This window comes from Goodfellowiella coeruleoviolacea, assembly GCF_024171785.1.
Taxonomy (GTDB): domain Bacteria; phylum Actinomycetota; class Actinomycetes; order Mycobacteriales; family Pseudonocardiaceae; genus Goodfellowiella; species Goodfellowiella coeruleoviolacea.
Window position 1 is genome coordinate 811,413 of sequence record NZ_JAMTCK010000001.1, and the last position, 56,006, is coordinate 867,418.

General features: G+C 73.5%; 58 protein-coding genes and 1 riboswitch (1 of these 59 only partly in view). Of the genes, 29 read left to right on the forward strand and 29 right to left on the reverse strand.

Annotated features, from left to right (window positions below; genetic code table 11):
* Nucleotides 1-59 precede the first annotated feature (59 nt).
* The 10 genes from gcvP to LX83_RS03425 all read right to left on the reverse strand — a co-directional run bounded on the left by gcvP (nt 60) and on the right by LX83_RS03425 (nt 9,617).
* Nucleotides 60-2,963: an aminomethyl-transferring glycine dehydrogenase gene (gene gcvP, locus LX83_RS03380; protein ID WP_253766800.1), complete on the reverse strand. Its 2,904-nt coding sequence runs from the start codon at nt 2,961-2,963 to the stop codon at nt 60-62.
* A 172-nt stretch (nt 2,964-3,135) separates the two neighbouring features.
* Nucleotides 3,136-3,246, reverse strand: a riboswitch (glycine riboswitch).
* A 535-nt stretch (nt 3,247-3,781) separates the two neighbouring features.
* The gene (locus LX83_RS03385; RefSeq protein ID WP_308203901.1) at nt 3,782-4,348 is read right to left on the reverse strand and encodes a MerR family transcriptional regulator; all 567 of its coding nucleotides are present in this window, start codon (nt 4,346-4,348) and stop codon (nt 3,782-3,784) included.
* 530 nt (nt 4,349-4,878) lie between these two features.
* Nucleotides 4,879-5,352, reverse strand: coding sequence for a bifunctional nuclease family protein (locus LX83_RS03390; protein ID WP_253766802.1), 474 nt, complete (start codon nt 5,350-5,352; stop codon nt 4,879-4,881).
* A gap of 227 nt (nt 5,353-5,579) precedes the next feature.
* Nucleotides 5,580-6,308: a transcriptional regulator FtsR gene (gene ftsR, locus LX83_RS03395; protein ID WP_253766804.1), complete on the reverse strand. Its 729-nt coding sequence runs from the start codon at nt 6,306-6,308 to the stop codon at nt 5,580-5,582.
* Nucleotides 6,305-6,769 carry a glycogen accumulation regulator GarA gene (gene garA / locus LX83_RS03400; RefSeq protein ID WP_253766806.1) on the reverse strand — a complete coding sequence of 155 codons (465 nt, stop codon included), beginning with the start codon at nt 6,767-6,769 and terminating at the stop codon, nt 6,305-6,307. The genes ftsR and garA overlap by 4 nt, the downstream gene beginning before the upstream one ends.
* Before the next feature lie 113 nt (nt 6,770-6,882).
* Complete coding sequence (gcvH, locus tag LX83_RS03405) at nt 6,883-7,272, reverse strand: glycine cleavage system protein GcvH (protein ID WP_253766808.1); 390 nt, start codon at nt 7,270-7,272, stop codon at nt 6,883-6,885.
* A 144-nt stretch (nt 7,273-7,416) separates the two neighbouring features.
* Nucleotides 7,417-8,058, reverse strand: a complete 642-nt coding sequence (locus LX83_RS03410) for a CDP-alcohol phosphatidyltransferase family protein (protein ID WP_253766810.1) — start codon at nt 8,056-8,058, stop codon at nt 7,417-7,419.
* Nucleotides 8,059-8,494: 436 nt separating this feature from the next.
* Nucleotides 8,495-8,752 (reverse strand): hypothetical protein, encoded by a 258-nt coding sequence (locus LX83_RS03415; protein WP_253766812.1) that lies wholly within the window; start codon nt 8,750-8,752, stop codon nt 8,495-8,497.
* 478 nt (nt 8,753-9,230) lie between these two features.
* The gene (locus tag LX83_RS03420; RefSeq protein ID WP_253766814.1) at nt 9,231-9,389 is read right to left on the reverse strand and encodes a hypothetical protein; all 159 of its coding nucleotides are present in this window, start codon (nt 9,387-9,389) and stop codon (nt 9,231-9,233) included.
* A 75-nt stretch (nt 9,390-9,464) separates the two neighbouring features.
* Entirely contained in the window at nt 9,465-9,617 is a 153-nt protein-coding gene (locus LX83_RS03425; RefSeq protein WP_253766816.1) for a hypothetical protein, read from the reverse strand.
* Between the two features lies 1 nt (nt 9,618).
* Here LX83_RS03425 and LX83_RS03430 point away from each other — a divergent pair, with 1 nt between their 5' ends.
* Both LX83_RS03430 and LX83_RS03435 read left to right on the forward strand, forming a co-directional pair.
* Entirely contained in the window at nt 9,619-9,855 is a 237-nt protein-coding gene (locus LX83_RS03430; protein ID WP_253766817.1) for a hypothetical protein, read from the forward strand.
* A 93-nt stretch (nt 9,856-9,948) separates the two neighbouring features.
* Nucleotides 9,949-10,470: an alpha/beta hydrolase-fold protein gene (locus LX83_RS03435; RefSeq protein ID WP_253766819.1), complete on the forward strand. Its 522-nt coding sequence runs from the start codon at nt 9,949-9,951 to the stop codon at nt 10,468-10,470.
* A gap of 104 nt (nt 10,471-10,574) precedes the next feature.
* Here LX83_RS03435 and LX83_RS03440 read toward each other — a convergent pair whose 3' ends face one another.
* The 5 genes from LX83_RS03440 to LX83_RS03460 form a co-directional block, all read right to left on the reverse strand.
* On the reverse strand, nt 10,575-10,832 hold the full coding sequence (locus tag LX83_RS03440) for a phosphopantetheine-binding protein (protein ID WP_253766821.1): 258 nt from the start codon (nt 10,830-10,832) through the stop codon (nt 10,575-10,577).
* Nucleotides 10,833-10,888: 56 nt separating this feature from the next.
* Nucleotides 10,889-11,551 carry an isochorismatase family protein gene (locus LX83_RS03445; protein ID WP_253766823.1) on the reverse strand — a complete coding sequence of 221 codons (663 nt, stop codon included), beginning with the start codon at nt 11,549-11,551 and terminating at the stop codon, nt 10,889-10,891.
* A gap of 62 nt (nt 11,552-11,613) precedes the next feature.
* Nucleotides 11,614-13,251: a (2,3-dihydroxybenzoyl)adenylate synthase gene (locus tag LX83_RS03450; RefSeq protein ID WP_253766825.1), complete on the reverse strand. Its 1,638-nt coding sequence runs from the start codon at nt 13,249-13,251 to the stop codon at nt 11,614-11,616.
* 44 nt (nt 13,252-13,295) lie between these two features.
* On the reverse strand, nt 13,296-14,540 hold the full coding sequence (gene dhbC / locus LX83_RS03455; RefSeq protein ID WP_253766826.1) for an isochorismate synthase DhbC: 1,245 nt from the start codon (nt 14,538-14,540) through the stop codon (nt 13,296-13,298).
* 192 nt (nt 14,541-14,732) lie between these two features.
* Nucleotides 14,733-15,512 carry a 2,3-dihydro-2,3-dihydroxybenzoate dehydrogenase gene (locus tag LX83_RS03460; protein WP_253766828.1) on the reverse strand — a complete coding sequence of 260 codons (780 nt, stop codon included), beginning with the start codon at nt 15,510-15,512 and terminating at the stop codon, nt 14,733-14,735.
* 287 nt (nt 15,513-15,799) lie between these two features.
* Here LX83_RS03460 and LX83_RS03465 point away from each other — a divergent pair, with 287 nt between their 5' ends.
* The gene (locus LX83_RS03465; RefSeq protein WP_253766830.1) at nt 15,800-16,312 is read left to right on the forward strand and encodes a tetratricopeptide repeat protein; all 513 of its coding nucleotides are present in this window, start codon (nt 15,800-15,802) and stop codon (nt 16,310-16,312) included.
* Nucleotides 16,313-16,404: 92 nt separating this feature from the next.
* Here the strand turns inward: LX83_RS03465 and LX83_RS03470 are convergent, their stop codons facing one another.
* Nucleotides 16,405-17,181: an SDR family NAD(P)-dependent oxidoreductase gene (locus LX83_RS03470; RefSeq protein WP_253766832.1), complete on the reverse strand. Its 777-nt coding sequence runs from the start codon at nt 17,179-17,181 to the stop codon at nt 16,405-16,407.
* 1 nt (nt 17,182) lies between these two features.
* Nucleotides 17,183-18,028, reverse strand: coding sequence for an SDR family oxidoreductase (locus LX83_RS03475; protein WP_253766834.1), 846 nt, complete (start codon nt 18,026-18,028; stop codon nt 17,183-17,185).
* Between the two features lie 111 nt (nt 18,029-18,139).
* Between LX83_RS03475 and LX83_RS03480 the strand changes: the two genes are divergently transcribed.
* The gene (locus tag LX83_RS03480) at nt 18,140-18,739 is read left to right on the forward strand and encodes a TetR/AcrR family transcriptional regulator (RefSeq protein WP_253766836.1); all 600 of its coding nucleotides are present in this window, start codon (nt 18,140-18,142) and stop codon (nt 18,737-18,739) included.
* Between the two features lie 161 nt (nt 18,740-18,900).
* Here LX83_RS03480 and LX83_RS03485 read toward each other — a convergent pair whose 3' ends face one another.
* Nucleotides 18,901-20,118, reverse strand: a complete 1,218-nt coding sequence (locus LX83_RS03485) for an MFS transporter (RefSeq protein WP_253766838.1) — start codon at nt 20,116-20,118, stop codon at nt 18,901-18,903.
* Between the two features lie 229 nt (nt 20,119-20,347).
* Between LX83_RS03485 and LX83_RS03490 the strand changes: the two genes are divergently transcribed.
* Nucleotides 20,348-20,905, forward strand: a complete 558-nt coding sequence (locus tag LX83_RS03490; protein ID WP_253766840.1) for a helix-turn-helix domain-containing protein — start codon at nt 20,348-20,350, stop codon at nt 20,903-20,905.
* Nucleotides 20,902-22,221 (forward strand): MFS transporter, encoded by a 1,320-nt coding sequence (locus tag LX83_RS03495; RefSeq protein ID WP_253766843.1) that lies wholly within the window; start codon nt 20,902-20,904, stop codon nt 22,219-22,221. The genes LX83_RS03490 and LX83_RS03495 overlap by 4 nt, the downstream gene beginning before the upstream one ends.
* On the opposite strand, the gene LX83_RS03500 is transcribed toward LX83_RS03495, so the two are convergent.
* Nucleotides 22,131-23,291, reverse strand: coding sequence for an alkene reductase (locus LX83_RS03500; RefSeq protein ID WP_253766845.1), 1,161 nt, complete (start codon nt 23,289-23,291; stop codon nt 22,131-22,133). The two genes, LX83_RS03495 and LX83_RS03500, sit on opposite strands and share 91 nt — an antisense overlap.
* Nucleotides 23,292-23,358: 67 nt before the next feature.
* On the opposite strand from LX83_RS03500, the gene LX83_RS03505 reads away from it, so the two are divergent.
* The 4 genes from LX83_RS03505 (at nt 23,359) to LX83_RS03520 (ending at nt 26,646) form a co-directional block, all read left to right on the forward strand.
* The gene (locus tag LX83_RS03505) at nt 23,359-23,724 is read left to right on the forward strand and encodes a MerR family transcriptional regulator (RefSeq protein ID WP_253766847.1); all 366 of its coding nucleotides are present in this window, start codon (nt 23,359-23,361) and stop codon (nt 23,722-23,724) included.
* Between the two features lie 127 nt (nt 23,725-23,851).
* Nucleotides 23,852-24,583, forward strand: coding sequence for a class I SAM-dependent methyltransferase (locus LX83_RS03510; protein WP_253766849.1), 732 nt, complete (start codon nt 23,852-23,854; stop codon nt 24,581-24,583).
* A gap of 31 nt (nt 24,584-24,614) precedes the next feature.
* Nucleotides 24,615-25,736 (forward strand): type III polyketide synthase, encoded by a 1,122-nt coding sequence (locus LX83_RS03515; RefSeq protein WP_253766851.1) that lies wholly within the window; start codon nt 24,615-24,617, stop codon nt 25,734-25,736.
* A 166-nt stretch (nt 25,737-25,902) separates the two neighbouring features.
* The gene (locus LX83_RS03520; RefSeq protein WP_253766853.1) at nt 25,903-26,646 is read left to right on the forward strand and encodes a hypothetical protein; all 744 of its coding nucleotides are present in this window, start codon (nt 25,903-25,905) and stop codon (nt 26,644-26,646) included.
* Between the two features lie 121 nt (nt 26,647-26,767).
* Here the strand turns inward: LX83_RS03520 and LX83_RS03525 are convergent, their stop codons facing one another.
* Entirely contained in the window at nt 26,768-28,039 is a 1,272-nt protein-coding gene (locus LX83_RS03525; protein WP_253766855.1) for an SGNH/GDSL hydrolase family protein, read from the reverse strand.
* Between the two features lie 163 nt (nt 28,040-28,202).
* On the reverse strand, nt 28,203-29,255 hold the full coding sequence (locus LX83_RS03530) for a sigma-70 family RNA polymerase sigma factor (RefSeq protein WP_407649464.1): 1,053 nt from the start codon (nt 29,253-29,255) through the stop codon (nt 28,203-28,205).
* A gap of 79 nt (nt 29,256-29,334) precedes the next feature.
* Here LX83_RS03530 and LX83_RS03535 point away from each other — a divergent pair, with 79 nt between their 5' ends.
* Nucleotides 29,335-30,168 carry an alpha/beta fold hydrolase gene (locus LX83_RS03535; RefSeq protein WP_253766857.1) on the forward strand — a complete coding sequence of 278 codons (834 nt, stop codon included), beginning with the start codon at nt 29,335-29,337 and terminating at the stop codon, nt 30,166-30,168.
* A 65-nt stretch (nt 30,169-30,233) separates the two neighbouring features.
* On the opposite strand, the gene LX83_RS03540 is transcribed toward LX83_RS03535, so the two are convergent.
* From LX83_RS03540 to LX83_RS03550, 3 genes are all read right to left on the reverse strand, one after another.
* A complete protein-coding gene (locus LX83_RS03540) occupies nt 30,234-30,731 on the reverse strand; it encodes a hypothetical protein (protein WP_253766859.1) in 498 nt (165 codons plus the stop codon).
* A gap of 79 nt (nt 30,732-30,810) precedes the next feature.
* The gene (locus LX83_RS03545) at nt 30,811-31,461 is read right to left on the reverse strand and encodes an alpha/beta fold hydrolase (RefSeq protein WP_253766861.1); all 651 of its coding nucleotides are present in this window, start codon (nt 31,459-31,461) and stop codon (nt 30,811-30,813) included.
* A 42-nt stretch (nt 31,462-31,503) separates the two neighbouring features.
* Nucleotides 31,504-31,875 (reverse strand): hypothetical protein, encoded by a 372-nt coding sequence (locus LX83_RS03550; protein WP_253766863.1) that lies wholly within the window; start codon nt 31,873-31,875, stop codon nt 31,504-31,506.
* Nucleotides 31,876-32,394: 519 nt separating this feature from the next.
* Between LX83_RS03550 and LX83_RS03555 the strand changes: the two genes are divergently transcribed.
* The 12 genes from LX83_RS03555 (at nt 32,395) to LX83_RS03610 (ending at nt 44,897) form a co-directional block, all read left to right on the forward strand.
* Nucleotides 32,395-33,678, forward strand: a complete 1,284-nt coding sequence (locus tag LX83_RS03555; protein ID WP_253766865.1) for an XRE family transcriptional regulator — start codon at nt 32,395-32,397, stop codon at nt 33,676-33,678.
* Between the two features lie 152 nt (nt 33,679-33,830).
* Nucleotides 33,831-34,358, forward strand: coding sequence for a hypothetical protein (locus tag LX83_RS03560; protein ID WP_253766867.1), 528 nt, complete (start codon nt 33,831-33,833; stop codon nt 34,356-34,358).
* A gap of 101 nt (nt 34,359-34,459) precedes the next feature.
* The gene (locus LX83_RS03565; RefSeq protein WP_253766869.1) at nt 34,460-35,293 is read left to right on the forward strand and encodes a GntR family transcriptional regulator; all 834 of its coding nucleotides are present in this window, start codon (nt 34,460-34,462) and stop codon (nt 35,291-35,293) included.
* Between the two features lie 70 nt (nt 35,294-35,363).
* Nucleotides 35,364-36,068, forward strand: a complete 705-nt coding sequence (locus LX83_RS03570; RefSeq protein ID WP_253766871.1) for a nucleoside/nucleotide kinase family protein — start codon at nt 35,364-35,366, stop codon at nt 36,066-36,068.
* Nucleotides 36,069-36,260: 192 nt separating this feature from the next.
* Nucleotides 36,261-36,845: a glucose-6-phosphate isomerase family protein gene (locus LX83_RS03575; RefSeq protein ID WP_253766873.1), complete on the forward strand. Its 585-nt coding sequence runs from the start codon at nt 36,261-36,263 to the stop codon at nt 36,843-36,845.
* Between the two features lie 57 nt (nt 36,846-36,902).
* The gene (locus tag LX83_RS03580) at nt 36,903-37,931 is read left to right on the forward strand and encodes an ABC transporter substrate-binding protein (protein WP_253766875.1); all 1,029 of its coding nucleotides are present in this window, start codon (nt 36,903-36,905) and stop codon (nt 37,929-37,931) included.
* A gap of 11 nt (nt 37,932-37,942) precedes the next feature.
* Nucleotides 37,943-39,514 (forward strand): sugar ABC transporter ATP-binding protein, encoded by a 1,572-nt coding sequence (locus LX83_RS03585; protein ID WP_253766877.1) that lies wholly within the window; start codon nt 37,943-37,945, stop codon nt 39,512-39,514.
* Nucleotides 39,511-40,587 carry an ABC transporter permease gene (locus tag LX83_RS03590; RefSeq protein ID WP_253766879.1) on the forward strand — a complete coding sequence of 359 codons (1,077 nt, stop codon included), beginning with the start codon at nt 39,511-39,513 and terminating at the stop codon, nt 40,585-40,587. The genes LX83_RS03585 and LX83_RS03590 overlap by 4 nt, the downstream gene beginning before the upstream one ends.
* On the forward strand, nt 40,584-42,074 hold the full coding sequence (xylB, locus tag LX83_RS03595; RefSeq protein ID WP_253766881.1) for a xylulokinase: 1,491 nt from the start codon (nt 40,584-40,586) through the stop codon (nt 42,072-42,074). The genes LX83_RS03590 and xylB overlap by 4 nt, the downstream gene beginning before the upstream one ends.
* Nucleotides 42,071-43,051, forward strand: a complete 981-nt coding sequence (locus LX83_RS03600) for an NAD(P)-dependent oxidoreductase (RefSeq protein ID WP_253766883.1) — start codon at nt 42,071-42,073, stop codon at nt 43,049-43,051. The genes xylB and LX83_RS03600 overlap by 4 nt, the downstream gene beginning before the upstream one ends.
* Entirely contained in the window at nt 43,048-43,962 is a 915-nt protein-coding gene (locus LX83_RS03605) for a shikimate dehydrogenase family protein (RefSeq protein ID WP_253766885.1), read from the forward strand. The genes LX83_RS03600 and LX83_RS03605 overlap by 4 nt, the downstream gene beginning before the upstream one ends.
* Nucleotides 43,959-44,897 carry a phosphotriesterase family protein gene (locus tag LX83_RS03610; protein WP_253766887.1) on the forward strand — a complete coding sequence of 313 codons (939 nt, stop codon included), beginning with the start codon at nt 43,959-43,961 and terminating at the stop codon, nt 44,895-44,897. Before LX83_RS03605 ends, LX83_RS03610 begins: the two co-directional genes overlap by 4 nt.
* Before the next feature lie 64 nt (nt 44,898-44,961).
* On the opposite strand, the gene LX83_RS03615 is transcribed toward LX83_RS03610, so the two are convergent.
* The 3 genes from LX83_RS03615 to LX83_RS03625 form a co-directional block, all read right to left on the reverse strand.
* Nucleotides 44,962-46,941, reverse strand: a complete 1,980-nt coding sequence (locus LX83_RS03615; RefSeq protein WP_253766889.1) for an exo-alpha-sialidase — start codon at nt 46,939-46,941, stop codon at nt 44,962-44,964.
* An 80-nt stretch (nt 46,942-47,021) separates the two neighbouring features.
* Nucleotides 47,022-48,239 (reverse strand): sialidase family protein, encoded by a 1,218-nt coding sequence (locus LX83_RS03620; RefSeq protein WP_253766891.1) that lies wholly within the window; start codon nt 48,237-48,239, stop codon nt 47,022-47,024.
* A 77-nt stretch (nt 48,240-48,316) separates the two neighbouring features.
* The gene (locus tag LX83_RS03625) at nt 48,317-49,861 is read right to left on the reverse strand and encodes a sialate:H+ symport family MFS transporter (protein WP_253766893.1); all 1,545 of its coding nucleotides are present in this window, start codon (nt 49,859-49,861) and stop codon (nt 48,317-48,319) included.
* Between the two features lie 102 nt (nt 49,862-49,963).
* Between LX83_RS03625 and LX83_RS03630 the strand changes: the two genes are divergently transcribed.
* The 3 genes from LX83_RS03630 (at nt 49,964) to LX83_RS03640 (ending at nt 52,319) form a co-directional block, all read left to right on the forward strand.
* Entirely contained in the window at nt 49,964-50,656 is a 693-nt protein-coding gene (locus LX83_RS03630; protein ID WP_253766895.1) for a FadR/GntR family transcriptional regulator, read from the forward strand.
* Between the two features lie 98 nt (nt 50,657-50,754).
* Nucleotides 50,755-52,134 (forward strand): NAD(P)/FAD-dependent oxidoreductase, encoded by a 1,380-nt coding sequence (locus LX83_RS03635; RefSeq protein WP_253766897.1) that lies wholly within the window; start codon nt 50,755-50,757, stop codon nt 52,132-52,134.
* Complete coding sequence (locus LX83_RS03640) at nt 52,134-52,319, forward strand: hypothetical protein (protein ID WP_253766899.1); 186 nt, start codon at nt 52,134-52,136, stop codon at nt 52,317-52,319. Before LX83_RS03635 ends, LX83_RS03640 begins: the two co-directional genes overlap by 1 nt.
* A gap of 5 nt (nt 52,320-52,324) precedes the next feature.
* Here the strand turns inward: LX83_RS03640 and LX83_RS03645 are convergent, their stop codons facing one another.
* Nucleotides 52,325-53,206 carry a class I SAM-dependent methyltransferase gene (locus tag LX83_RS03645; RefSeq protein WP_253766901.1) on the reverse strand — a complete coding sequence of 294 codons (882 nt, stop codon included), beginning with the start codon at nt 53,204-53,206 and terminating at the stop codon, nt 52,325-52,327.
* A 115-nt stretch (nt 53,207-53,321) separates the two neighbouring features.
* Entirely contained in the window at nt 53,322-53,804 is a 483-nt protein-coding gene (locus tag LX83_RS03650; protein WP_253766903.1) for a MarR family winged helix-turn-helix transcriptional regulator, read from the reverse strand.
* 164 nt (nt 53,805-53,968) lie between these two features.
* Here LX83_RS03650 and LX83_RS03655 point away from each other — a divergent pair, with 164 nt between their 5' ends.
* The 3 genes from LX83_RS03655 to LX83_RS03665 all read left to right on the forward strand — a co-directional run.
* A complete protein-coding gene (locus tag LX83_RS03655) occupies nt 53,969-54,106 on the forward strand; it encodes a hypothetical protein (RefSeq protein ID WP_253766904.1) in 138 nt (45 codons plus the stop codon).
* Between the two features lie 162 nt (nt 54,107-54,268).
* Nucleotides 54,269-54,736 carry an NUDIX hydrolase gene (locus tag LX83_RS03660; RefSeq protein WP_253766906.1) on the forward strand — a complete coding sequence of 156 codons (468 nt, stop codon included), beginning with the start codon at nt 54,269-54,271 and terminating at the stop codon, nt 54,734-54,736.
* Nucleotides 54,737-54,977: 241 nt separating this feature from the next.
* Nucleotides 54,978-56,006: the 5' portion of a helix-turn-helix domain-containing protein gene (locus LX83_RS03665; RefSeq protein WP_253766908.1), read on the forward strand. Its footprint extends 207 nt past the window's final position; only the first 1,029 of its 1,236 coding nucleotides appear in the window; its start codon is at nt 54,978-54,980; its stop codon lies off the right edge, out of view.

The following is a 56,006-nucleotide window of genomic DNA, read 5'->3' on the forward strand; positions in this document are numbered from 1 at the left end:
CGTGGGCCGGGCGGCTGGACCTCCAGCCCCCGGCCCACCAACACCCCGGCCCGTCGGCGTCAGCCGCTGTAGGCGCTGATCGGCGGGCAGGAGCAGACCAGGTTGCGGTCGCCCTTGGCGCCGTCGATCCGCCGCACCGGCGGCCACACCTTGGGCCGGTCCGTGCCGGCCGGGAACACCGCGGTCCGCCGGTCGTAGCCGTGGTTCCACTCACCGGCCAGGCAGGCCGCGGTGTGCGGGGCGTTGCGCAGCGGGTTGTCGTCGGCCGGCCACTCGCCCGAGCCGACCCGGTCGATCTCGCGCCTGATCGAGATCATCGCGTCGCAGAACCGGTCCAGCTCGGCCAGGTCCTCGCTCTCGGTCGGCTCCACCATCAGCGTGCCGGCCACCGGGAAGGACATGGTCGGGGCGTGCAGGCCGTAGTCGGCCAGCCGCTTGGCCACGTCGTCCACGGTCACGCCGGTGGCCTTGGTGATCGCCCGCAGGTCGAGGATGCACTCGTGGGCGACGAACCCGTCGGCGCCGGTGTAGAGCACGGGGAAGTGCTCGTCCAGCCGGCGCGCCACGTAGTTGGCGGCGGCGACCGCGGTCAGCGTGGCCCGGCGCAGCCCGTCCGCGCCCATCATCCGCACGTAGGTCCAGGAGATGGGCAGGATCGAGGCGCTGCCCCACGGCGCCGCGCTGATCGGCCCGACCCCGGTGGCCGGGCCGGCCTGCGGCTGCAGCGGGTGGTTGGGCAGGTACGGCGCCAGGTGGGCGCGCACCCCGATCGGGCCGACGCCGGGACCGCCGCCGCCGTGCGGGATGCAGAACGTCTTGTGCAGGTTCAGGTGCGAGACGTCCGCGCCGAACTTGCCGTACTGGGCCAGGCCGATCAGCGCGTTCAGGTTGGCGCCGTCCACGTAGACCTGGCCGCCGGCCTCGTGCACCAGCGCGCACACCTCGCGCACGGTGTCCTCGTACACGCCGTGCGTCGACGGGTAGGTGATCATGATGGCGGCCAGGTCGGCGCGGTGCGCCGCCACGGTTTCCCGCAGGTGCGCCATGTCGATGTTGCCGGCGTCGTCGCAGCGCACCACCACGACCCGCATGCCGGCCATCACCGCGCTGGCCGCGTTGGTGCCGTGCGCGCTGGCCGGGATCAGGCAGACGTCCCTGGCGGCCTGGCCCTGGGCGTGGTGGTAGGCGCGGATGGCCAGCAGGCCGGCGAACTCGCCCTGGCTGCCGGCGTTGGGCTGCAGGCTGACCGCGTCGTAGCCGGTGATCTGGGCCAGCCAGCCGGACAGGTCGTCGATGATCCGCAGCATGCCCTCGGCGTCCTCGACCGGGGCGAACGGGTGCAGGTCGGCGAACTCCGGCCAGGTGATCGGTTCCATCTCGGCGGTGGCGTTGAGCTTCATGGTGCAGGAGCCGAGCGGGATCATCGTCCGGTCCAGGGCGAGGTCCTTGTCGGACAGGGCCCGCAGGTAGCGCAGCAGCGCCGTCTCCGACCGGTGCGCGTGGAAGACCGGGTGGGTCAGGTACTCGGAGGTGCGGAGCTGGTCCTCGGGCAGCGCGTCCGGGGTGTCCCCGTCCAGTTCGTCGGCCGACCGGGTCGGCCGGCCGGTGGCCAGCACCGCGTCGAAGGCCCGCCAGACCAGGTCGAGGTGGGCGCGGGTGGTGGTCTCGGCGCAGGCGATGCCCACGTGGTCGGCGTCGGCCAGGCGCAGGTTCACGCCGAGTTCCCGGGCACCGGCCACCACCTGGGCGGCCTGACCGGGCACGCGCACCAGCAGCGTGTCGAAGAAGTGCTCGTGCACCACGTGGGCGCCGCGCTCGCGCAGCCCGGCGGCCAGCACGGCCGCCATCCGGTGGGCCCGGGTGGCGATGGCGCGCAGCCCCTCGGGGCCGTGGTAGACCGCGTACATCGCGGCCATCACGGCGAGCAGCACCTGGGCGGTGCAGATGTTGCTGGTCGCCTTCTCCCGGCGGATGTGCTGCTCACGGGTTTGCAGGGCGAGCCGGTAGGCGGGCGCGCCGTCCGCGTCCACGCTCACGCCGACCAGCCGGCCGGGCAGCTGGCGCTCCAGGCCGGTGCGCACCGCGAGGTAGCCGGCGTGCGGGCCACCGAACCCGATGGGCACACCGAACCGCTGGGTGGACCCGACGACCACGTCCGCGCCGATCTCGCCGGGCGGGCGCAGCAGGGTGAGGGCGAGCGGGTCGGCGGCCACCACGGCCATGGCGCCGCGCTGGTGGATCTGGTCGATCAGCTCCCGGTGGTCGCGCACGGCGCCGCTGGCGCCGGGGTAGGCCAGCAGCACACCGAAGAACTCACCGTCGGGCAGCCCCGAGGGGCCCTCGGCCAGATCGGCCAGCACGACCTCGATGTCCAGCGGCTCAGCCCTGGTCCGCAGCACCTCGATGGTCTGCGGCAGGCTGTCGGCGTCCACCACGAACCGGGCCGAGCGCGCCCGGCCGGCGCGGCGCACCAGGGTCATGGCCTCGGCCGCCGCGGTGGCCTCGTCGAGCATGGACGCGTTGGCCACGGGCAGGCCGGCCAGGTCGGCCACCATGGTCTGGAAGTTCAGCAGCGCCTCCAGCCGGCCCTGGGAGATCTCCGGCTGGTAGGGGGTGTACGCGGTGTACCAGGCGGGGTTCTCCAGCACGTTGCGCAGGATCACCGGCGGCGTGATCGTGCCGTGGTAGCCGAGGCCGATCATCTGCGTCATCGGCCGGTTGCGCCGCGCCAGCTCGCGCAGCTCGGCCAGGGCCTGGGTCTCGGTCGCCGGCTCGGGCAGGTCCATGACCAGGTCGCGTTCGCGGATCACCGAGGGGACCGCGCGCTGGGCGAGTTCCTCCAGCGAGCCCACCCCGATCACGTCCAGCATCCTGGCCAGTTCCGCCGGCCTGGGGCCGACGTGGCGATCCGCGAAGGGCGTGCCCTGTTCGAGCGCGGCGAGGGGAATGCGGTCCTGGGTCATGGCGCCTCCGGCGGTTCGGGCACGCGGTCACTGCTTGCCGTTTGCCCTCCCCCTCTGTCGGTGCCCGCGCAGCGGACGCCTGAGAGCTTCACCCGTGGCGGGCCACGGGCTTGCACCGTCGGCGGGGCCGGTCCGGCCGTCTCGGCCGGGGTAGCCCTCTTTCCAGAGGCGTCTCACCCACACGGTCCTGGTCGCCTGAGAGGTTCCGGGGAGGATTTGCTCCTTCGGCGCCGGCTCCACCACCGGTACTGGTGATCGAACCGGACTCTCCCGCATGGGATCAGCGACTACGTGCGCAGCGTACCCGAGGCGACGTCCCTGACCAGGCATGCCTGACAGCTGCCCGGACGTCAGCCCGCGCTGCTGGCCGGCCACCCGCCGGACCTGCCGGCCGCGGTCCGGTACCCGGGGTACCCCGCTGCACCAGAATATTCAATTTCCGTCGCCCCTCCCCCGCCGGAGCGGCCCGAATAACACGGCGACCAGGTTTGCCGTTGATTTTTCCGGATCGACGCACACGCGTTCTCCGGGGAGTTCCCGGCAAGCCGGGACAACAAAGACCGAACCGATTCCGATCCGCACCACGGAATGAATTACCGGCGCACGACGGGACCGGGGCGGAAAAACAACTCACCGGGCGGCGCGCCGGGGACCCGGTGCCCGGCCGGGCAGGTGGACCGGCCGGCGCGCAACCCCACCCCCGGTCCGCGACCACCGGCCTCATCCCCGGACAACGGCGCTGACCTGCGTGAACACCCCACCAGCTGGCCGGCTGCGGCGCTGGGCGCGCTCCGGCCGAGGCGGCGGACCGGCCGGGCTCACCCGGTGCGCCTGGCCCTGCGGCGCCGGGACAGTTCGTCGTCGCTGGTCGGGTTCACTTCCAGGCCGTCGGCCCGCTCCGCGGGAAACTCGTGGATGCTGCCGCTGATCTCGCGCATCGCCCCGCTGACCGCGATGCCGAACACGCCCTGGCCGCCCTGGAGCAGATCGACGACCTCCTCCGGCGAGGTGCATTCGTACACCGTGGTGCCATCGCTGAACAGGGTGATCTTGGCCAGGTCCTGCACCCCGCGCTGCCGCAGGTGTTCCACGGCGACCCGGATGTTCTGCAGGGAGACCCCGGTGTCCAACAGGCGCTTGACGACCTTGAGGACCAGAATGTCCTTGAACGAGTACAGCCGCTGGCTCCCCGAACCGTGCGCACTCCTTATGGTCGGCGCGACCAGCCCGGTGCGGGCCCAGTAGTCGAGCTGACGGTAGGTGATGCCAGCGATCTGACAGGCAGCGGGACCCCGGTAGCCCACGAACTCGTCCGGCAGCGAGGAATCCGGGAACAACTCTCCCTGTTCTCCGATGTCGGCCCGAACGGGCGCTTCCTCGACCACGCCTGCCTCCCCTCGTCCGGCCTTCCGGCCGGCGACCGAGACCGCCGGTCCCACTGGGAACGTCGGTCATGAGTTCGCCACGATGCGGAATCACACCGGCGCGATTTACTCGGCTTCGACGGTAAGACGGCCCTGCGCACGGGTCAACGCGACGCGCGGTGAAAGAAAAATACTCAACCTCTAGTTGAGGGTGAGGCTTGCCCGGATATCCGGCGGTCCGGTCCTCCGAACGAGCGAAATTTGATCACAGAAAGTTTGGCCGGGCTATTGCGGACCGCGGAGCCGGCCAGCAGAACGCCCGCCGGCGACGGCTCAGACCGTGTCAGACAGTCGGACCCGCGCTACGACACCGCTCGCCCGGATTCACGGGGAGCCGAGACCGGGCGGCTCAGGAGGTCGGCTCAACACCGCACCCCGCCACGACCGCCGGCAGGCCGGCCTGCGGCAGCGACGCGCGGCAGGACCCCCGCCAGCACCGACGGCCCGACACGCAGACCTGACACCGGACGGTCAGCTCGGCCAGCGGGCGATCAGGTGTCGGCGCCCCGGAAGTCCTCGGGCGTGACCGAGTCGAGGAACTCGCGGAACTTCTCGACTTCCTCTTCCTGCTCGTCCGGGATCACCAGGCCCGCCTCGGCCAGCACCGACTCCTCGGCGTGGATGGGCACGCCCGTGCGGATGGCCAGCGCCACCGAGTCGCTGGGCCGGGCCGACACCCGCACATCGCCGTCGAACACCAGTTCGGCGAAGAAGGTGCCTTCCTGCAGGTCGGTGATGCGAACCTGCTCCAGCTCACGGCCGAGCGCGGAGATGACGTCCTTGAGCAGGTCATGGGTGAGCGGCCGGGTGGGCCGGACCCCCTGCTGTTCGAGAGCGATGGCGGTGGCTTCCACCGAGCCGATCCAGATCGGCAGGTAGCGCTCGCCTTCGGTCTCGCGCAGCAACAGGATGGGCTGGTTGTGGGGCAGTTCCACCCGCACACCGACGACGCGCATCTCGCTCATCGGGTATCGCCTCCCTCAGCGCGCTGAACCGTGGCGTCCCCGCTGGTTCGAGGATCCCCCACCGACAACTCTGACGCTACCCGCCAACCGGGCCGGATGCTCCACATTGCCTGCCGTCCTGTGGTCGTCGCCACCATCACATCGCTTATCACGTGGCGCTCCATCACGCGGCCCGCATGGCGGTTGTCCGAACGACAGCGGACGGACATGTTCGACCTTATACCGGCTCACCCGCCGGTAACACCCCGCAGCCCGGCCTTGACCAGCAACGTGTGCAGGGTGACCGACAGCGCGGCCAGCTCCCGCACCACCTCGTCGGCCCGCCCCCTGGCCTCCGGGTCACGCTGCCGGTACAACGGCAGCACGATCTGTTCCAACAGGCCCACCTCGCGGTCGGCCGAGGCGCGGAAAGCGCGCAGGTGCCGGGGTTCGATGCCGAAATCGGTCATCGCCCGGACGATCCTGGCCACCATCACGGCATCCGGGTCGTAGAACCCAGCAGCCCCGGATCGGATCAACCCGTACTGCTCCAGCTCGGCGAGCATCGTCTTGTCGATGCCGCTCTCGGCGAGCAGTTCCTCGCGGGTCATCCGCACTTCGGCTCCCGTGGCGAAGTGCTCGGGGCCGGGCAACCCGTCCACTGACACCAACCCCCTTGGCAGCCGAGGAGACGGCGTCGCGGGGGGCACCCCGCGATCCGCGGCATCGAGCTGCTCCTTGATCACCTTGAGCGGGAGGTAGTGGTCCCGTTGCGCGGCGAGCACGAAACGGAGCCGCTCGACATCAGCGGCCGAGAACTGCCGGTAACCAGATGTGGTTCGGGCCGGGCGGACCAGTCCCTCCGATTCCAGGAACCGGATCTTGGAGATGGTCACGTCGGGAAACTCGGGACGAAGCTGTGCCAGGACCGCCCCGATGCTCAACCCGCCGTGCGCAGGCCGCCCGGCCGCCGTCACTGCGCCCCCTGACCCCCGGAACCCGGGCCGGTCAGGAACACCAGACGGAACTTGCCGATCTGCACCTCGTCGCCGTTGGCCAGCACGGCCTGGTCCACCGGCTCGCGGTTGACGTAGGTGCCGTTCAGGCTGCCCACGTCGATCACGACGAACTCCCCGCCCTCGCGGCGGAACTCCGCGTGCCGACGCGACACTGTCACGTCGTCGAGGAAGATGTCGCTGTCCGGGTGGCGGCCCGCGCTGGTGGTGTCGCGGTCCAGCAGGAACCGCGAACCGGCGTTGGGACCGCGCTTGACCACGAGCAGCGCCGATCCCGCCGGCAGGGCGTCCACGCCAGCGATCGTCGGTTCCTGCACGGGAGCCTCGGCGCCGTCCACCTCGGAGAGGAAGTCGGCCCGAAAGACAGAAGTCCGCTCAGGGGACTGCTCCGGCGGAACGCCTGGACCATCGTTCGTGCTCACCTGAGCTCTCCTCCCGCTCGTGGTTTCATCAGGACTGCCCAAACCTACCGTGCCTGACCGGTCCTGCGAGGAGCGGCTCCCCAAGCGGCCAAACAACCGTCGGAAGATCGACTTCACTCCTGCTCCGCCAACTCCCGGTAGGCCTGCGCGTCCAGCAACTGGTCAACGCCGGAGGGGTCGGACAACTTCAGCACCACGAGCCAGCCGGCCCCGTACGGGTCGGAGTTGACCAGGTCCGGCTGCTGGTCCAGCGCGTCGTTGCGGGCCACCACCTCCCCGTCCAACGGCGCGTAGATGTCCGAGACGCTCTTGGTGGACTCCACCTCACCGAGCGCCTGCCCTGCCTTGACCGTCTCGCCCACCTCGGGGAGCTGGACGAACACCACGTCGCCGAGCTGCCTCTGGGCGAAGTCGGTGATGCCGATGCGCACCTTGTCTGCACCGTCGTCGGTACGCACCACCCACTCATGCTCCTGGGTGTACTTGAGCTCCTCGGGGACCACTGAACGAGTTCTCCTTCTTGCTGATCAACTTCCCGGTTCCGCCTCTGCCGCCCGCCGTGGGCGAGCCATCCGCACCCATGATCCCCCACCTGGGATCGCCCACCTGGACCGCTCCCACCGCAACCGGCTCCTACCGCGAGTTTCCTACCGCGCCCGGCCGCGCCCCGCCACCGCCGGCCGGTTCCCGCCGGCACGTCGCAGCGCGGCCACCAGCTGGGCCACGTAGAGCACACCGGACCAGACGTAGAGGGCGCCGCCCCAGACCGTGAACGCGTACGCGATCGGCCGCGCCACCTGCGCCACCACTCCGTCGCCCTCGCCGAGCAGCAGCAGGGGCAGGGCGTAGAGCAGGCAGAAGGTCGCGGCCTTGCCGATGTAGTGGACCTCGAACGGCCCGTACCCGGCGCGCCGCAGGATCGGCAGGCAGGCGCCGACGGCGAGTTCGCGTCCGATCAGGATGGCCGCCGCCCACCACGGGAGGATGTCCCTGACCACGAACGCGACCAGGGTGGCCATGATGTAGAGCCGGTCGGCGGCCGGGTCGAGCAGCATGCCGAAGCGGCTGGTCTGGTTGAGCCACCGGGCCAGCTTGCCGTCCAGCCAGTCGGTGACCGCGCTCAGCGCGAGCACCACCAGCGCCCACGCGTCGGCGTGCGGCCCGAGCAGCAGCCAGAGGAACAACGGCACTCCGGCCAACCGCAACACACTCAGGGCGTTGGGTATGGTGAGCACCCGGTCCCTCGGGTCCTGATCACCCCGCGCCCGCGCGCTGCCTGCCTGCGCCACGTCCACTCCTCGCCGAGCACCTGATCGCGGGGACGGACGTCGGCGGCTGCCGAGACCGCGCTGTTCCTCCGCGAGCCCCAAGCGTGCCACACCCGATCGGGGTGGCTGCCAGGTGCTCCCGCGTTCGGCTACCCAGTGTCACCCGGAGCCGGGGCCGCCCGGGGCGGTGCGCTGGACGCGCACCGGCGTCGGGCGCGTGCGCCGACCGCTCCGGCCGGCCGATGGTCGGCCGGGCGCGCGGTGGGCACGCGGGGTGGGCAGCGGGTGGTGGGGTGGGTCCGACCGCCCCGGCCGGCGACGGTTCAGCCGGGGCGCGAGCCGGTCCGGCGCGACGGCCACGGCCGGGCGCGACCGGCCGGGTCCAGGTGTGCCGGGTGAACCGGGTGGACTGGGGCGCGCCGCCGTGGCGCTGTCGGCCGGAGGCGCCCCGGGGTGGTCATCGCGTGGTGCTCCAGCCGCGCCGCTGCAGGTCGGCCCCGGACAGCGACTGCGGTCTGCCCCGGTCGTCCACGCCCACCCAGCGGGCCCGGCCGAGGAAGCCTTCGAGCACGTAGGCGTGACCTCGGCTCCAGACCACACTGCACGGGGCGGTGGGCAGCGCGGCGGGCCGGCAGGTCACCGTGGCCACGCCAGCACCGGAGCGACGGTTCAGGTCGGAATCGGACTCGATCTCGGTGTCGGTGTCGGTGCTCATGGTTGGCTGCTACCTCCGTTGTCCGCTAGGTGCGTCGTGTTGCGATCCCCGGGCGTTACCCGCATCACGGATTGTCGGCAGCCGATCGCGCCATGACGATCTTTGTCCGGGATCGACGCGCTCACCGGGTGGGTCGGGGCGCCGAACCGCACCCGACCCGCGGAGTGCGGTCAGCCACGCCACAGCGCCGGCTACCGTTCACCGCACCGCACCGGCCGCACGTCGTGACGGCCGGCACAGTCCGGCCGAAGAGTCGAACCGGGCAACGGATTCAGCCCGGCCGAACGCCGCTTTTCCCTGTGCCAGGCCATGTTCCGGGGAGGTGTCGGGTGTGTGTCGGCCCTGTTGCGCGCTCGGCGCCGGCCGCCGCCCCGGCGGTGGGTGTCCCCATGCTCGTGCCCGGCACTGCCCGTCGCAACGGGTTTTCCCGGGTTTTCGCGTGGAGTTCCCGATCCCGTGGCCAGGAAACCCACTCGATTCAGGAAGCCGTCATGGCCGCGCGCACGTCGTCGAGCACCTCGGTGGCGGCCAGCAGCCCACCCCGGCTGGTCCACACTGAACCGTCAACTGTGATGAAGTGGTTGGCGCGCACGGCTTTCAGCGCGGCGTACGCCGGCTGGCCGGCCGCCTCCCGCACGGCCCGCGCGTCCGCGCCGTCCCAACCGGTCCCGCTGGATGATGCCCGGCCCCTTGGCGTTCCAGCGCACGATGCTCACCTCGTCGCCGAGACCAGTCCGGTGACCACGGTCGCCGGCTGCACCTGGCGCAACTGGCCGAGCACCTGCTCGTCGGTGACGCTGCTGACCAGGATCAGGTCCGGGGCCGCTGCGACCACCTCGTCCCCGCAGGCACCCGAGGCGATCACGGTGACCGGGCTGGTGGCCCTGGTGCTGGCGCAGCAGGCTCCGGTGATGGTGCTGCACGACCTGGTGTCGGCGGCCAGGTACGCCGACACCCTGGTGGCCGTGCGCGACGGCGTGGTCGTGGCCGGCGGGCCGCCCCGGGACGTCGTGGACCCGGCCCTGGTGCGGCGGCTCTACGAGGTGGCCGGCGGGTCCGCGACCAGGCGTGCCCCGGTGAAGTCGGCGGGTGGGGCCGGATGAGCCGAGGAGGGCGGGCCACGCCACCGCGCGTGCCCAGGCCGACCGCGCCCGAGGTGGTGGACAGCCCGACCATCGTTGCGGCTGGAGCGGGCGGTGGCCGAGCAGGGCCCGGCCGCGCTGACGCGGTTCTGGGCGCGGGTGGCCGAGCGGGGCACGCCCCTGGTGGAGCCGGACGAGCGGGCCCCGGGCAGCCGGGTGGTCACGTTCCTGTCGCGCCGACCGGTCCACCCCGAGCGAGGTGCTGCTGCTGGTCAACTGCGTGACCGACCGCAGCGTGCTGGCGGAGAGCCTGATGCGGCACCTGCCCGGCACCGGTTCGGCAACGTGCTGTCGCTGTCCGGCTCCTACTGGTGGCCCAGCGGCTCGCCGTTCGACCGGGAGGCCGGCTGGCTGACCCGGCGGTTCGCCCGCACGCCGCGCCCGCCGGTGCGCTTCCACCTGGCGGTGGGCCTGCAGGAGTGGATCCTGCTGCCGGTGCACCGGCACCTGCGGGACGTGCTGGCGGCCAGGGAGTACCCGCAGACCTACACCGAGTACAACGGCGGCCACGACAACGTGTGCTGGCGCGGCCTGCTCGCCGACGGCCTGGTGGACCTCACCAGGTCCTGGACCTGACCTATCCCCGCCACGGGCCCTGATCACCCACATGGCCCTGCCTGAGATGTCAACTCGCAGGGTTTGCAAAGTCGACTCGCGGGTGGGGTGGGTGCGGTCCGCGGTCAGTCCTGCCGCGCCGCCCGCTGGCGGCTGGACAGCAGCTCCCACCAGCGGTCCAGGCTGGGCGCCTCGGCCAGTTCCACGAAGGCCACCTCGACGCCGGCGTCCCGCCACCGCTCGATCAGGCTCATGATGCGCACCGAGTCCACACCGGACTGGATCAGGTCGTCGGTGTCCCCGATCTCGTCGGCGGGCACGTACAGCACGTCGGCGATGCTCTGGCGGACGGACTCGCGGGTCAGGGGCGCGGCGTCGGGCATGGCGGTTCCTGTCCTCCGTGGTCGGTGGGGAGTTCGGGCGGGGTGGCCGGCGGGGGTCAGTGCCCTGGCGTGCCGACCGGGGCGGCCGGGGCGAGCGCGGCGGTGGCGGCCCGGGTGGACAGCGTCACCCCGCAGCGCTGTGCCACGTAGTCCAGGGCCATCCGGTGGTGCTGGGCGGAGAAGTCGGCGACCGCGTCGGCCACCAGGAACACCTGGATGTCGCGCATGAACGCCTCGGCCGCGGTCATCAGGCAGCCGATGTGGCCGTAGATCCCGGTGATCACCAGCTGGTCGCGGCCCTGGTCGCGCAGCAGGTCGGCCAGGTCGGTGCGCTGGAACGCGCTGTAGCGCCACTTGGTCAGCAGCACGTCGGTCGCGCCGGGGGCGAGGTCGTCGACGATGCGCTGCTCGTCGGCGCCACCCACGCCGTCGCCCCAGAAGTCCTGCTGCAGACCGCGCTGCTGCCGGCTCTGCGCGCCGGGCTGCGCCGAGTAGACCACGGGGACGCCCCGCGCCGCGCAGCGCTCCCGCAACGCGCGGATGTTCTCGACCAGTTCCAGCACGGGCGACCGGCCGGCCGGGAACGCGCGCAGGAAGTAGCGCTGCATGTCGTGGATCAGCAGCACCGCGCGGTCCGGGTCGGGCCGCCAGTCCACCCGGTTGGCGGGCAGCTCGGACTCCACCGGCATCCGGTACGGCTGGATCGACGGAATCGCCATGGCTCTCTCTCCTCGGTTCGGGAAGTGGGGTGGCGGCGGCACCGGCCGGGCCGCGCCGCCGGTCAGCCGCTGTTGTCCACAGTGGAGCTGAGCTGGTCGGCGATGGCCTGGCGCAGCTCCTTCTTGCTGACCTTGCCGACACCGGTCTGCGGGAACGCGGACACGAACTCGACCCGGTCGGGAACCTTGTAGGCGGCCAGGCCGCGCTGGCGGACGAAGGCGCGCAGTTCGGCCGCGCTCGGCGGGGTCCCCCTGGGCACGACGAAGGCGCAGGACCGCTCGCCGAGGAACGCGTCGGGCATGGACACCACCGCGGCGTCGTGCACCGCGGGGTGGGCCAGCAGGTGGTTCTCCACCTCCTCGGCGGCCACCTTGTCGCCGCCCCGGTTGATCTGGTCCTTGTCCCGCCCCACCACGACCAGGTAGCCGTCCCCGGTCACCCGGACCACGTCGCCGGTGCGGTAGAAGCCGTCCGGGGTGAACGCCCGCGCGTCGTGCTCGGCGGCGCGGTAGTAGCCGCGGATCGTGTAGGGCCCCCTGGTCAGCAGCAGCCCGGGCTGGCCGGGTGCCACCTCCGCGCCGGTCTGGTCCACCACGCGGATCTCGTCGTCCGGCGAGATCGGCCGGCCCTGGGTGGTGACGATGACCTCCTCGGGGTCGTCCAGCCTGGTGTAGTTGACCAGTCCCTCGGCCATGCCGAAGACCTGCTGGAGGGTGCAGCCCAAGATCGGGCGCACCCGGCGGGCGGCCTGCTCGCTGAACTTGGCCCCGCCGACCTGGAACACCCGCAGGCTGGACAGGTCGTGCTCGCCGCGTTCGGCCGCGGCCAGCCACACCAGCGCCAGCGGCGGCACCACCGCGGTGATGGTGACCCGCTCCCGCTCGATCAGCGGCAGGCCGACGTCCGGGCTGGGCGCCTCGGCCAGCACCACCCGCCCGCCCGCGTGGAAGGTGCCCAGCACGCCGGGTGAACTCATCGGGAAGTTGTGCGCGACCGGCAGCACGCACAGGTACACGCTGTCCGGGGTGAGCTGGCAGATCTCCGCGCTGGCCCGCACGCTGTACAGGTAGTCGTCGTGGGTGCGGGGAATCAGCTTGGGCACGCCGGTGCTGCCGCCGGACAGCTGGAGGAAGGCCACGTCCGAGGCGGCCGGTCCGGGCGGCGGCCCGCCGGGCGCCGGGTCGACGCGCAGCTCGTCCAGGCCGATCGCGCCGTCGCCGCCCGGTCCCACCACCACGACGTGCCGCAGGGTGGGCACCTCGGCCCGCACCTGGGCGGCCAGCCCGCGGTAGTCGAACCCGCCGTGCCGGTCCGCCACCACGTAGGCCGCCGCCTCGGTGAACGAGCAGAAGTAGCCGATCTCGCTGCGGCGGTGCGCCGGCAGCGCGAACACCGGCAGCGCGCCCAGCCGGAACAGCGCGAAGACCACCTCGACGTACTCGACGACGTTGGGCAGCTGGACCACCACCCGGTCGGTCGGCCGGATGCCCAGCGCGTGGAACCCGGCCACCAGTTGGTCCACCCGCCGGTCCAGCTCCCGGTAGGTCAGCCGGTGCGGTCCGCCCACCACGGCCACCCGGTCGGCGTGCCGCCGGGCGCGGTCGCGCAGCAGCTCGCCGAAGGTCTCACCGCGCCAGTACCCCGCCGTCCGGTACCTGGCCGCGAACTCCTCGGGCCAGCCAGGGCATCCGTCCAGCATGCGGTCCTCCCCACGTGGTTGTCGTGCCTGCGCTCGTCATCGGGTCACACCGGCTGGTGCACGCCGGCCGCGGTCAGGAAGGTGCGGAACTTCGCCGAGGTCTCGGCCAGCTCCGACTCGGGCACCGAGCCGGGCACGATGCCGGCGCCGGCGAACAGGGTGAGCGTGCCGCCGTTGGCCACGCCGCAGCGCAGGGTGACCACCCACTCGCCGTCCCCGGCGGAGTCGCACCAGCCGACCACGCCGGTGTAGAAGCCCCGGTCGAACGGTTCGATCTCGGCGATGGCGGCCCTGGCCGCGCCCACCGGGGTGCCGCACACCGCGGGCGTGGGGTGCAGGGCGGCGGCCAGTTCCAGCGAGGAGGTGCGCTCGTCGGCGAGTTCGCCGGTGATCCTGGTGGCCAGGTGCCACATGGCGGCGGTGCGGACCAGGTGCGGCTCGGTGGGCACGGTCAGCTGGCGGCAGAACGGCCCGAGCGAGCGGGCCACCGCGGCCACCACCAGCGCGTGCTCGTGCCGGTCCTTGGCCGAGGCCAGCAGCGCTTCGGCGCGGCGCCGGTCCTCGGCCGGGTCGCTGGCGCGCGCCGCGGACCCGGCCAGGGGCCGGGACACCACCTGGCGGCCCGTCTTGGCCAGCAGCAGTTCCGGGCTGGCGCCCACCAGGGTGCCCCGGCACGCCGGCGGGGCGGTCTGGTCGTCGGGGTCGTCGAGGTCGACGGCGAAGGTGTAGCCGTGCGGGTCGCGGCGGGCCAGGGCGCGCAGCATGGCGGGCACGTCCACGTCGGTGTCCGAGGTCAGCCGCAGCGAGCGGGCCAGCACGACCTTGTCCAGCTCGCCCTCGGCCAGCCGGGTCAGCGCCGCCGCGACACCGCGGCGGTAGGCGGCGGGTTCGGGGATCTGCTCGATGTGCCAGTCGGTGCGCGGCTCCTCGGCCGGTGCCGCGCGGCCGGCGACGATGACCTGCCGGGTGAGCGGTCCGGCGAACCGGATCGTCTCGGGCACCACGAGCTTGGCCAGTGGGCCGACCGCCGGGGCGGAGTTGTCGAACGGGACGGCGCCGACGGCGATCGGTGTCGCGGTGCCCCGTGTTCTGACGCGTTCCAGTGTCTCGCGCACCTGACTGGCCAGGTCGGTGACCGCACCGCTGGCGGGGTCCGGCCGGATCAGGGTGTGCACGCCCTGGCCGAGCAGGGTGTGCCGGCGGGTGGCGAAGAACGACGCCACACCGGGTCGGTAGTCGGCGAGGAGTTGGTCGGCCAGGTCTGGCAGCACCTGGTGGTCGGTGGTCATGCCGGGCTCACCCGCCAGCCGCTCGTGCTCACCTGCTGCTCCGTTCCCCAGCGGCGTCCGCTGGTCGTGTGTGGACATTCGGATCGCGCCCGGCGACCCCGGTCAGAGTGTCCAGAGTGGACAGACTGACGGGGGCCGTCCGGGTTCGGCGGACAGCCTCGTGGTGGGTGATCGGATCGCGGGAGCGGCTGGTCAGGCGCGCAGGGTGGCGCCTCCGTCGACGTAGAGGTCGTGCATGGTGATGTGCCGGGCCTGGTCGGACACCAGGAACAGCACCGCGTCGGCGATGTCGTCGGGTTCGGCGATGCGCCGCAGCGGGATGCCCACCCGGAACGCCCCGGGGTTGCCCTCGATCACCGACCGGGGGCCGGCCTCGTCCGTCCACAGTGCACGCTGCATCGGGGTGTCGGTCGAGCCGGGTGACACCACGTTGCACCGGACACCGTGCTCGGCCAGCTCCAGCCCGAGGCACTTGGTGAACATGACCGACGCGGCCTTGGACGCGGCGTAGGCGGCCATGTGCACGCGCGGCACGCCCGCGGCGTTGGAGGCCACCGTGACGATGCTGCCGCCGCGGCGCTCGCGCATCCGGCGGGCCACCGCGCGCGAGGTGAAGAAGACCCCGTTGGTGTTGACCGCGAACGTCTCCAGCCAGTCCTGGTCGGTCTGGCTGTGCACCGGGCCGGGTCGCAGCACGCCGGCCACGTTGACCAGGATGTCGATCGGCCCCATCTCCCGTTCGACCCGGTCGACCACCGCGTCCACGGCGGTGCTGTCGCGCACGTCCAGCGGGTGGGCCCGGACGCGGTCCGGCGGCAGGTCGGCCACCGCGGTGGCGAGTGTGCCGGCGTCGCGGTCGGTGGCGGCCACCCGGGCCGAGGCCCCGGCCAGTGCCCGCGCCACCGCCGCGCCTATGCCCCGCCCGGCCCCGGTGACCAGGGCGAGCTTGCCGGCGATTCCCCTGCGGTCCATGTCGCTCCCTCAGGCCGTTCCTCGGCGCGACAACGGGTGTCCGGTGGCTGGCCGGGTCCACCGGGTCCGCGACTGCGGTGCCGACATCGACATCTGGCCTCCGGATCACTTGTGCGCCAACAGGGATGAGGCGGATGGTGAGAACCGGTCATCAACGCCGGGGATGATGACACGATTAGGTTAGCCTCACCTTATTGAGGCGACGCAGATCACGCCAGACCGCTCGCGAATTCACCGGAATCGCCCAGTGCCGGCCACCACTCGGCGGGTCGGGCAAGATGACCAGCATGTCCGAGCCGTCCCCCCACGCCGAGGCGTTGGCCGAGGTGATCGCCGCCCGCCAGGCGGGCGACCCCGAGCGAGCACGCGACCTGGTGCTGCGGCTGGTCGAGCGCGCGCCCGACGACGTGCACGTGGCCTACCAGGCGGCGTGGGTGCACGACCTGCTCGGCCTGGAGGCCGACGCGGTGCCGCACTACGTCCGCGCCCTGGCGCGCCCGGGCCTGCCCGCCGAGGACCGCCGCGGCGCGCTGCTCGGCCTGGGCAGCACCTACCGCACCCTGGGCCGCTACCCCGAGGCCGTGGCCACCCTGGAACAGGGCGTGGCCGAGTTCCCGGAGCACCGCCCGCTGCGGGTGTTCCTGGCCATGGCCCAGCACAACGCCGGCCGGTCCAAGCAGGCCGTCGAGTCGTTGCTGACGCTGCTGGTGGAAACCACGTCGGACCCGGAGATCGCCGGCTACCAGCAGGCCATCGCGCGCTACGCCGAGGACCTGGACCGCACCTGGCCGTCGTCCTGACCGCGGCGCCGGACCACCGCGGGCGACCAGCCGGGACCTCGGCCGCGGTGCGGCGCGGGCGGCGACACCGTCAGGAATCGCCTCGCTGGGGATCAGCGGGTGGTGAGGCCGCCGTCGACGGCGAGGATGGTGCCGGTGGTCCACTGGGCGGAGGCCAGGTAGACGACCGCGGTGGCGATGTCATCGGCGGTGCCGAGGCGTCCCAGCGGGTAGGAGCGCGCGATCTGCTCGTCGTGCGCGGCGCGGTTCTCCTCGGTCATCGAGGTCAGGTAGGAGCGTTCGTACGTGGGGGTGCGGACCGCGCCCGGAGCGACGGCATTGACGCGGACTCCTCGGGGGCCAAGTTCGCTGGCCAGCGCCCGGGTCATGGAGTTGAGCGCGCCGCGGGTGGCGGAGTACGCGGCCGAAGGGCGGCCGGCGACCATCTTGTGGGCCCAGTAACTGCTGATGTTGATGACGCTTCCGCGGGTGCGCAGGAGGGCGGGCAGCAGTTGCTGGCTCAGCAGCAGCGGTACCTGGACGTTGAGGTGCCACATCGTGTTCATCGCGTCGACCGTGGTGTCGGCGAGGGAGGCGAAGTGGGCGGTGCCGACGTTGTTGACGAGGGTGTCGACCCGGTCGGTCAGGTTGCCGACCTGTGCGGCGACCCGGGCGGGGGCGTCGGGTGCGGAGAGGTCCGCGAACACGGTGTGGACGGCGGTGCCGTGCCGGCCAACTTCCTCGGCCGCGGTCGCGAGTCGGTCGCGGTTGCGGGCGACGAGAACCAGGTCGGCTCCGTCGCGGGCGAGGGCATCGGCGATGGCCAGGCCAATGCCCTCGCTGCCGCCGGTGACGACGGCGAGACGATCGGTGTTGCGGTGCTCGGACATGTCAGGTCGCCTTCGGGTGATCGGTGGAAGCACTCAGGGTCGCGAATCGGCGTAGCTCTTCGAGTTGGTCGCCGAGGGCGTTCTCGATGCCGGTGAGGGCGTCGCTGCCGAGGGGGAGGCGCAGCGGGGGGCTTGGCATGTCGGCGAGGGCGACGAGTGCCCTGGCCATCCGGACGGGGTCGCCGACCTGCTCTCCCGCGCCGCCGGCGGTGCGCGCCAGCGCGTCGTGCACGGGAAGGTAGTCGGGGTGGGCGGCGCCGGCGGGCAGCCGGCTGGCCCAGTTGGCGCGGAAGGCGGTGCGGGCCGCACCGGGCTCCACGATCGTCGTCCGGATACCCAGCGGGGCGAGTTCGGCGGCCAGTGAGACGCTCAGCCCTTCGAGGGCGTGCTTGCTGGCCGTGTAGGCGCTCATCCCGGCGGCGCCGGTCTGCCCCGCCAGCGAGCTGATCTGCAGCACCCGGCCCGCTTTCGCCGCGCGCAGGTGCGGCAGGGCGGCGCGTAGGACATTGACGGCGGCGAAGAAGTTCACCTCGAACTGGGCGCGCAACTCCGTGTCGTCCAGTTCCTCGAAGGGGCCCGCCAGCGCGTAGCCGGCGTTGTTGACGACGACGTCGAGGCGACCGAACCCGGCGACCGCGTCATCCAGAACCCGCCGCAGCGTGCCGGCGTCGGTGATGTCCACCCGCACGGTGCGCAGACGCTCGGGGAAGGCGGCGCTCAGCGGCCGCAGCGGCGCACCGTCGCGCGTGGTCGCGATCACTCGCGCACCTGATCCCAGCACCTCACCGACCAGGGCCCGGCCCAACCCGCCGGACGCACCGGTGACCAGCCACACGCGAGAGCCCATGCTCCGCACCTCTCAGATCAGCCAGGCCAATTAAACGGACAAACTCTGTCCGATTTCTCCGACCCTAACGGAGACGGACAAAGGTTGTCCACTTATGGGTAGGCTGAGGACATGAACGTGGAGCGGCCCGCGGTGACCCAGCGGACAGCGCCTCCGGTGCGCGTCGACGCCCAGCGCAATGCCGCGCGTGTCCTGGCGGCGGCGCGCCGTGCCGTGGCGTCCTCCGGGCTCGACGTGAGCTATCACGAGATCGCGCGGGAGGCCGGCGTCGGCGTGGGCACCGTCTACCGGCGCTACCCCGAACGCGACCAGCTCATGGCGGCGGTGCTGGGCGACATCCTCACCGAGCTGATCGACACGGCACACCAGGCGCTGGGCTGCGATGACGCCTGGGCGGGCTTTTCTTCGCTGTTCACCAGCCTGGCCCTGCGCACCGCGCAGAACGCGGGACTGTCCGGCTCCCTGGAGCAGCACGGCGGGCCCGCTGTCGCCGAGCAGCGCCACCAACTTCTCGACCTTGCCCGGAGGGTCATCGAGCGTGCCCAGGACGAGGGTCGCCTGCGCCGGGATCTGACCTGGCAGGCCGTGCTGCAACTGACCGGTGCCGCGGCGGTACCGGGATGCGTGCTGGGACTCGCGCCCGATCCCACGCACGGTCCCCGGGCCGCGCTGAGCGTTCTTCTCGACGGTCTGCGGGCAGGTGGGGAATGAGTCAGCAGCCGATGCCGCCCGGATGACACCGGCGGCGGGCTGACGCTCAGGCGTCCGACGCGACGCGGACCGGCCACCGCCGCATGCGGTATTCCGCGGGCACGGCCTTGTGGTGCTCGTCGGGCTCCGCCCGCCACGGCGGTGGGTGACGCGCACGATGGTCAGCCGCGGGCCGCCGCAGCCGTACTCCGTTCCTGGGTCACCGGCACCAGTAACGCCGCCACCAGGGGGAACACCACCACCCCGGCGAAGGCCGGGCCGTAGCCGGTCACCGCGATCACCGCGGCGAGCACCGGTGGGGTGGCTGAGGCGAGCGCGTTCTGCACGGTGTTCTGGATGCCCAGCGCCCGGCCGGCCCACCGCGGACCGGCGTGTTCGGCCACGGCGGTGAAGGCCAGGCCGTTGGGGCTGGCCACCATCGCGCCCGCCACCACCAGCACCACGACGACCAGAGCCCAGCCGGCCACCATGGTCAGGCAGAGTCCGGCCACCACCACGGCGATGACCACCGCCAGCAGCCGCAGTGGCCGCAGTCGGCTGCCCACCCGGTCCGACCACAGGCCGGTGCCCAGTCGCGCCAGCACGCCGCCCACCTGCGCCACCGCCAGCACCTGGCCGGCCGCGGCCGGCGGCCACGCGCGCTCGTCCACCAGGTAGGCCAGGCCGAAGGTGGCCACCGCGAACTGCGGCACCACCAGCAGGCCGCTCACCCCGTGCACCCGCCACAGCAGTGGTGTGCGGTACGGCGAGCCGTCAGCCCCGCCGTCGCCGCGCCGGGGCCGGGCCGGATCGGTGACCAGCAGGGCGACCAGCCCGGCCGCCACCACGCACAGCACGCCGAGGAACACCAGGGCGGTGGCCGGCCCGGTGCCGCTCAGCGGGGGCAGGGTGAGCGCGGCCAAGGCGACGCCGAGCGGTTGCCCGGTCTGCCTGATCCCCATGGCCAGGCCACGTTCGGGCGCGGCGAACCAGCCCAGGATCAGCCGGCCGCTGGCCGCGTGCACGCACGCACCCGCCGCACCGGCCACGACCAGGCACCCGCCCAGCGCCACCGGGTCGCGCACGACCGACCCGCCCAGCAGGGCCAGTCCGGCCAGGGTCAGGCCGGCGCCCAGCACCAGGCGTTCACCCCACCGGTCGGCCGCCGCACCCCAGGCCACCGTGGTGAGCAGCAGGCCGACGGTCGGGCACGCCACGAGCAGACCGGCCCGCTCCAGCGACAGGCCGCCGGCCCGCAGCCCCGGGATCAGGTACGGCAGGCCGTACTGGAACGCGCACCCCGCCGTGATGGCCACCAGCCCCACGGCGAGCACCACCCACCGCCGCGCACCGGCCTCCCCTGCCGGGTCCGGCGCCACACTCCCCGAAGCCTTTTCCATATCCTGATATTAGCCGTCCACAATATGGGAATAGATAGGGTCGGCAAGTATCGGTCGCGGCAGCCGATTCGAACGCGAAGTGTCGGCGCGCCAACAACTTCGAACCCTCCGTCCACAACGGACGGTCAGGCCGACGGAATCGAGCTTCCCGCCGCGCACCGCCGACCAGCCCCACCTACCCCCAAATAACTGTTTGACGGTTGGGTCCGATCGGATCGACACTGCTCCGGTGTCCACCCCACCCGCGCTGACCGGGCTGCGCGCCCTGGCCCACCCGGTGCGCCTGCGCATCCTGTCCCTGCTGACCGGCACAGCCATGAGCGCGGCCGACGTCGCCCGCGAACTCGGCGCCAACCAGGCCAACATCAGCTACCACCTGCGCCAACTGCACAAGGTCGGGCTGGTCGACGTGGTGGACCAGGTGCGGATCCGCGGCGGGCTGGCCAAGCGCTACCGGCACGACCCGGACAGCGGTCCGCTGCCGCGGCCCTCGGATCGCCAGGACCACCTGCTGTTCGCCTCGGCCATGGCCGAGGAACTGCGGCGGCGCAGCGGGCAGCGCCTGCTCGACGCTCCCGCCAGCACCACCGACGCCGAACTGTGGCTGCCCGCCGAGCAGTGGCGGGAACTGGTGGCCAAGGCGAACGAGCTGGGTGAACTGCTGCACCGGGCGGCCCAGCCACCCGGCAGCCCCGGCGCGGTGCGCACCAGCGCCACCATCGCCCTGTTCACCATGGCCCCGACCGGACAGCGCGCGACCGGCGAGACCGACGGGGGTTCGGCGTGACCGGGACGGCCAGGCGCGCGGCGCTGCTGGCGCCGCTGCGCCACCCCGACTTCCGCTGGCTGGCCGTGGGCAGCACGGCCACCCGCCTGGCCAACAGCCTGGCCCCGATCGTGCTGGCCTTCGCCGTGCTCGACCGCACCGGCTCCCAGGTCGACCTGGGCATCGTGGTCGGCGCGCGCTCCGTCGCCAACGTGGCGGTGCTGCTGTTCGGCGGGGTGCTCGCCGACCGGCTGCCCCGCCAGGTGGTGCTGGGCTGCTCCAGCCTGGCCGCCGCGCTGGTGCAGGCGGTGGTGGCGGCCGGTGTGCTCTCCGGCTGGGCGTCGATCCCGGTGCTGATCGCGCTGAGCGTGGTCAACGGCGCGTTGTCCGCGATCGCCCTGCCCGCATCCGCCGCGCTGACCAGCCAGACCGTGCCCGCCGCGCTGCTCGGCCCCGCCAACGCGCTGATGCGGATGGGCATCAGCGCGAGCATGGCCACCGGGGCGTCCCTGGGTGGGCTGCTGGTCGCGTTCGCCGGTCCCGGCTGGGGCCTGGTGGGCAACGCGCTCGCCTTCGCCCTCGCCTCGGCCTGCTTCTTCCGCGTCCGGCTGGCGCGCCGCGCCGCACCCGCCGCCGCTCACCCCGGTCTGCTCACCGACCTGCGCGAGGGCTGGACCGAGTTCACCTCCCGACGCTGGGTGTGGATCGTGGCCCTGCAGTTCACCGCGGTCAACGCCGCCGTGGCCGGCGGGCTGCAGGTGCTGGGGCCGGGCATCGCCGACCACACCATCGGGCGCAGCGCCTGGGGCCTGGTGGTGGCCGCGCAACTGGTGGGCGAACTGGTCGGCGGCGTGCTCGTGGCGCGGTCGCGGCGGCGGCGCATGCTGCTGGTGGGGGTGGCGCTGACCGTCTTCGACGCCCTCCCCCTGCTCGCGCTGGCCTACTCGCCGCAGCTGGCCGTGCTGGCGGTGGCCATGTTCCTCAACGGCGTGGCGCTCGAACAGTTCGGCGTGGCCTGGGACGTGTCGCTGCAGGAGAACGTGCCGGCCGACCGGCTGTCCCGGGTCTACGCCTACGACGCGCTGGCCTCGTTCCTGGCCATCCCGCTGGGTGAGATCGCGGTGGCGCCGGTGGCACAGCGGCTGGGCGAGACCACCACCCTGGCGATCGCGGCCGGGCTGGTCCTGGTGGCCACCGCCGGCGCGCTGTGCAGCCGGCAGGTGCGCGGGCTGGTCCGCCGTCGCGATCAGGCCGAGCCGGCCGCCACCCCGGCCACCGCGGCGTCCGCCGGGTCCGTTGTGGACGCTGCGAGGCCGGCCGCGGGCAGCGCCGGGTAGTCGGTGTAACCGCGCGCGCCGTGGGTGTACAGGTGGGCCGGGTCGATCTCGGCCAGCGGCGCGCCCACGGCGAACCGCCGGGGCAGGTCCGGGTTGGCGATGAACAGCCGGCCGTAGGACACCAGGTCGGCCCGGCCACTGGCCAACACCCGCTCACCGGCCTGCCGGCTGGTCGGGTCGCCGTTCTCCCCGACGTTGGCGATCAGCGTGCCGTGCCAGCGGGGCCGCAGGTCGGCCAGGGCCGGGTAGCGGTCGTTGTCGGTGACGTGCAGGTAGGCCAGGTCCAGTTCGTCGAGTGCCGCCACCAGCGCCCGGTACACCGGCGCCGGGTCCGCCTCCACCATGCCGAACTGCGGGTTGCCCGGGGACAGCCGCAACGCCGTCCGGCTCGCCCCGATCGCCTCGGCCACCGCGCGCACCACCTCCAGCGGGAAGCGCACCCGGTTGGCCGTGGACCCGCCGTAGGCGTCGGTGCGCAGGTTGGTGTTGTCGGCGAGGAACTGGTGGATCAGGTAGCTGTTGGCGCCGTGCAGCTCCACCCCGTCGAAACCGGCGCGGACGGCGTTGCGGGCCGCGGTGACGTGATCGGCGACGGCCTGTCGGATGTCCTCGGTGGTCATCACCCCGGGGGTGACCGGGGCGCGCTTGCCCAGCCGGGTGTGCACCGGCCCCGGCACCGGCACCGCGGACGGGCCCAGCGGGAGCTGCCCGTCGATGCGGGACAGCGGGTGGGAGTTGCGGCCGGCGTGCATGAGCTGCGCGAAGATCCGCCCGCCCGCGGCGTGCACCGCCTCGGTGACCACCCGCCAACCGCGCACGTGTTCGTCGTCCTCCAGGCCGGGCATCCGCCATCCGGACTGGCCGCGTCGGCTGGGCCAGATGCCCTCGGTGACGATCAGGCCGGCGCTGGCCCGCTGGGCGTAGTAGTCGGCCACGATCGGCAGCGGCACGCCGCGCTCGTCCGCGCGGAAGCGGGTCATCGGGGCCATCACGATCCGGTTGGGCAGTGCGAGCCCGCCGCGCTGGTAGGGGTGGAGCAGGCCGGCGGCGGAAGGTGTCGAGTTCGTCATGGGTCGAACGATAAGATCTGACATCAGTGTCAGATTCAACTCGTGAGGGCGCCAGGAGGAGGTCGCCGTGCGGATCGGGGAGCTTGCCCGCAGGACCGCGGTGAGCGAGCGGTCGCTGCGCTACTACGAGAAGCAGGGCCTGCTCACCGCCGAGCGGACCCGCGGTGGGCACCGGGAGTACGGCCAGGACGCCGTGGACCGGGTGATCCGGATCCAGCAACTGTTCGCCGCCGGCTTCTGCAGCAGCAAGATCGCCCAACTGCTGGGCTGCATCCGGGAGCACGGCGGCACCGCTGTCGCCTCGCCGGAGCTGGTCCGGGACCTGATGGGGCAGCGCGACCGGATCAACCTCATGATCAGGGACCTGCTCCGGTCCAGGGACGTGCTGGACGAGGTGATCAGCGAGGCGGTGCCCGAGGGCTGCCTGCCCTAGCAGCAGAACGCCGAGCCGGAACCGGCTGCCGTCACCGCCACCCCACGCGGCGGGTCCCCCAGCGGCGGGTGACCCCCCGGGGCGGCGGCGCGCTGCCCTGCGGCGCGGGCTGTGTCAGCCTGGGCCGATGACGGCGCGCTGGATCGCACCGCACCCCCGGCCCAGCCCTGGCGCGATGGAGGTGTTCGACGCCAAGGCCGAGCAGTGGTGGCAGCCCAGGGGCGCCTTCGCCGTGCTGCACTGGCTGGCCGTGGCCCGCGCCGACCTGGTGCCGCCGGCCGCACGCGGGGGCGCCGTGCTGGTGGACCTGGGCTGCGGCGCCGGCCTGCTCGCCCCGCACCTGGCCGGCAAGGGCTACCGGCACGTGGGCGTGGACGCCTCACCCGTGGCCCTGGCCCAGGCGGCCGAGCACGGGGTGCGCGCGGTGCGCGGTGACGTGCTCGCCGTGCCGCTGGCCGACGGCTGCGCCGACGTGGTGGTGGCGGGCGAGATCCTGGAGCACGTCACCGACCTGCGGCGGGCCGTGGCCGAGGCGTGCCGGCTGCTGCGCCCTGGCGGCCTGCTGGTGTTGGACACCCTGGCGGCCACGGCGCTGTGCCGGTGGGTGGCGGTCACCGCCGTCGACCACCTGCCCGGCCGCTGGCTGCCCAGTGGGGTGCACGATCCCGACCTGCTGGTCGACCGGGCGGTTCTCGCCGACGAGTGCGCCCGCCGCGGTGTACGTCTGGCCGTGCGGGGTATTCGGCCGTCAGTGACCGACCTGCTGGCGTGGGCCGTCGGCCGGGTGGACACGGTCCGGATGGTGCCGATGGCGACCACGGCGGTGTTGTTCCAGGGGCGTGGCCGCAAGGAGGGCTGATGCCGACCCGCGCGAACCCCGAGGTGCTCCGGTGGTGATCGCGGCCATCACCGGGCTGGGCTCGGCGCTGCCCGCCGGGTTCGACCAGCGGGCGCTGTGGGAGGGGTACTTCCGCCGGCACTTCACGGACAACCGTTTCGCCGAGCGGATCTTCGCCTCGGCCGGGGTGCGGCGCCGGCACAGCGTGCTCGACCCGCTGCGCGAGGACGTGTCCGGCTGGTCGACCGAGGCCAGGATGCGCCGCTACCGGCGGGAGGCGCCCCCGCTGGGCCACCGCGCGGCCACCGCCGCCCTGGCCGACGCCGGTGTGCCGGCCGAGGACGTCGGCCTGCTCGCGGTCGCCTCGTGCACCGGCTACGGCACCCCAGGCCTGGACATCCAGTTGGCCTCGTCGCTGCGGCTGGCACCGGAGACCCAGCGGTTGTTCGTCGGCCACATGGGCTGTTTCGCGGCCCTGCCGGCGCTGGGCAGCGTGGCCGACTTCGTGGTGGCGCGGCACCGGCCCGCCGTGCTGCTGTGCCTGGAGCTGACCACCCTGCACCTGCAGCCGCCCACGGCGGAGACCCAGCAGGTGGTGTCGCACGCCCTGTTCGGCGACGCGGCCGTGGCGCTCGTGCTGCAACCGGTGGCCGACCGGCGCGCCGGTTCCGGCTCCCGGCCGGACACCCACCGGCCGGTCCACCCGGCTCCTCGGCTGGACCTGGTGGACCTGGCCGCGCTCACCGACATCACCACCCGCGACCACATGACCTGGGACGTCACCGATCTCGGCTTCCGCATGGGGTTGTCACCGCGCGTGCCCGACGTGCTGGCCAGGCACGTGGGCCCGGTGGTCAAGAACCTGGTGGCGCGCAACGGTCTGGACCTGCCGGACGTGCGCGCGTGGGCCGTGCACCCCGGTGGCCCGCGCATCCTGGACACCGTGCAGCAGCGGCTGGGCCTGCCCGCCTCGGCCCTGACCGCGTCCCGGTCGGTGCTCGCCGAGCGCGGCAACTGCTCGTCCGCCACGGTGCTGCTGGTGCTGGACGAACTCATCCGCGACGGGACGCTGGACCGCGGCGGTCCGGTGGTGGCCATGGCCTTCGGCCCCGGGCTCACCCTGTACGCGGCACTGCTGCACGGCTCGGCCAGGCCGCCGGCACAACCGTCCTGAGCGGACGGCCCGAGTGGACGGTTGACCCCGGCACCGGTGTGCACGGGGTGGTGGCGGTGACCGTCGTGGCGCGTGGCGGGTTCACCGCTGCCGTTCCGGCGAGGTGCTTGGAACCCACGTGCTCCCACCGGCATCGAACAGCCGACCGACCACGAAGGAGACTGCCATGGTCCATCACGGTGTACCCGCTCCGCCCGGCTGGCCGACGCCGCCGAAACGCCGTGGGCGCGGCCTGCTGATCACCGCGATCTCGCTGGGCGTGGCCGTGTCGCTCGGCGCGGTGCTGCTCGTCGTGCTGCTCAACCGGGGCGACGGCAGCGGGCAGCACACCGCGTCCGGCCCGGCTCCTGGCAGTGGCGCACCCGCGGTGGCCAGCGGAGAACCAACACCGGACGGCGGCACACCAACCGTTCCCGGCTGGCGGGCGTACCGGACCGGCTCGGGCGGGGTGTTCGACGTGCCGCCGTCCTGGCAGGTCAGCATGGAGACCGGTGAGCGGGGTGACCGCTTCCCGAAGGCGCGCTACCAGCAGGGCGCGTGCGGCAACCCGAAGCAGGTGCGCGGCGTCGCCTACCCGGACGGCGTCGAGATCACCGACCCGCGGGCGGCGGTCGACCACGTGGTGCGGCGCGCGGCCACCGCGGCCGTGCCGGGAGGCACGCCCCAGGTCAGCCAGGGCCCGGTGGAGGAGATCGGCCGAGGTAGCTTCTACACCAAGGCGACGGTCAGCGTTCCCCAGACCGGATCGGATTCCTGCGCCGCGCCGACCGTGGTCCTGCACGTGGTGGCCGCCGAGGCCACGACGGGCTTCACGATGCTGGTGGTCGTGGGCGACCAGGGCGTGCCGGACGCCCCGGCCGACGAGGAACTGGCCCGCATCGCCAGGAGCTTCCGCTACGACGCCGGTTGAGCCCGCCCACCGCGATGCCGTCCGAGCAGGCATCCGCTGTCTTCCCACCCGTGATCGCGGTTGCTGGAGTCCGACGCCGCGCCGGTGTCCGGCTGTGGGCTGCCACCTGGGGCGGGATCGGCTAGAGCTGGCGCAGGTCCACCGCCTCGGCCATGATCTGGAAACCGGCGTCGTTGGGGTGCAGGTGGTCGCCGGAGTCGTACTCCGGCCTCAGCCGGCGCGGGTCGCCGGCGTTGTCGCGCAGTGCCGCGTCGAAGTCGACGACCGCGTCGAACGCCCCGCCGGTGCGGATGAACTCGTTCACCGCGGCCCGCACGCCCTCCAGTTCCCCGGTGTAGTTGCTGGACCCGCCGAACGGTGTGAGCGTGCCGCCGATCACCCGCAGCCCCCGGGACCGGACCTGGGTGGCGACCTGGCGCAGTGCCGCGGTGATCGGCTCGGGTTCGCGGTGCTGCGGCTGGCCGCCGATGTCGTTGATGCCCAGCAGCACGATCACCGTGCGCGCGCCGGGCGCGGCGAACACGTCCCGGTCCAACCGGGACAGGGCGTTGGGGTTCCAGGTGTTGCTGAGCAGCCGGTTGGAGCTGATGCCGGCGTTGAGCACGCCGAGGCGGGTCGGCCCCGGCTGGGCCGCCAGCCGGGCGGCCAACCGGTCCGGCCACCGGCGGTTGGCGCCCGGGGTGGAGGTGTTGCCGTCGGTGATCGAGTCGCCCAGCGCCACCACGGCCGCGGTGGCCGAGCCGCCGCGCACGTCGACGCCGGTGAGGTAGTGCCAGTGCGTGGTGGGCTGGGTGAACGCCGCGCCCGACTCCTCGGCCGCGTGGTCCCCGGTCGGCGCCAGGAACGAGGTCTGCACGGCCACGTCGTGGAAGGTCACCGGACCGGACGGCGCCGGGGTGAACAGGGTGACCAGCAGGTCGGCGTTCTCCGGCACGGCCAGGTCCACCGGGTCGCTCACCACCTGCGCGCCCACCGGGATGGTGATCGACTCGGCGCCGCCGAAGGTGACCGCGCGCATGCTGCCCGGCACCGCGTCGGCCGCGTCACCGCGCGCGGCGCGGGCCAGGGTCACCCGGCCCATCAGCACCGGCGCCGTGCCCAGCGCGTTGGACAGCCTGATCCGCGCCTGGGCGCCGCCGACGCTGGTGTGCACCAGGTTGCGGATCGAGTGGTTGGGCAGGCCCTGCTCGGTCCCGGCCGCCGTGCCCGACGGCGCGGTCTGCCAGGTGCCGACCCAGTGGCCAGCCCGGCTCGACCGCTGGCCGTCGACCTCGGCCTGCTGGTCGGCCTGCTGGTCGGCTTGCGCGGCGGCCGGTGCGGCACCGCCCACCGCCGCGGCGCCGAGCCCGAGCGCCACCGCGCCCACCATCACCTCACGCCTGCTGGGAACCAACGCCCGGACCTCCTCGCCCCAGTCGCGTTCGCGGTCACCCCGAACGCCGGCCCGGGACCGGTTCCCGGAGCACCGCAGCAGAGTTGATCGTCCACCCCCGACCCGTCAACCCCTTGTCCGCTGTTCTGTCCACCTCGGACCGCCGGGGTCTGCGGCGGCTGGCTCAGGGCAGGGCGGCGGGCAGGTCGAGGAGCGCGAAGTGCTCGGCGCCGATGAACGAGGTGAGTTCGGCGATCCGTCCGGCGCGCACCGCCAGCACCGTGACCGACCAGCCCACGTGCGCGCCGGCGCCGTCGTTCCAGAGGTAGCAGCCCACGGCCGGCTGACCGTTGGCACTGGTCGGCAGGTGGCGCCAGCTCCCGCACCCGGTCAACGGCACCCGCACGGCGAAGTCGCGGACCGCGACCAGGCCGCGGTACCAGTGCGCCATCGGCGGCATCGACCAGGTGACGTCCTCGGCCAGCAGCGCGACCAGCGCGGCGGCGTCGCCGCGTTCCAGCGCGGTGGCGAACCTGGCGACCATGTCCCGCACCCGGGCGTCCCCGGTCTCCCGCAGCGTCCGCTGCTGGCTGCGGTCGGGGACCTTCTCCCGCACGATCTGGCGGGCCCGCTGCAGGGCGCTGTTCACCGACGCGGTGGTGGTGTCCATCATCGTGGCGATCTCGGCGGCGGAGAAGCCGAGGACCTCGAACAGCAGCAGTGCCGCGCGCTGGTTGCCCGGCAGGTGCTGCAGCGCGGCGACGAAGGCCAGTTCGACGGCTTCGCGCTGTTCGTAGCGGGCGTCGGGGCTGGCCCGGCCGGCGTCGAGCCCGGTGTCCGGGTAGGGCCCCAGCCACGCCACCTCGGTGCGCGGGATGTCCCCGACCACCGCGCGGTCACTGGACGGGCCGAGGTCGACCGGCAGTGCCCGCCTGGCCCGGTGCGCCACCGCGTCCAGACAGGTCCTGGTGGCCACCGTGTACAGCCACGAGCGCAGCGAACCGTGCCCGGCGAAGCCGCCTAGACCCCGCCACGCCCGCACCATGGCCTCCTGCAGGGCGTCGTCGGCGTCGTGGCTGGACCCGAGCATGCGGTAGCAGTGGGCGTGCAGCTCCCGGCGCAGCGGCGCCACCAGGCGGGTGAACGCCGCGTGGTCGCCGTCCCGCGCCCCGGCCAGCTCGACTCCTTCGGCCGCGGCCGCCACCGGGCCCTCGGTCCGCGAAAAAAGCTCGCTCACGACCGATGATTCTGCCCCGCACCCGCGGTCACATACCTCCGACCAGGAGATTTCCCACTCGTTGTCTGGAGGGTTCCCCATGACCACCCCGTCGACCACCGCCGTCACCACCGGGTCGCTGCGCGTTCCCGACGCGCGGCTGCACTACGAGGTGCGCGGTAGCGGCCCCGTGGTGGTGCTCGTCGGCGCCCCCATGGACGCCAGGTCGTTCGCGCCACTGGCCGACCTGCTCGCCGTCGACCACACCGTGCTCACCACCGACCCGCGCGGCATCAACCGCAGCCCGGTGGACGACCCGGACCGGGACTCCACACCGGAGCTGCGCGCCGACGACCTCGCCCGGCTGATCCGCCACGTCGACGCCGGCCCGGCCGCGGTGCTCGGCTCCAGCGGTGGCGCGGTCAGCGCACTGGCCCTCGCCCAGGCCCACCCGGACCTGGTGCACACCGTGATCGCGCACGAGCCGCCGCTGAACGAACTGCTGGACGACCGCGAGCGGCTGCGCGAGCGGACCGAGGACCTGATCGCCACCTACCTCGGCGGCGACCCGGTGGGGGCCTGGCGGAAGTTCCTGGCGTTGGCCAACATCAGCCTGCCCGAGGACGTCTTCGCGCAGATGTTCGCGCGGGAGCGCACCGCGCGGGAGATCGCCGACGACGACTTCCAGTACGCGCACATGCTGCGCCCGACCACGCGGTGGCAGCCGGACATCGCCACCCTGCGCGCGATCCCGACCCGCGTGCTGGTCGGCCTCGGCGAGCAGTCCGGCGGTCAGCTCTGCGAGCGCACCTCCATCGCGCTCGCCGAGGCGCTCGGCGCCGAGCCCACCCTGTTCCCCGGCGGCCACACCGGCTTCGCCGAGGACCCGGAGGCGTTCGCCACCCGCCTGCGCGCGGTGCTGAACGAGAGCTGAGCCGGTTCCGCGCTGGGGCCGCTTCCGGCATCACCACCCCGCCGCAAGCGGCCCCGGCAGCCGGTTCAGTCCCACCACAACACGACCGCCATCCGGCGGCTGGCTGCCTCGGCGTAGAAGTCCCGCAACACGCCGAACGCCCGAACCACGTGCTCCGTCACGGTTTCCGGCTCCAGCCCGGCAAAGCCGGTGTCAGCCCGCCCCGAGAGCACCGCGGCGGCGCCAACGTCCTGGGGTGTCACGCCGCACAGCTCTGCGGCGAGCACACCGACCGCGTCCGGCTCCAGCGCGGTGACCGGGTGTTCCCACACGGTGGTGGGATGGTCGCGGTAGGCGGGATTGACCTCGTCGTGGCCGTCGAACGCACGGCGCAACACCGACAGGTGGGCGTGCTCAGGTGGTTCGCCGAGCCGCCGCAACACCACCGGCCACCAGTCCAGGTCCAGGTGGTCCGACCGCGGCGCTGACCGGTACGAGCACAGCTTGTGCAGCTCCGCCACGGACGTTCGGCACGCCGCCAGTCGCGCGGCGGAAACCCTGACGAGTTGTTGTGTCACGGCCACGCCACGCAGTATGTCGAGGGCTCGGACGACGGGCGGCGGCGACTCGCCACCGCGACCACCGGCGCGAAGGCGCCCGGCCTCACGCGTCGGCGAACGCGGTGACCGCGGCGAGGAAGCGATCCAGGTGGAGCTGGAAGTCCCGGCGGGGTGGTTCCGGACAGCCCGGCAGTTCCACGCTGTGCGGGAGGAGCCGGCGGAGCGCGTCAACGGTGTGCCGTTGGTGGAAGGCGTTCGCCGGAACCGCGGGGAGCACGGCGACCGGTGTGCTGAGCGTGGCCAGCTCGGTGTCGGTGACGCCCCGCACGGTCTGTCCGGCCAACAACGCGTGAACGGTGCCGGGCGAGGCGCCGAGCGTGCTCAGACTGGCTCGGGTGTGCGAGTCCACCCTGGCGTCTCCGGCTGTCGCGGGCCAGCCCAGCAGCAACCGGGCGACCTGGCGTGGCCGGGTCAGCGCGAGGCGGATGGCGACCGAGCACCCGTTCGACCCGGCCACCACGACAACGGGCCGCGCGGGCAGCATCCCGGCGAGGTGTTCGACCTCGGCGTCCCAGTTCGGTGGCTGGTGGAGGCGGTTCGGTGCCAACACCGAAAAGCCCGCGCGCTCGATGCCGGCGGTGATTCCGGGCACCGTCCAGAACCGGTTGGCATCCATGCCGGGTTCCCACAGCCCTCCGTGGATCAGCAGCACGGTGGTGTCGCCGCGCCGGCCGCGGTCGTGGTGCGTTGTCATGGGCTTCCCTCGTCGTGGCCGGGTGGGCGGGCTGGGCGCACCTCACTCGTGGCTGGTGCTGGGCAGCCTGGTGCGCGCGGGTCGGAGGTCGGGCAACCACAGCCCGAGCGGTGCGCGGCGGGCCAGGTGGGGCGCGCCCGGCTCGTGCGGTCGGGGTATCTCCAGCAGGGCGCGCACGGTGGACACCACGTCACCCTGGTAGGTCCAGACCACCTCGTCAACGCCGGGTCGGGACGCCAGCAGAGCACGCGCGGCCGCGGCTTCGCCCTCACCGTGGATGTGGATGCGGTCGTAGCACTCCGGCCACCCGTAGGAGCCGATGATCACGGTCACGTACCCGTCCTCGTCGGTGAGGTGTTGGAACCGGAACCCGCGTGCGATCAGGGCGCGCAGCCCCTGGTCAACGGCGTTCACCGGCAGCCCCCGTCAACCGGTCCAGCCACCCGCACAGCGGCCGCGCCGGACACCACCGGCAGCCGCCGCGTGCCGGTGAGGCTGGCCTGCCCAGCGGGGACCGGGGACGTGAGGCGGCCAGCGCGGCACGGGGTTCGGCCGACGCCGCGGCCGCGGTCTCGTTGTTCGTCATCGTTTCCTGCCCAACCGGCCGGCGCCCCCGCACGCCGTCCGCCCCTCCCCTGACCCTGCCGGGAACGCGGGACAGGCGACCTGTCGGGGACCAGCCGCCCGCCCTGCCCGACCCACGCTTCCCCATGCGGGCCGTGCAGGGGAACGGAGAGCACGCAGCCGGTTCGCCGGCTGGACGACCCGGAGACGGGCGCGGAGCGCTACCCGGAGGATTGGTCGGAGGGTTGACCAGAAGCTCGGTTCGCCCAGCCCGACTGGCACTACTCTCCGAGCAGGACCGATCACGGAGAGGTGACTGTGTCTGCTGAGCCGAACCGCCGACTCGCAGCCGCACGCGGTGCCGTCGGGTTGACCCAGGAGGGCCTGGCCGAACTGGCGAACGCGCAGGTGGAACGCAACACGGGCACGCCGGGCGCGATGGACGCGGACTACATCAGCAAGCTCGAACGCGGGTTGCACACCTGGCCCAACAAGCACTACCGCCGCGCGCTCCGAGAGGTGACCGGCGCGAGCACGGACATCGATCTCGGCTTCTACTCGACGCGGAACAAGGCGGCTACCGTCGCCCGCGATCCATCCGTGGTAACTCAAGGGAGTGACGACGTGAGGAGACAAGCGTTCCTTCGCGCACTGACCGCCACCGTGGCCGGTGTGGCCGCGGGCAGCCCGGTGGCCGAGGCGGTTGGTCGCGCGGCCACCGGTGACGCTCCGGCGCGGGTGGGAGCGACCGACGTCCGCCAGGTGGACCACGCGATCACCCTGTTCGGGGAGTGGCAGGACCTGTACGGCGGCGGCGTCTGCCGGGACGCGCTCGCCGGCCAGGTGCGGTGGGCGACGCAACTGCTCAACGCCAGGGCCACCGACCAGGTGCGCAACGATCTGCACCGCTCGGTCGGCTTCCTCGCCGACGTGGCCGGCTGGGGCGCCTTCGACGCCGGCCACCACGACACGGCGCGCCAGTACTTCCGGCTCGCGCTGCACTGCGCGGAACAGGCCGGCGACTGGGGTCTGCGCGCCAACGTGCTGTCGGACATGGCCCGGCAGGAGGTCTACCTCGGGCGGCCCGACGACGGGTTGAGCCTGATCGAGTTGGCCCAGGTGCGGCAGGACCGGCAGACGCCCACCGTGCGCGCCATGCTGTCCACGGTCCGCGCCCGGACCCTGGCGAAGGTCAACCGCGGTGAGGACTGCTACGCCGCGGTGCTGACGGCCGAAGACCACTTCAGCAGCCAGAAGCCGAGCGAGGACCCGCCCTGGATCACCTACTTCAACGCGGCCGACCTGGCCGGCGACACCGGACACGCCTTACTCGACGTGGCCCTGGCTGGCAGGCACGTCGACGACGCGCGCCGCCGGCTGCGGCAGTCGGTGGCGGGCTACTCGGCGGCCCAGGCCCGCGCACGGGCGTTCTCCCTCGGCAAGTTGGCGGTGCTCGAACTGACCGTCGGTGACGCCGGCCAGGGGATCGCGTACGCGGAACAGGCGCTCGACGCCGGGGCGCCGCTGAAGTCCCGCCGCGCCCACGACGACCTGGTCGAGGTGCGGAAAGCGTTGGGCAGGCACCCGAACCTGCCGGGCGCCAGTGATCTGCGGTCCCGGTTCACCGAGGCCATCAGCGCCTGGGCCGCCTGACCCGAACGCCACCGTCCACAGTGAACTGATTGGAGGCGCTGGATCCGCTGTGACCGGGGTCCCACCGCGGATCGGTGCCCTTGCGCCGTTCAGCGGCTGAACAGCCGGTGGTCTCCTGCCAGGCTCGGCTGCGGGCCTTTGAGAGGGGATTGATGAACACCAGGCTGACACAGGGGTTCCAGCGTGCCCTGACGGTGCTGCCGGCCATCGCGGTGCTGGCCGCGGCGACCGCGACGAGCGCGGGCGCCGCGACGACGGCGGCGGCGAGTTTCGACTTCAGCGCCGAGGCCGGGGCGCACCCGGTGGCGGACCGCAGCGGGCACTGGGCGGCGCCCGACGCCGAGGTTCGCGTGTGGGAGCACGACAACGTCGTCACGCTGGACGGGGAGACCGACAACGGCTTCGACTACATCCGGGTGGAGTTGAGTGGGCCCGGCGGCGCTCCGCTCCAGCCTGGCGTCTACCGGGACGCGCGCAACCCGGAGCACCACCCGGACAGCCCGGGGATCGCGGTCGTCTCCAACGGTTTCGGCTGCGGGGTCGACTACGGTGAGTTCACCGTCGACGTGATCGAGCGGGACGCGGACAACCGGCTGGTCGCCCTCGAAGCCAGCTTCGAGCAGCGCTGCGGCAGCCCGACCGGGCCCGCCTTCCGCGGGCAGCTCCACTACCACGGCTGAGCGCGACCGACCGCTGTGGCGGCCGCGAGGTCGCCACAGCCAGTGCCCCAGGTTGTCCGGACAGGATTACCTGAGCGGGGGTGCTGGGTTAGCATTCGAGGGTGAGCGCGGATCGCATCGACCGGCAGTCGCCGCTGCCCTTCTACGCCCAGCTCAAGCAGTTGCTGATCGCGCGGCTTGAGCACGAGTGGGCGGCCGGCACCCGACTGCCGGGCGAGGTGGCGCTGTGCGAGCGCTACGGCGTCTCGCGCACGGTGGTGCGCCAGGCCCTGGACGAACTGGAGGCCGAGGGGCGGATCGTGCGCCGCAAGGGGCAGGGCACGTTCGCCGCCGTGCGCAAGGTGGACGAGTCGCTGTTCCAGTCGCTGACCGGGCTCTACGAGGACGTGACCGCGCGGGGCGGCACGCTGCGCAGCGTGGTGCGCCAGCAGGAGCTGGTGCCCGCGCCGGCCGAGGTGGCCGCCGAACTCGACCTGGCCGAGGGCGCCCCGGTGCTCTGCCTGGAGCGGCTGCGCTACGCCAACGGCGAGCCGTGGGTGCTGGCGCGCACGTACCTGCCGCCGGACGTGGCCCCGGGGTTGTTGACCGAGAACCTGGGCGAGCAGTCGCTGTACGGGCTGCTGGAGGACAAGTACGGCGTGGAGCTGGACCACGGGCGGCGGCTGGTGGAGGCGGTGCCGGCCAGCCCGGCCATCGCGGACGCGCTGGGCCTGCGGCCCCGCGACCCGGTGCTGTTGCTGCGCAGCACCGCGTGGAACACCGAGGGGCGGCCGGTGGAGCACTTCATCGCCTACCACCGGGGCGATCGCAGCCGCTTCCAGGTGCACCTGCGCCGGCACACCCGCCGGCCCGCGCCCGTGCCCGGCATGCTGGTGCACACCGACGAGCCCGACCCGGTGGCCCGCGGCGAGGTGACCGCCGATCCACCGGAGTGAGCGCCTGTTCTCGGCGGTTGGTGGCGGACAGGACTGTTCGCCGGTGGCCCGGGCGGTGACACTGCTTCCCGTGGGAATGCTCGACGCTCGCGGTAGCACCGCCACCGACCTCGCTCGCCGGCTCGCGCACGTCCGCTGGCTCGCCGGCGGCACGGGTGCGGGCAAAAGCACGGTCGCCCGGATCCTGGCCGAACGATTCGGCGTGTCCAGCTACGACGGTGACCGGGCCGAGCACGACTGGGTCAGCCGGTGCACGCCCGATCGACACCCGCGCCTGTGGGCGGCGGCGGGGCTCAGCCGCGAGCAGCGGAGCCAGCTCACCGCCGAGGACCAGTTCACCGCGATGGCCAGCCGGCACGGCGAGACGATCGAGTTCCTGGTCGAGGATCTGCTCGCGCTCCCCGCCGATCGCCCTGTCCTGGTGGACTACTTCGGTGTTTCGCCGCGCGACCTCGCCCCGCTGTTGAGCTGGCGCGGACAGGCCGTGTTCCTCCTGCCCACGCCCGAGTTCCGGCGCCGCGCGCTCGGCATCCGCTTTGCCGACCCGGCTCGGGCCCGCGCCAACTGGGGGGACGGCGACCACACCCGAGCGCTCGCCAACCGCCTCGGCCGCGACGAGCTGTGGGACGCCGAGCTGCGCCGGCAGGCCGCCGCGGTGGATCTGCCGGTGCTCGTCGTCGACGGTGCCCGCGACGCCGGTGCGCTGGCTGACGACCTCGCACGCCGGTTCCGGCTGGTCGACGGCTGCGACGGCCGGCGGCGGGGGGCGAGCTGACCCGGTCCGCGTGCGCGGCGGGCGGAGCGGCGCGTGCTGGTCAGCAGCTGGTGAACCGGCGGGCACTGAATCGGTCCGGTGCGCCGGTACTTTCGGGCAAAGGTGCTGACCTGCGATAACAACTTGCGGCAGCCGTCTTGACATCCTGTCATTACAGGACGACAGTACGCCCATCACGTCAAGGAGGTTCTGGTGCCGCCGTTCGCCACCCCACCCATCTCGCCCCTGTCGATCACCTTCGACGGCCAGACGGGGACCATGTCCCCGGAGGGCCCGGTGCTCACCCGGCGCATGTCCGACCTGGCCGGCCTGTTCGCCGACACCGCCGCCTGGGAGGCGGCCGTGGCCGACGGCGACCCCGTGGTCTACCAGGTGGCCTCGTCGCCGGTGCCCGAGGCCGAGGGCGAACTGCCCCAGTCCATCACCACGATCCTGCCCGGCACGGTCGCCGGCGAGTTCCACATGACCAAGGGGCACCAGCACCCCAACCCGCAGGGCGAGATCTACCTCGGCCTGTCCGGCACCGGCGGGCTGCTGCTGTTCGACGGCGAGCGTCCACAGTGGATCGACATGGCGCCGGGCGTGATCGGCTATATCCCGCCGGGCTGGGCGCACCGCAGCGTGAACACCGGCGACGAGCCCTACCGGTTCCTCGCCGTCTACCCGGGCAACGCCGGCCACGACTACGGCTGGGTGCTGGCCAACGGCATGGGCCACCGGGTGTACCGGGGCGAGGGCGCCACGCCGCGCTTCGAGCCGTTCACCGCGACCCCCTGACCAGCAACTGATCCCCGTTGGCCCCGACCCCGCCAGTTCCCCGAATCGAGGAGTGCAATGGCGCGCATCCGCTTTGTCTCACCAGGCGTCGCCGCGACCCTGACGGTGATCGCCGTCGCCGCCGGACTCACCGCGGGCAAGGCCGTCTTCGGTGGCGGTGGCGCCACCGGCGGCGGCGAGGCCGCCGTGGTGGGCACCAAGATCGACGTGATCACCAAGGCCACCGACTCCGAGTTCTGGCAGTCCATGCTGGCCGGTTCCCAGCAGGCGGGTGACGACCTCGGCGTCGAACTCGGCCTGTTCGGCCCCACCTCGGAGACCGACATCGACGGTCAGGTCAGCCTGGTGGAGAACGCGATCTCCCGCGGTGCCAAGGGAATCGTGCTCGCCTCGAACTCCTCCACCGCGCTCAACGGCGTGGTGGACCGGGCCCGCAAGGCCGGCATCAAGGTGATCACCGTGGACAACGCGATCACCACCGGCTCGGAGGGCTTCATCGGCACCGACAACGTCAAGGCGGGCCAGCAGGCCGGCCAGAAGATGTGCGAGCTGCTCACCCAGCGCGGCCGGGCCGACGGCAAGATCCTGCACGAGACCTCGGTGTCCGGCCAGCAGGTGCTGGTGGACCGGTTCACCGGCTTCCAGGCCGGGCTGGCCCAGGGCTGCCCGAACGCCCAGGTCGTGCAGACCTCGGTGAACGACAACGACCTGAACAAGGCGGTCGGCCAGGTCAACGACGCGCTGACCGCCATCCCGGACCTGGCCGGGGTGTTCGCCGCCAACAACACCTCGGGCACGGGCGCGGCCAAGGCCATCGCCGAGCGCGGCGCGGCCGACCGGGTGGCGGCGGTGGCCTTCGACTCCGACCCGGCCGAGGTGTCGGCGGTGCGCGACGGCACGCTCAGCTCGATCCTGGTGCAGAACCCGTTCTTCTTCGGCTACCAGGGCGTGGTCGAGGCGGCCATGGCGGTGCGCGGCAGCACGCCGCCGGTCAAGCTCGACCCGGGCGCGGTGCTCATCGACAAGTCCACCGTGGACAGTCCGGAGTTCGCCCAGCTGCTCAACCCGCCGAAGACCAAGGGCTGAGGAGTTCTGGCATGGGCGAGGCCAACCCGACCCCCGTGGTGAGCCTGCGGGGCGTCGGCAAGAGCTACCGCGCGGTGCGCGCGCTGGCCGGGGTCGACCTGGACGTGCTGCCCGGCGAGGTGCACTGCCTGGCCGGGGAGAACGGCGCGGGCAAGTCGACCCTGATCAAGGTGCTCACCGGCGCGGTCAACCGGGACGAGGGCGAGTACCGCGTCGCGGGCACGCCGGTGCGGACCGGGTTCACCCCGGCCGAGGCGCGCGCCGCCGGGATCGGCGTGGTCTACCAGGAACTGAGCCTGCTGCCCGACCTGTCGGTCGGCGACAACCTGTGCCTGGGCCGGCTGCCGAACCGGGCCGGGGTGGTGGACCGGCGCGGGCAGCGCGCCGCGGCCGAGCGCATGCTCGACCGGGTCGGGCTGCGCGGGCTGGACCTGTCCACCGTGGTCGGTGAGCTGCCCACGGCGACCCGGCAGCTGGTGGAGATCGCCAGGGTGCTCGGGCACGACGCCAAGCTGGTCATCTTCGACGAGCCGACCACCGCGCTGTCCACGGCCGAGGCCGACGAGCTGCTGGAGCGCATCCGGGCGCTGCGCGCCGAGGGCGTCGCCGTGCTCTACGTCAGCCACCGGCTGGAGGAGATGTTCGCCATCGGCGACCGGGTCACCGTGCTGCGTGACGGCACGCACGTGACCACCCGGCCGATGGCGGAGTTCGACCACGACTCGCTGATCCAGGCGATGGTGGGTCGCACCATCACCAACCTCTACCCGGGCCAGCGGGCCACGCCCGGCCCGGTGCGCCTGGAGGTGCGCGGGCTGCGGCCGGTCGGCTTCCCCGAGCCGGTGGACCTGACCGTGCGCGCCGGCGAGGTGGTCGGGCTGGCCGGCCTGCTCGGCTCCGGCCGCAGCGAGCTGCTGCGCGCGGTGTTCGGTGCCGACCCGAAGCTGGCCGGCACCGTGCTGGTGGACGGCGAGCGGGTGGACACCGGCACGCCCCGGGCCGCGGCCAGGGCCGGGCTGGGCCTGCTCACCGAGGACCGCAAGGAGTCCGGGCTGATGCTGGGCCTGAGCATCGAGGAGAACGTGGCCATGGCCAGCCTGCCCCGGATCAGCCCGCTGGGCCTGATCCGGCCGGGCCGGGTGCGCCGGCACGTGCGCGCGGCCACCGAGGGCCTGCGGGTCAAGTTCGGCGAGTGGTCCGACCCGGTGTCCTCGCTGTCCGGCGGCAACCAGCAGAAGACCCTGGTGGCGCGGTGGCGGGCCACCGGCGCGAAGGTGCTGCTGCTGGACGAGCCGACCAAGGGCGTGGACGTGGGCGCCAAGGCCGACATCTACCAGGTGGTGGCCGACCTGGCCGCGGCCGGGCTGGCCGTGGTCGTGGTGTCCTCCTACCTGCCCGAGTTGCTGGGGCTGTGCGACCGGATCGTGGTGATCCGCGAGCAGCGCGTGGCCGGTGAACTCGACGCAGCCACCGCCACCGAGGAGGACGTGCTCCGGCTGGCCAGCCCGGTCGGCGACACGTCGAGCAGTCATGCGAACAGCGCGCCCGGCACCGGTGCGGCGCACCCCGAGGAGGTCCAATGACGGACGTCAGCACCACCGCGCCGAAAACGCCCAGGCGGGCTCGGCGCGAACCCGACGACAGCGAGATCCTGCGGCTGAGCCAGGTGTTCGCCAAGGGGCTGGGCGGCATTCCCGTGCTGCTGCTGCTCGCGTTCGCGCTGAGCCTGGCCACCGACTCGTTTTTGACCGGGACCAACCTGGACAACCTTGGCCGGCAGGTGTCCATCTACGCGGTGCTGGCCGCGGCCGAGCTGCTGGTCATCCTCACCGCCGGCATCGACCTGTCGGTCGGGTCGGTGGTCGGGCTGGCCGGCGTGGTGGCGGCCAAGACCATGTTCGAGACCACCGGCGGGCTGCCCGTCGTGTGGGGTGTGCTGCTGGCGCTGCTGGTCGGCGCGGTCGCCGGGCTGGTCAACGGGCTGCTGGTGGCGTTCCTCAAGCTGCCGCCGTTCATCGTGACGCTGGGCATGATGGGCATCGCCCGGGGCACCACGCTGCTGCTCACCCAGGGCCGCACCGTGCAGCCGCTGCCCGAGGGGTTCGCCACCCTGGCCGGCGGCGAGTTCCTGGGCGTGGCCAACCTGATCTGGCTGATGCTGCTGGTCACCGTGGTCGTCGGGCTGCTGCTGCGGCGCACGGTGTGGGGCCGCTACGTGTACGCGATCGGCTCCAACGCCGAGTCGGCCCGGCTCACCGGCGTGCCGGTGCGGCTGGTGCAGGTCAGCGCCTACACCCTGGCCGGGCTGCTGGCCGCGTTCGCCGGGGTGCTGCTGGCCTCCCGGCTGGGCAACGGCGTGCCCACCGCGGGCGACGGCTACGAGCTGCAGGCCATCGCGGCCTGCGTGATCGGCGGCGCCAGCCTGTTCGGCGCGCGCGGCACCGCCCTGGGCGCGCTGGTCGGCGCGCTGGTGGTGGGCCTGCTCAACAACGGCGGCACCCTGCTCGGCGTCGACCCGTTCTGGCTGCAGATCGCCATCGGCGTGCTGATCCTGGCCGCGGTGGCCGCCGAGCACCTGCAGAACCTGCGCACCCGCCGACCGGCCGGGCCCACCCCGGGGCAGCCGAGCCAGCCGGCACCGGAGGCGGCGTCGTGATCATCGCGCACGATCTGGGCACCACCGGCGACAAGGCGTCGCTGCACACCGACGACGGCCGGCTGGTCGCGGCGGTGACCCAGTCCTACGACACCCACTTCGGCCCGGGCGGGGTGGCCGAGCAGAACCCGGACGACTGGTGGACGGCGGTCGGCACGGCCACCCGCCGGCTGCTGGAGCACACCGGCACGCCGGCCCACCAGGTGCGCGCGGTGGGCTTCAGCGGCCAGATGATGGGCGCGGTGCTGCTGGACGCGGCGCACCGGCCGGTGCGGCCGGCGCTGATCTGGGCGGACCACCGCAGTGCCGCGCAGGCCGACGCGCTCAACACCGCGCTCGGCGAGCAGGCCGCCTACCGGCTGCTCGGCCACCGCGTGCACCCCACCTACTCGCTGACCAAGGTCTGCTGGGTGCGCGAGCACGAGCCGGCGGTCTTCGCCCGGGTGGCGCACGTCTGCCTGGCCAAGGACTACGTGGTGCACCGGCTGACCGGCACGCTGGTCACCGACCCGTCGGACGCGTCCAGCACCAACGCCTACGACCAGGCCGCCGGCACCTGGTCGGCCGAGGTGCTGGCGGCGGCCGGGCTGGACCCGGCGCTGTTCCCGCCGATCGTGCCGGCCACCACCGTGGTCGGCCCGCTGCTGGCCTCGGCGGCCGAGGCCACCGGCCTGGTGGCCGGCACCCCGGTGGTGCTGGGCGGCGGGGACGGCCCGCTGGCCGCGCTGGGCGCGGGCGTGCTCGACCCGACCGACGGCGCCTACACCTACCTGGGCTCCTCCTCGTGGGTGTCGGTGTCCGCGGCGGCGCCGCTGCACGACCCGGGCATGCGCACCATGACCTTCGACCACGTGGTGCCCGGCCGGTACGTGCCGACCGCCACCATGCAGGCCGGCGGCGCGTCCCTGGAGTGGGCCGCCGACGTGCTGCGCCCCGGCCGCGAGCCCGGCCGGTTCACCGACCTCACCCGGGCGGCGGCCGAGGTGGACACCGCCGGGCTGTACTTCCTGCCGCACCTGCTCGGCGAGCGCTCGCCGTACTGGAACGCGGCCGCGGCCGGGGGCTTCGTCGGCCTGGCCCGCCACCACACCCAGGCCCACCTGACCAGGGCGGTGCTGGAGGGCGTGGCGTTCAACCTGGCCACCTGCGTGCGGGCGTTCCGCGAGGCGGGGCACCCGGTGGACCGGGTGGACGCGATCGGCGGCGGCGCCGCCAGCGACCTGTGGTTGCAGGTCCTCGCCGACGTGTGGGGCGCGACCGTGCGGCGGCGCAGCATCGTGGAGGAGGCCAACAGCCTGGGCGCGGCGGTGACCGCGGCCGTGGGCGCCGGCCTGGTCGACGACTTCGCGGTGGCCCGCCAGCTGTCCGAGGTGACCGCCGAGTTCACCCCGGACGCCGACCGGCACCGCGACTACCAGCGCCGGCACGAGGTGTTCCTGGACGCCTACCAGCGGCTGGAGCCGTGGTTCGAGAGGAGGGACCGGTGAGCACCCGCAGCCCCGTGGTGGTGGTCACCTCGCGCTCGTTCGGCAGCGGCTCGCTGGCCTGCGAGCAGCAGCTGACCGACGCCGGCCTGCGCGTGGTGCGCGGGTCCACCACGCACGAGCTGGCCGAGCTGGCGCCGGTGCTGGCCGAGGCGGTGGCCTGGATCGCCGGCACCGCGCCGGTCACCGACGCGCACCTGGCCGCCGCGCCCCGCCTGCGGGTGCTGGCCCGCTACGGCGTGGGCGTGGACAGCGTGGACCTGACCGCGGCGGCCCGGCGCGGCATCACCGTCACCAACACGCCGGCCGCCAACAGCGACGCCGTGGCCGACCTGGCCATCGCCCTGCTGCTGGCCGCGCTGCGCGGGGTGCCGGCCGGGGACCGGGCGGTGCGCGCGGGCTCGTGGCAGCCGCGCCGCGGCCGGGAACTGGGCCGGCTCACCCTGGGCGTGGTGGGGCTGGGCCGGATCGGCCGGGGCGTGGTGCGCCGCGCCGCCGGGTTCGGCACCCGGCTGCTCGGCTGCGACCCGTACCTGGACCCGGTGGTCTACGAGGTGCTGGGGGTGCGGCCGGCCAGCCTGGCCGAGGTGGCCGAGCAGGCCGACGCGGTGAGCCTGCACGCGCCCGGCGGCACCCGGATCGTGGACGAGGACTGGCTGGCCCGGGTCCGGCCCGGGCTGATCGTGGTGAACACCGCGCGCGCCGACCTGGTGGACGAGCACGCGGTGGCCGCGGCGCTGCGGGACGGCCGGCTGGCCGCCTACGCCGCGGACACCCTGGCCGGGGAGGCGGCCGGTGCGGGCAGCCCGCTGCTGGCCGCCGACCTGAGCGACCGGGTGGTGCTCACCCCGCACCTGGGCGCGCAGACCGTGGAGGCGGTGGACCGGATGGGCCAGGGCGCGGTCCGCGCGGTGCTGGACGTCCTCGCCGGCCGCCGGCCCGACAACGTCGTGACACCGCAACTGGAGGAAGCCGGATGAGCGCACAGCCCGTGATGGGGTTCGTGGGGGTCAGCACCCAGCAGTCGTCGATCACCCGGGTGTTCCCGGAGTGGGCGCGGCTGCTGGGGCTGCCCACCGCCCGGCTGGTCGGCTACGACCTGCCGCTGGACGCCGACCGCGCGCGCTACCGGGACGTGATCGAGCGCATCCGCCGGGACGCCGACCACTGGGGCGCGCTGATCACCACCCACAAGATCGGCGTGTACCAGGCCGCCGCCGACCTGTTCGACGAACTCGACGAGTTCGCCACGCTGTGCGGGGAGATCTCCTCGGTGTCCAAACGGGACGGTCGGCTGGTCGGGCACGCCAAGGACCCGATCACCGCCGGCCTGGCCATCGAGGAGTTCCTGGCCGCCGACCACTTCGCGCGCACCGGCGGCGAGCTGCTCTGCCTGGGCGCGGGCGGCGCGGGCACGGCGATCGTGTGGTACCTGGCGCGGCGCGCGGACACCCCGGCGCGGATCGTGTGCACCGACACCGACCCGGACCGGCTGGCCGCGCTGGTGTCGGTGCTGGAGCGGGGCGGGGTGGACACCGCGCGGGTGCGCACCGAGGTGGTGCGCGGCCCGGCCGACGACCTGCTGGCCGCGCTGCCCTCGGGCAGCCTGGTGGTGAACGCCACCGGGCTGGGCAAGGACCGCCCCGGCTCACCGCTGGGCGCGCACGCCCGCTTCCCCACCGGCGCGGTGGTGTGGGAGCTGAACTACCGGGGCAGCCTGGAGTTCCTGCACACCGCGCTGGCCGCGCGGGAGGCCGGCGGGCTGACCGTGGTGGACGGCTGGCGCTACTTCATCCACGGCTGGTCCCAGGTGATCGCCGAGGTGTTCGGTCTGACCCTGACCCCGTCCACCGTGGACGAGCTGGCCGCCGCCGCGGCGGCGGTGCGGTGAGCGTCCGCACGGTGCTCGGGGACGTGCCGGCCGCCGCGCTGGGCCGCACCGACTACCACGAGCACCTGTTCCAGGTCACCCCGCTGCTGCCCGGCGACGAACTCGACGACGAGCGGCGCAGCGGGCAGGAGGCGGCCAGCCTGCGCGCGGCCGGCGTGGACGCCGTGGTCGAGGCCACCCCGATCGGCCTGGGCCGCGACCCGGCCGGGGTGGCCCGGATCGCCGCCGACACCGGCCTGCACATCGTGCTCACCACGGGCGCGCACCGGCAGGAGCACTACGCCGCCGAGCACCCGCTGCTGGCCGGCACCGAGGAGCACCTGGCCGAGCTGTTCACCGCCGAACTCACCGAGGGCGCGCGCGACCAGGCCGGGCGGGTGCTGCCGCAGGTGCGGGCCGGCCTGGTCAAGGCGGGCATCGGCTACTGGTCGATCTCCCCGTTCGAGCACCGGGTGCTGGCCGCGGCCGGCGCGGCCCACCGGGCCACCAACGCGCCGGTGATGGTGCACCTGGAGCACGGCAGCGCCGCGTTCGAGGTGCTGGAGGTGCTGGCCGGGCACGGGGTGGCGGCCAACCGGGTGGTGCTGGCGCACGCCGACCGCAACCCCGATCCCGGGCTGCACGCCGAACTGTGCGCGGCCGGTGCCTACCTGGGCTACGACGGCATGGCCAGGCACCGCGAGTGGCCCGACTCGGTCGTGCTGGACTGCCTGGTGGCCACGGCCGAGCGGGGCGGGGCGCAGCGGCTGCTGCTGGGTGGCGACGTGGCGCGGCGGCGCCGCTACCGCGCCTACGGCGGCCTGCCCGGGCTGGACTACCTGCCCCGCCGGTTCGTGCCCAGGCTGGAGCGGGCCGGCGGTGCCGAGCTGGTGCACACCGTGCTGGTGGCCAACCCGGCGCGGCTGCTGGACTGGGCCACCCCGCCGGCCGCCTGATGCTCCACAGTGGACGGCCCGGGTCGGTCGGTGCCGACCCGGGCACGGGTCCACTCCGGACGGATCAGCCGCTGATCCGCTCGAACGGCAGCCGCAGCACCTGGCCGTTGGGGATGGCCGCGTTGGACCGGGCCAGCTGGCCGAGTTCACGGTCGGTCAGCGCCCGCCGGTACATCCGCACCTCGTCCACGGCGCCGGCCAGGCGCTGCTGGCCGTCCAGCCGCTGGCCGACGTCGATGCCGTCGATGCGGAACTCCTTGCCCACCGTGGCCGACCCGGCCGGCGCCTTGGCCGAGGCCAGCTTCACACCGTCGATCCACAGCTCGAAGTCGGTGCCGGTGCGGCGGATCGCGTAGTGGTGCCAGGCGCCGTCGTTGTAGGAGCCGGGCGTCTGCACCGACACCGTGCCCTCCTCGGTGCCCAGGAACGCCCGCACCCGGTTGTTCTCCGGTTCGGTGCGCAGCCACACCCCGGGCGTGGGCCCCTCCCCCACCCGGTAGCCGAACATGATCGCGTGCGAGCCGGTCCGCATGCTGTGCCGCACCCACGCGGTCCAGGTGAACTGGCCGGCGCCCACGTCCAGCGACCGGTCGAAGGGCAGCTCCACGTGGTCCTGCGCACCGTCCAGGTGCACCGCGTGGCCGAACCGGCCGTCGGTCAGCTCGACACCGCCGCGCAGGTAGGCGTCGTTGCCGTGGCCGGAGCGGTCCGGTGTGGACGGTCCCGGCTCCGGCGGTCCGCCCGCGCCGGGCGGGGCGGCGTTCGGGCTGTTCAGGTAGGTCTCGTCGAACCGGGCGAAGCGGATGGCGTCGTAGGCGCTCTTCTCGCCGCCCTCGTAGAGCAGGCCGGTCAGCCCGTCGGCCAGGCCCACCATGTCCGAGTAGGCCGCCGGCCCCCAGTGCACGACCTTGCCGTGCTGCCAGTCCTGCCAGGTGCGGCCCTCGTCGAAGGACGAGCGCACGGTCATCACCTCGCGGGAGGCCGGGTGCGCCGGCGCGGAGAACAGGATCCGGTTGTAGGCGCTGCCCTCGTCGGTGGCGCGCAGCCGCAGGGTGGCGCCCTGGATGATCGGCGCGACCAGCTCGGGCGCGGTGCGGAACGGCGCGGCGAAGCTCTGCCCGCCGTCCCGGCTGACCGCGAACGCCCGGTGACCGGGGTCGGTGCCGACGTTGTCGCGGGCCGCCGCGTAGATCGCCCCGTCGGTCAGCTCGACCAGGCTGATCTCCTGCGGGGTCACGCTCAGGTCGGTCCGCGCGTCCACCGCGCCGAGCTGCCAGGTCAGGCCGCCGTCGTCGCTGTAGGCCAGCAGGGCGCCGTAGGTGTGCGGCTGGGCGGTCTCGTAGTTGGCGGCGAACACCAGCCGGCCGGCGTGCGGGCCGCGGCGCAACTGGATGCCGTGCACCGGGCCGGTGGCGTACCAGTAGTCCCACTCCGGCTTGCGGATCTGCTCGCTGATCTCGCGCGGCGCCGTCCAGGTCAGCCCGTCGTCCTCGCTGTACTGCACGAACGGACGCCGCTCGTTGTCGTTGTCACCGGGGTTGTGGGTGGTCACCACGACGACGCGGCCGGTGGCGCTGTCCACCATCGGCACCGGGTTGCCCCGGGTGTCCCCGTTGCCGCGCGCCACCACCAGCGGTGCGCTCCAGGTCCGGCCGTTGTCGGTGGAGCGCTTGACCACCAGGTCGATGTTGCCGTCGTCGCCGCAGTCGGCGACCCGGCCCTCGGCGAAGGCCAGCAGCGTGCCCTCGGTGGTGCGGGTGATCGCCGGGATGCGGTAGCAGCTGTAGCCGTCGGTGTTGCGGGCGAACAGCACCTGTTCGTCGAACCGGCCGGCGGTCGCCGACTGGGCCGGCGCCGACTGGGCCGGTGCCGGTTGGGTGGGGGCCGGTTGGGTGGGGGCCGGTTGGGTGGGGGCCGGCTCGGCCACCGCGGCGGGCGTGGTGACCAGCAGGGCACCGACCAGCGCGGCCGCCGGGGCGAGCACGGGCCGGACGCGCCGGCCGGGTGCCCGCCTCGGGCGTCTGGGTGGGGATGCGGAGGACATGACAGCGCAACCTTTCGAGCGGGCGGCACGACGGTGTGGTCGGCCGCGCGAGCGGAGCACGGACGGACGGCGCGGCCGGCTCAGCCGGCGGCGAGGATCTGGGTCAGGGTCAGGGCCTGGAAGGTGATGGTCTGGTAGGCGCCGGTCTGGCCGGTCTCGTAGAGCAGGCCGACCCGCCGGCCGGGCAGCTCGACCAGGTCGGAGTAGGCGGCCGGGGCCGAGGACAGCACCAGTCCGGCCGTCCAGTGGGCGCCGCCGTCCCGGCTGGCCCGCACGGCCATGCCGGCCCGGGTGGTCGGCTGGCTGGGCGCGGCGAACAGCAGCGGTCCGTGGCCGCGGGTCTGCAGGGTGCTGCCCTGCACCACCGGGCACACCAGCTGCGGGTCCGGGGTGAGCGGGGCGGTGAAGCTGCGGCCGCCGTCCCGGCTGTAGGCCACCGCGCGGGTGCCCGCGGACGTGCCGTTCTGGTCCCGGCTGTTGACGTAGAGCCGGCCGTCGGGCAGCTCGGCCACGGTGGTCTCGTTGCCGTTGACCGCCCCGTCCACGCTGTCGTCCACCGCGCCCAGCCGCCAGCTGGTCCCGCCGTCGTCGCTGTAGATCAGGTGCGCGCCGTAGTACTTGGCCTCGGCGCCGGTGTCGGTGCTGCCCGGGGCGGGCGCGGCCGAGTGGTTGGCCGGGGCGACCAGCCGGCCGGCGTGCGGGCCGTGGCGCAGGGCGATCGCGTGCACCGGGCCGGTGGCGTACCAGCGCCAGTCCGGGGCCTTGACCGAGTCGGTGATGTCGGTGGGCGCGCTCCAGGTGCGGCCCTCGTCGTCGCTGTGCTGCACCCACACCCGCCGGCTGTCCTGCGCGCTGACCTGGCCGCGCAGGATCGCGCCCTCGGTGGCGGTGCCCGCGTTGTGCGTGCTCAGCAGCACCACCCGGCCGGTGCGCGGGTCGACGACCGGGGTGGGGTTGCCGAAGGTGTTGGGGCCGTTGTCGCCGACCACGGCCAGCGGTCCCCAGGTGCGCCCGCCGTCGGTGGACCGCTTGAGCACCAGGTCGATGTCACCGGTGTCGCCGGCGCCGGTGCGGCGCCCCTCGGCGAAGGCGAGCAGCGCCCCGCCCCGGGTGCGCACCACGGCCGGGATGCGGAAGGTGTCGTAGCCCTCGCTGCCGGCCTGGAACACCGCGACCGGCGCGGCGGGGGTCGGCGCGGCGGCGGGCGGTGCGGCGGTGTCGGCCAGTGCGGTGGCCTGGCCGAGCAGCACGGCCGCGGCCGCGGCCGCGACACCGGACAGAGCTGTTCGAATGCGCAAAGTGGACTGTCCTTTCCGAACGGTGGACACAACGCGGTTCCCCACCGCGGGGGTGGGGTGGCGGGTGGTTGGCGGGCTCAGTCCGCGCCGGGGCGCTCGACGCGGTCCGGCCGGGCGCGCTCGCCCCGGTCGGGCGCGGCGGTGTCGGCGTCGGCCAGTTCGGGCGCGAGGTCGGCCGGGTCGACGGTGTGGTCCACGGCCGCGCCGGTGCCGCCGTCGAACAGCCGCTGCACCCGGGTCGGCGCGTCCGCGGCGACCAGCACGATCACCACCAGGGTGAGCGTGAAGGCCAGGCCGCCCAGGGCGGGGCCGAGACCGACACCGGCGGCGATGGCCGCGCCGAACACCGGGGCGACCGCGCCGCCGAGCGCGCCCACGTTGTAGGTGTAGCCGAGGCCGGCCGCGCGCTGGCCGGTGTCGAAGTAGCCGGCGATGAGCTTGGGCAGGATGCCGGAGATGCCCTGGCCGAACGCCTGCTGGCAGAACAGCAGCGCGCCGAGCAGCAGCAGCTGGTCACCGCCGAGCGCGAACACCGGCACGATGAACACCAGCGAGGCGAGCAGGGTGAGCACGTAGGCGCGGCGGGTGCCCAGCCAGTCGCCGACGAACCCGGCCAGCCAGCAGCCGACCATCGTGCCGACCCCGGAGAACGACAGCACCTCGGCGACCTGGCCCGGCGCGTAGCCCAGCTCGGTCTGCAGGTAGGTGGGCAGCAGCGCCTGGATCGGCCACGAGTACAGGAACGCGCAGAACACCGTGACCATCAGGGTCACCATCAGCGGCGTGCGCGAACCGGCGAACTGGGCGGCGAACGCGACCAGTCCGACCGCGGTGACCGCGGCCAGCAGCCAGGTGAGCACCCCCGAGGACAGCCCGGTGAACATCGCGAACAGGGCGAGGCCGACGAGCAGGGTGAGCGCGGTGTTCAGCGGCGCGCGCCGGCCCTGGTAGAGCACCTCGACGAAGCTGCGCGGCCGCGCCCCGGGCCGGGCGGCCCGCCGCTGCCAGTCGGCGGCCTCGGGCAGGCCGCGGCGCAGCCACAGCGCGAGCAGGATCGGCAGCAGGCCCAGGAAGAACAGGGCGCGCCAGCCCCAGGCCGGCACCACCCAGGAGTAGACGTGCGCGGCGATCACCCCGCCGAGGGAGAACCCGGAGATGAGGAAGCCGCTGGCCCGGTTGCGCAGGGTGCGCGGCCAGCTCTCGATCACGTAGGTGGCGCTGGCGCCGTACTCCCCGGCCATGCCCGTGCCCACCACCAGCCTGGCCACGAACAGCGGCCAGTAGCCCCAGGCCAGGCCGCAGGCGAAGGTGCCGACCGAGTAGGCCACGATGCTGGCGATCATCGCCGGCCGCCGGCCGTACCGGTCGCCGACCGCGCCCAGCACCAGCCCGCCGAACCAGCGCGAGATGAACGCGGCCGACACCAGGCTGGCCGCGCTCACCCTGGACAGCCCGAACTCGGCGGACACGTCGGCGAGCACCAGGGAGATCAGCACGAAGTCGAAGCCGTCCATGGCGTAGCCCAGCCACGCCGCCGCGAACGCCTTCCACTGCGCGCCGGTCAGCTGGCGGTACCACGGCATGCCCCGCTGCGGCACGCCCCGCTCGCCGCGTCGAGCCATGGTGACTGCCTCCTTGCGCCGCCCGGCTGAACATCCCACGTCCTACGTCGGATGTGCAGGGAAGGTACGCTGACCCCCATCGGTTGACAAGGGGTGGAGCGCGTGGCGGAGAACGGACGGCGGCTGCAGGACCGGATCACCGACCTCATCCTGGCCCGTGGTCTCACCCCGGGCTCGGCCCTGCCCACCGAGCCGCAGCTGATGGCCGCGCTGGGCGCGAGCCGCAACTCCGTGCGCGAGGCCCTGCGCGCCCTGCACACCCTGGGCATCGTGGAGATCCGGCACGGCTACGGCACCTTCGTCGGCCACGCCCCGATCACCGCGTTCGCCCCCGGCCTGCTGTTCCAGGCCAGGCAGTCGCTGCGCGAGGACGCGTCGGTGCTGTCCGACCTGGTGGAGATCAGGCAGATCCTGGAGGTGGCGCTGATCGCCAGGGTGGCCGAGCGGGTGGACGAGGACTTCCTGGCCGAACTGGACGCCGCGGTCGACCAGATGGGCACCGGCGAGCTGGCCGAGGCCGACCAGCACTTCCACGAACTGCTCTACCGGCGGGTGGACAACGCCGTGGCCGCCCAGCTGATCAGCCTGTTCTGGTCGGTCTACCACCGGCTGGAGGCCGAGCTGGAACCGCCGCTGCCGGACCCGGCGCAGATCAGCCACGGGCACCGGCAGATCGTGGCCGCGCTGCGCTCGGGTGACCCGGCCGCGGCCCAGGCCGCCATGGTGGGCCACTTCGGCGACATCACCGCCCGGGTCGCCCGGCTGAGCGGGGACCGGGACCACCCGGCCGACTGACCGCGCCGCTGCCGCGGGGCGACCCGGACGGTTGGCCCGGCCGATCGCGGGTATTCCGGGGGGCGTCGGAATCGTCCTCGGCGGTCAGGGTGAGGTTCATGAGCGATGACGTTCGTGTCGGCGGCCGGCGCCGCCCCCGGATTCTGGTCATTGGCACGGGGTTCGCGGGCTACCACTGCCTGCGGACGCTGGAACGCAGGTTGGCGCCGGATGAGGCCGAACTCATCGCGGTGAACCCCACCGACTACATGCTGTACGTGCCGCTGCTGCCCGAGGTGTCCGGCGGCGCGCTGGACCCCAGGCGGGTGGCCGTCCCCCTGCGCACCACGCTGCCCAGGACCCGGCTGGTGCTGGGCAACGTGGTGGAGCTGGACCTGGCCGCGCACACCTGCGGGGTGCTGGACGTGGAGGGGCGCAAGCGGACGCTGGCGTGGGACCGGGTGGTCATCACCTCCGGCAGCGTGACCCGCCTGCTGTCCATTCCCGGGGTGGCCGAGCACGCCAAGGGCTTCAAGACCGTGGCCGAGGGCGTGTTCCTGCGCGACCACGTGCTGCGCCAGCTGGAACTGGCCGAGCTGGCCGAGGACGTCAGGGAGCGCGCCGCCCGCACCACGTTCGTGGTGGTCGGCGCCGGCTACAGCGGCACCGAGGTGGTGGCGCAGGGGCACGAGCTGACCAGGCAGGCGCTGCGGGACCACGGCGGCATCCGCGAGCAGGACCTGCGCTGGGTGCTGGTGGACATGGCCGACCGGGTGCTGCCCGGCCTGGACGAGCGGCTGTCCGGCCCGGCCGAGCAGGTGCTGCGCGAACGGGGTGTCGAGGTCCGGCTCAAGACCAGCGTGAGCGAGGTGACCCGCACCTGCGTGCGGCTGACCGACGGCAGCGAGATCCCCACCCGCACGGTGGTCTGGTGCGTGGGCGTGCGGCCGGACCCGCACGTGGAGAAGCTCGGCCTGCCCACCGAGAAGGGCCGGCTGCTGGTGGATGAGCACCTGACCGTGCCCGACCACCCGGACGTGTTCGCCGCCGGCGACGTCGCCGGGGTGCACGACGCCTACCACCCCGGTCGGCTCACCCCGATGACCGCGCAGCACGCCCAGCGGCAGGGCCGGATCGCCGGCATCAACGTGGCCGCCTCGCTCGGGCGCGGCCAGCGCCGCCCCTACCGCCACCGGGATTTGGGCTTCGTGGTCGACCTGGCCAGGGGCGCGGCCGTGGCCGACCCGCTGCACGTGCCGCTGCGCGGGTGGCCGGCCAAGCTGGTGGCCCGGGCCTACCACCTGCTGGCCATGCCGGCCAACCGGCTGCGCGTGCTGGCCGACTGGTGCACCGACATGGTGGTCCGGCGGCAGGTGGTGCAGTTCGGCATGGTCTCCGAGCACGGGGTGAGCCTGGCCGAGGCGGACCAGATCCCGGCGGCCCGCGCGGCAGGCCAGGAGCGGGAGCGGGCATCCAGCAAATCCGCCGACCAGCGGTGATGCCAGCGGGCACCGGCCTGGGCTGCCGCGAGGAGGAACTGCGTGACCTGCGGCAACGCGGTCACGACGCGGGTGTTCGCGGCAGCTCCGGAACGGACGAGCGGCAACCGCGCGAGGCACTGGGCAGGGTGGCGGCGGGCGAGAACCCCACCAAGGCCAAGCGCGAGGCCAAGGGCTGGGAGTAGCCGGATCAGGTCGTGGCGACCAGCAGTTCCTCGCCGACGGACAGCCGCAGACCATCGCTCCTGCCGGCGAAGTAGCGCTGGTCCAGCATGGCCGCGGACACGTGTCGGGCGTCGGCGAACCCGGCGTCGCGGGCCAGCGCCAGCATCTCCGCCGGCGCGAAGTAGCTGAGGAAGGGCGTCCCGGCCGCCCTGGCGCTGTCCGCCGTGGCCCGCAGACCGGGGCGCTCCCGGGCGTCCACCAGCTCCAGTGGCGGCATGAACGACATGACCAGCGTGGAGCCCGGGGCGAGCGCGGCGAGTTGGCGCAGCGTGGCCGCGTTCGCGTCCCTGGTGAGGTACATGCTGACCCCGGTGGAGGCCACCACCGCCGGCTGAGCCGGGTCGAAGCCGGCCGCCGCGAGCCGGTCCCACCACGACGTGCCCGCCTCGAAGTCGACCGGGACCAGGCGCAGCCAGTCGGGAACGCCGAAGCCGAGCGCGGTCAGCCGCTGGCGTTTCCAGGCCTGCGGACCGGGTTGGTCGACCTCGAACACGGTGAGCCGGGCGGCGATCTCCGGCCGGCGCTGGGCGAAGGTGTCCAGGCCGGCGCCCAGGATGACGTACTGGCCGACACCGCGGCCGGCCTGCTCGACCACCAGGTCCTCGACAAAGCGGGCCCTGGCCACGATGCTCGCCCGGAACAACCTGGTGGCGACCGGATCCATGTCGTCCCGGTCGCGCCAGCCGTCACCGGGGTCCGCCAGCCGCAGGCCGATCTCGTCCGCCAGCACGTGCGGTGGCGGGTCGAGCCGCACGTGCAGGGCCCGCCACAGGGCCGTCCGCACCGCTGAGCTGTCCGGTCCGGTGCTGCGCTCGTCGGTCATGCTCTCCCCTTCCGTCACGGTCATCTGGAGGTTTCGTTCCCGCCCCACTGGTCCGTCCACACCGGACTCGTGGTGGCCACCCCGGGAAAGGCGGTCGGGATGCCGGTCTCCGCCACCCGTCGCGGAGGCCGCTGAATGATCAGGGCAGTTCGGCTTCGAGGCGGCGCTGCAGCTCGCTGAGGGTCTCGCGGGCGAGGTCGAGCCTTTCCGGGTCGAGGCCCTGGGTGGTGCGGAGGGCGAGTTGGGTGTAGGCCGCCTGCATCCTGTGCAGTGCGGCGCGGCCGGTCGGGGTGACTTCGAGCAGTTTGGCCCGCTGATGTGCGGGGTTGGGCCGGTAGCTGGCGAGACCGTCGTCGACGAGGAGGTCCGCGACGCGCTGGACGCTCTGGCGTGCGTGTCCGAGTCGGCAGGCGATGGCGCCGACGGGGGCGGCTTCATCCTCGACCGCCGCGAGGACCTGCCAGCGCGCCAGGCTCTGGCCGGTGGGGCGGGCGATGCCGTTGCCGATCGCTTCGACGATCCCGGCGAGCCTGCCGACCTGGTCGATCAGCGCACTGTAGGCCGCACAGGCTTGATCACCACTCTTGACAGCATGCTGTCGTATCGCCAGCTTGTCGGACATGGCAGCATGCTGTCATCTGGCGCTGTGACAGGCAACCCGGCGCCACCACGTCGGTCATTCCCCGCTGGGCGGCGCGAGCCGAGCAAGCGGGTTTCTCCAGCCTCGCCACGACCGGGCGCTACGCGTACCCGGCCTGGCTGGCCCCCGACGACATCGCCGCCAACGTGGTGCTCCACACCAGCCGGAAGACGATCGATCAGTCCATTGTGGAGTATTCCGAGCTGGGCGTCGACGAGATCATCTTCGTGCCCGCGACGGACGATCTCGACGAGGTCACCCGACTCGCCGACATCGCCAGCTGAACCCGATTCACGCGCAACTCCGCGAGTGGCGCGGGCTCCTCTCCCGCGTTGACGGCGTCGGCGCCCTCTCGGTGTGGCGCTCCCCCGGCGGGTGCTGGCCCGGCCGCCCCGGGTCGGTCCACACTGGACGCGGTGGCGGCACCGCGGGGAAAGGCGGAACCGATGGCCGAGGCCCTCGCCGTGGACGACGCCGGCAACGTGCTGGTGGCGTTCCACCGCGTCGCCGAGTCGCCCGTGAGCGCACCCCAGCCGTTGCCGCTGGCCCTGGTCGCGGTGTGGCACGCCGACCGGGTGCTCCTGGTGTTCAACCGCTACCGGCACTGCTGGGAACTGCCCGGCGGGCTGATCGACCCGGGTGAGACGCCGCACCAGGCGGCCGTGCGGGAACTGCGCGAGGAAACCGGCATCACCGCCGATCCCCTGGCGTTCGTGGGCTACGCCCAGTTCGTCCTCGCCGAGCCACGCCGGACCGAGTACGGCGCGCTCTACACCGCGGCGGCCACGCCGCCCGAGGAGTTCACCCCCAACGACGAGATCAGCGCGGTCCACTGGTGGGACGGCCACACGGCGCCGCCCGGTCGCGCCGCCGGCCTCGACCTGGTGCTGGCCCGGTTGACCCTCAGCGGGTGACCAGCCGGGCCCGACGGCTCCACCGATCGCGCGAAGCCCGTCGCCGCAACGGGTTGCGCCGTTCGCCGTGCCGCGTCCGGCGATCACCGGAGCGGGCTGGTCCACCTGCCCCACCGACGCCACCGGCGCACGCGCGGACCCGTACCGGAACCGGGTCGCCGTCGTTACACCTGTGTTGCCACCGGTACCACTGGCACCGGGCACACCGCAGCGATGACCGGAACCAACGGAGGTAACGGCATTGGCCGAGTCGAGGCAGGCGCTGGGGGACCCGGTCCCGCCGCACCTGGTCCGGCTGCTGCGGGGCGAGATACCCCGGGTGGCGGCCGAGGTGCTGCGCGAGATCCAGCGGTGCGTGCCGGCGTACTCCCTTCCGCTGGAAGGGGTTTTCGGCCGGACCATCACCGACGGGGTCGAGCGGACGCTGTTGCAGTTCGTCGACCGGCTCGCCGCGCCGCGACAGTCCACAGAGGACCAGAACAAGCTGTTCCGGATGCTGGGCAAGCTGGAGGTGAGCGCCGGGCGCAGCATCGACGTGCTGCAGACGGCCTACCGGGTGGGCGCGCGGGTGGCCTGGCGGCGCATGGCCGAACTGGGGCAGCGGGCGGGGCTTCCGGTCGACACGATGTGCCGGCTGGCCGAGGCGGTGTTCGAGTACATCGACGAGATCTCCGCGCTGTCCGTCGAGGGCTACTCGCAGGCGCAGGCGCGGGCCGCCGGCGCGCGGGAACGCCGACGCCGCCAGCTGCTGGCGGCCGTCCTGACCCGGCCGGCACCCCCGGCCGGGCTGGTCGCCGAACTGGCCGCCACCGCCGGCTGGAGCGTGCCCGGCCGGGTGGCGGCCGTGGCGCTGGCGCGGCGCGCCGACCAGCCCGCCGCGCTCCCCCCGAGCCTGCCCGACGAGGTGCTGGTGGACTTCGAGAGCGCCGAGCCGTGCCTGTTGCTGGCCGGCGACCTGGACCGGCAGCTGGCCGCGCTGCGGCGGGAACTGGCCGACTGGCGCGCCGCGGTCGGCCCGCGCGTGGCGCTGGCCTCGGCCGCGGAGTCGCTGCGCTGGGCCCGCCGCGCCCTGGCACTGGCCGGGCAGGGCCTGATCGGCGACGCGCCGATCATCGACTGCGAGCGCCACCTGTCCACGCTGTGGCTGCTCGGCGACCCGCTGGCCGCGCGCGCCCTGGCCGAGCAGGCGCTGGCCCCGCTGCTGCGGCTGACCGGCAAGCAGCGCACCCGGCTCGGCGAGACGCTGGCGGTGTGGCTGGAGACCAGGGGC

Bases quoted from the DNA above. Each gene is read 5' to 3' on its own strand.
- gcvP (WP_253766800.1), bottom strand. From the start codon at position 2,963: ATGACCCAGGACCGCATTCCCCTCGCCGCGCTCGAACAGGGCACGCCC.
- LX83_RS03390 (WP_253766802.1), bottom strand. From the start codon at position 5,352: ATGAGCGAGATGCGCGTCGTCGGTGTGCGGGTGGAACTGCCCCACAAC.
- LX83_RS03415 (WP_253766812.1), bottom strand. From the start codon at position 8,752: ATGAGCACCGACACCGACACCGAGATCGAGTCCGATTCCGACCTGAAC.
- LX83_RS03440 (WP_253766821.1), bottom strand. From the start codon at position 10,832: ATGCCCGACGCCGCGCCCCTGACCCGCGAGTCCGTCCGCCAGAGCATC.
- LX83_RS03445 (WP_253766823.1), bottom strand. From the start codon at position 11,551: ATGGCGATTCCGTCGATCCAGCCGTACCGGATGCCGGTGGAGTCCGAG.
- LX83_RS03450 (WP_253766825.1), bottom strand. From the start codon at position 13,251: ATGCTGGACGGATGCCCTGGCTGGCCCGAGGAGTTCGCGGCCAGGTAC.
- dhbC (WP_253766826.1), bottom strand. From the start codon at position 14,540: ATGACCACCGACCACCAGGTGCTGCCAGACCTGGCCGACCAACTCCTC.
- LX83_RS03460 (WP_253766828.1), bottom strand. From the start codon at position 15,512: ATGGACCGCAGGGGAATCGCCGGCAAGCTCGCCCTGGTCACCGGGGCC.
- LX83_RS03465 (WP_253766830.1), top strand. From the start codon at position 15,800: ATGTCCGAGCCGTCCCCCCACGCCGAGGCGTTGGCCGAGGTGATCGCC.
- LX83_RS03470 (WP_253766832.1), bottom strand. From the start codon at position 17,181: ATGTCCGAGCACCGCAACACCGATCGTCTCGCCGTCGTCACCGGCGGC.
- LX83_RS03475 (WP_253766834.1), bottom strand. From the start codon at position 18,028: ATGGGCTCTCGCGTGTGGCTGGTCACCGGTGCGTCCGGCGGGTTGGGC.
- LX83_RS03480 (WP_253766836.1), top strand. From the start codon at position 18,140: ATGAACGTGGAGCGGCCCGCGGTGACCCAGCGGACAGCGCCTCCGGTG.
- LX83_RS03485 (WP_253766838.1), bottom strand. From the start codon at position 20,118: ATGGAAAAGGCTTCGGGGAGTGTGGCGCCGGACCCGGCAGGGGAGGCC.
- LX83_RS03500 (WP_253766845.1), bottom strand. From the start codon at position 23,291: ATGACGAACTCGACACCTTCCGCCGCCGGCCTGCTCCACCCCTACCAG.
- LX83_RS03510 (WP_253766849.1), top strand. From the start codon at position 23,852: ATGACGGCGCGCTGGATCGCACCGCACCCCCGGCCCAGCCCTGGCGCG.
- LX83_RS03520 (WP_253766853.1), top strand. From the start codon at position 25,903: ATGGTCCATCACGGTGTACCCGCTCCGCCCGGCTGGCCGACGCCGCCG.
- LX83_RS03535 (WP_253766857.1), top strand. From the start codon at position 29,335: ATGACCACCCCGTCGACCACCGCCGTCACCACCGGGTCGCTGCGCGTT.
- LX83_RS03545 (WP_253766861.1), bottom strand. From the start codon at position 31,461: ATGACAACGCACCACGACCGCGGCCGGCGCGGCGACACCACCGTGCTG.
- LX83_RS03560 (WP_253766867.1), top strand. From the start codon at position 33,831: ATGAACACCAGGCTGACACAGGGGTTCCAGCGTGCCCTGACGGTGCTG.
- LX83_RS03580 (WP_253766875.1), top strand. From the start codon at position 36,903: ATGGCGCGCATCCGCTTTGTCTCACCAGGCGTCGCCGCGACCCTGACG.
- LX83_RS03585 (WP_253766877.1), top strand. From the start codon at position 37,943: ATGGGCGAGGCCAACCCGACCCCCGTGGTGAGCCTGCGGGGCGTCGGC.
- LX83_RS03590 (WP_253766879.1), top strand. From the start codon at position 39,511: ATGACGGACGTCAGCACCACCGCGCCGAAAACGCCCAGGCGGGCTCGG.
- LX83_RS03605 (WP_253766885.1), top strand. From the start codon at position 43,048: ATGAGCGCACAGCCCGTGATGGGGTTCGTGGGGGTCAGCACCCAGCAG.
- LX83_RS03615 (WP_253766889.1), bottom strand. From the start codon at position 46,941: ATGTCCTCCGCATCCCCACCCAGACGCCCGAGGCGGGCACCCGGCCGG.
- LX83_RS03625 (WP_253766893.1), bottom strand. From the start codon at position 49,861: ATGGCTCGACGCGGCGAGCGGGGCGTGCCGCAGCGGGGCATGCCGTGG.
- LX83_RS03635 (WP_253766897.1), top strand. From the start codon at position 50,755: ATGAGCGATGACGTTCGTGTCGGCGGCCGGCGCCGCCCCCGGATTCTG.
- LX83_RS03640 (WP_253766899.1), top strand. From the start codon at position 52,134: ATGCCAGCGGGCACCGGCCTGGGCTGCCGCGAGGAGGAACTGCGTGAC.
- LX83_RS03645 (WP_253766901.1), bottom strand. From the start codon at position 53,206: ATGACCGTGACGGAAGGGGAGAGCATGACCGACGAGCGCAGCACCGGA.
- LX83_RS03650 (WP_253766903.1), bottom strand. From the start codon at position 53,804: ATGTCCGACAAGCTGGCGATACGACAGCATGCTGTCAAGAGTGGTGAT.
- LX83_RS03660 (WP_253766906.1), top strand. From the start codon at position 54,269: ATGGCCGAGGCCCTCGCCGTGGACGACGCCGGCAACGTGCTGGTGGCG.